The 56,678-nt window shown below is 69.0% G+C and carries 54 protein-coding genes (2 of these 54 running past the window's edge); 14 read left to right on the top strand and 40 right to left on the bottom strand.

What is annotated here, in order from left to right; genetic code table 11:
- The 5 genes from ACGFH6_RS43580 to ffh all read right to left on the bottom strand — a co-directional run.
- On the bottom strand, positions 1-1,048 hold the 5' portion of the coding sequence (locus tag ACGFH6_RS43580) for an N-acetylmuramoyl-L-alanine amidase (protein ID WP_393397037.1). It extends 323 nt beyond the left edge of the window; the window shows 1,048 of its 1,371 coding nt (coding positions 1-1,048); its start codon is at positions 1,046-1,048; its stop codon lies beyond the left edge, outside the window.
- Between the two features lie 150 nt (positions 1,049-1,198).
- Positions 1,199-2,287 carry an amidohydrolase family protein gene (locus ACGFH6_RS43575; RefSeq protein WP_393397035.1) on the bottom strand — a complete coding sequence of 363 codons (1,089 nt, stop codon included), beginning with the start codon at positions 2,285-2,287 and terminating at the stop codon, positions 1,199-1,201.
- Positions 2,288-2,311: 24 nt separating this feature from the next.
- Positions 2,312-3,454, bottom strand: a complete 1,143-nt coding sequence (locus ACGFH6_RS43570; RefSeq protein ID WP_393397033.1) for a lytic transglycosylase domain-containing protein — start codon at positions 3,452-3,454, stop codon at positions 2,312-2,314.
- A 225-nt stretch (positions 3,455-3,679) separates the two neighbouring features.
- The gene (locus tag ACGFH6_RS43565; protein WP_393397031.1) at positions 3,680-5,008 is read right to left on the bottom strand and encodes a lytic transglycosylase domain-containing protein; all 1,329 of its coding nucleotides are present in this window, start codon (positions 5,006-5,008) and stop codon (positions 3,680-3,682) included.
- Positions 5,009-5,171: 163 nt separating this feature from the next.
- Complete coding sequence (ffh, locus tag ACGFH6_RS43560) at positions 5,172-6,743, bottom strand: signal recognition particle protein (RefSeq protein ID WP_393397029.1); 1,572 nt, start codon at positions 6,741-6,743, stop codon at positions 5,172-5,174.
- Positions 6,744-6,879: 136 nt separating this feature from the next.
- Here ffh and ACGFH6_RS43555 point away from each other — a divergent pair, with 136 nt between their 5' ends.
- A complete protein-coding gene (locus ACGFH6_RS43555; protein ID WP_393397027.1) occupies positions 6,880-7,764 on the top strand; it encodes an arginase family protein in 885 nt (294 codons plus the stop codon).
- Here the strand turns inward: ACGFH6_RS43555 and ACGFH6_RS43550 are convergent.
- The 4 genes from ACGFH6_RS43550 to ACGFH6_RS43535 are packed head-to-tail and all read right to left on the bottom strand — an operon-like array spanning position 7,753 to position 12,741.
- Positions 7,753-8,778 (bottom strand): DUF2332 domain-containing protein, encoded by a 1,026-nt coding sequence (locus tag ACGFH6_RS43550; RefSeq protein ID WP_393397025.1) that lies wholly within the window; start codon positions 8,776-8,778, stop codon positions 7,753-7,755. The genes ACGFH6_RS43555 and ACGFH6_RS43550 overlap by 12 nt on opposite strands.
- Before the next feature lie 10 nt (positions 8,779-8,788).
- Positions 8,789-11,053 carry a [protein-PII] uridylyltransferase gene (locus ACGFH6_RS43545; protein ID WP_393397023.1) on the bottom strand — a complete coding sequence of 755 codons (2,265 nt, stop codon included), beginning with the start codon at positions 11,051-11,053 and terminating at the stop codon, positions 8,789-8,791.
- Entirely contained in the window at positions 11,054-11,392 is a 339-nt protein-coding gene (locus ACGFH6_RS43540; protein ID WP_393397021.1) for a P-II family nitrogen regulator, read from the bottom strand.
- Positions 11,389-12,741, bottom strand: coding sequence for an ammonium transporter (locus ACGFH6_RS43535; protein ID WP_393397019.1), 1,353 nt, complete (start codon positions 12,739-12,741; stop codon positions 11,389-11,391). The genes ACGFH6_RS43540 and ACGFH6_RS43535 overlap by 4 nt, the downstream gene beginning before the upstream one ends.
- A 253-nt stretch (positions 12,742-12,994) precedes the next feature.
- Here ACGFH6_RS43535 and ACGFH6_RS43530 point away from each other — a divergent pair, with 253 nt between their 5' ends.
- Positions 12,995-13,666: a TetR/AcrR family transcriptional regulator gene (locus tag ACGFH6_RS43530; protein ID WP_393397017.1), complete on the top strand. Its 672-nt coding sequence runs from the start codon at positions 12,995-12,997 to the stop codon at positions 13,664-13,666.
- Here ACGFH6_RS43530 and ACGFH6_RS43525 read toward each other — a convergent pair.
- Genes ACGFH6_RS43525 through ACGFH6_RS43515 form a run of 3 tightly spaced genes read right to left on the bottom strand, consistent with a single transcriptional unit; the run spans position 13,595 to position 16,307 of the window.
- Entirely contained in the window at positions 13,595-14,833 is a 1,239-nt protein-coding gene (locus ACGFH6_RS43525) for a hypothetical protein (protein ID WP_393397015.1), read from the bottom strand. The two genes, ACGFH6_RS43530 and ACGFH6_RS43525, sit on opposite strands and share 72 nt — an antisense overlap.
- The gene (locus ACGFH6_RS43520) at positions 14,830-15,336 is read right to left on the bottom strand and encodes a sigma factor-like helix-turn-helix DNA-binding protein (protein ID WP_393397013.1); all 507 of its coding nucleotides are present in this window, start codon (positions 15,334-15,336) and stop codon (positions 14,830-14,832) included. Before ACGFH6_RS43520 ends, ACGFH6_RS43525 begins: the two co-directional genes overlap by 4 nt.
- A 26-nt stretch (positions 15,337-15,362) precedes the next feature.
- Entirely contained in the window at positions 15,363-16,307 is a 945-nt protein-coding gene (locus ACGFH6_RS43515; protein WP_393397011.1) for an NAD(P)/FAD-dependent oxidoreductase, read from the bottom strand.
- Between the two features lie 76 nt (positions 16,308-16,383).
- Here ACGFH6_RS43515 and ACGFH6_RS43510 point away from each other — a divergent pair, with 76 nt between their 5' ends.
- The 5 genes from ACGFH6_RS43510 (at position 16,384) to ACGFH6_RS43490 (ending at position 20,339) form a co-directional block, all read left to right on the top strand.
- Complete coding sequence (locus ACGFH6_RS43510) at positions 16,384-16,959, top strand: helix-turn-helix domain-containing protein (RefSeq protein ID WP_393397009.1); 576 nt, start codon at positions 16,384-16,386, stop codon at positions 16,957-16,959.
- Positions 16,960-17,014: 55 nt separating this feature from the next.
- Positions 17,015-17,974 carry an asparaginase gene (locus ACGFH6_RS43505; protein ID WP_393397007.1) on the top strand — a complete coding sequence of 320 codons (960 nt, stop codon included), beginning with the start codon at positions 17,015-17,017 and terminating at the stop codon, positions 17,972-17,974.
- Between the two features lie 189 nt (positions 17,975-18,163).
- Positions 18,164-18,553, top strand: coding sequence for a group 1 truncated hemoglobin (locus ACGFH6_RS43500; RefSeq protein ID WP_393397005.1), 390 nt, complete (start codon positions 18,164-18,166; stop codon positions 18,551-18,553).
- A 5-nt stretch (positions 18,554-18,558) separates the two neighbouring features.
- Entirely contained in the window at positions 18,559-19,698 is a 1,140-nt protein-coding gene (locus tag ACGFH6_RS43495) for a globin domain-containing protein (RefSeq protein WP_393397003.1), read from the top strand.
- Positions 19,695-20,339, top strand: coding sequence for a DivIVA domain-containing protein (locus ACGFH6_RS43490; RefSeq protein WP_393397001.1), 645 nt, complete (start codon positions 19,695-19,697; stop codon positions 20,337-20,339). The genes ACGFH6_RS43495 and ACGFH6_RS43490 overlap by 4 nt, the downstream gene beginning before the upstream one ends.
- On the opposite strand, the gene ACGFH6_RS43485 is transcribed toward ACGFH6_RS43490, so the two are convergent.
- The 8 genes from ACGFH6_RS43485 to ACGFH6_RS43450 all read right to left on the bottom strand — a co-directional run bounded on the left by ACGFH6_RS43485 (position 20,332) and on the right by ACGFH6_RS43450 (position 30,463).
- Positions 20,332-21,534: an RNA polymerase sigma factor gene (locus ACGFH6_RS43485; RefSeq protein ID WP_393396999.1), complete on the bottom strand. Its 1,203-nt coding sequence runs from the start codon at positions 21,532-21,534 to the stop codon at positions 20,332-20,334. The two genes, ACGFH6_RS43490 and ACGFH6_RS43485, sit on opposite strands and share 8 nt — an antisense overlap.
- Positions 21,515-21,919 (bottom strand): YciI family protein, encoded by a 405-nt coding sequence (locus tag ACGFH6_RS43480; protein WP_393396997.1) that lies wholly within the window; start codon positions 21,917-21,919, stop codon positions 21,515-21,517. Before ACGFH6_RS43480 ends, ACGFH6_RS43485 begins: the two co-directional genes overlap by 20 nt.
- A 23-nt stretch (positions 21,920-21,942) precedes the next feature.
- Positions 21,943-23,244, bottom strand: coding sequence for an NAD(P)/FAD-dependent oxidoreductase (locus tag ACGFH6_RS43475; RefSeq protein ID WP_393396995.1), 1,302 nt, complete (start codon positions 23,242-23,244; stop codon positions 21,943-21,945).
- A gap of 172 nt (positions 23,245-23,416) precedes the next feature.
- A complete protein-coding gene (ftsY, locus tag ACGFH6_RS43470) occupies positions 23,417-24,604 on the bottom strand; it encodes a signal recognition particle-docking protein FtsY (protein WP_393396993.1) in 1,188 nt (395 codons plus the stop codon).
- Between the two features lie 43 nt (positions 24,605-24,647).
- On the bottom strand, positions 24,648-26,276 hold the full coding sequence (gene cydC / locus ACGFH6_RS43465; RefSeq protein ID WP_393396990.1) for a thiol reductant ABC exporter subunit CydC: 1,629 nt from the start codon (positions 26,274-26,276) through the stop codon (positions 24,648-24,650).
- Complete coding sequence (gene cydD, locus ACGFH6_RS43460) at positions 26,273-28,030, bottom strand: thiol reductant ABC exporter subunit CydD (RefSeq protein WP_393396988.1); 1,758 nt, start codon at positions 28,028-28,030, stop codon at positions 26,273-26,275. The genes cydC and cydD overlap by 4 nt, the downstream gene beginning before the upstream one ends.
- Positions 28,027-29,037, bottom strand: coding sequence for a cytochrome d ubiquinol oxidase subunit II (gene cydB / locus ACGFH6_RS43455; protein WP_393396986.1), 1,011 nt, complete (start codon positions 29,035-29,037; stop codon positions 28,027-28,029). Before cydB ends, cydD begins: the two co-directional genes overlap by 4 nt.
- Before the next feature lie 10 nt (positions 29,038-29,047).
- Complete coding sequence (locus ACGFH6_RS43450; protein WP_393396984.1) at positions 29,048-30,463, bottom strand: cytochrome ubiquinol oxidase subunit I; 1,416 nt, start codon at positions 30,461-30,463, stop codon at positions 29,048-29,050.
- An 82-nt stretch (positions 30,464-30,545) separates the two neighbouring features.
- Between ACGFH6_RS43450 and ACGFH6_RS43445 the strand changes: the two genes are divergently transcribed.
- Positions 30,546-30,950: a BlaI/MecI/CopY family transcriptional regulator gene (locus tag ACGFH6_RS43445; protein ID WP_393396982.1), complete on the top strand. Its 405-nt coding sequence runs from the start codon at positions 30,546-30,548 to the stop codon at positions 30,948-30,950.
- Positions 30,947-31,852: a M56 family metallopeptidase gene (locus tag ACGFH6_RS43440; protein ID WP_393396980.1), complete on the top strand. Its 906-nt coding sequence runs from the start codon at positions 30,947-30,949 to the stop codon at positions 31,850-31,852. Before ACGFH6_RS43445 ends, ACGFH6_RS43440 begins: the two co-directional genes overlap by 4 nt.
- Here the strand turns inward: ACGFH6_RS43440 and ACGFH6_RS43435 are convergent.
- The 5 genes from ACGFH6_RS43435 to ACGFH6_RS43415 form a co-directional block, all read right to left on the bottom strand.
- Positions 31,836-32,405: a dihydrofolate reductase family protein gene (locus ACGFH6_RS43435; protein WP_393396978.1), complete on the bottom strand. Its 570-nt coding sequence runs from the start codon at positions 32,403-32,405 to the stop codon at positions 31,836-31,838. The two genes, ACGFH6_RS43440 and ACGFH6_RS43435, sit on opposite strands and share 17 nt — an antisense overlap.
- Positions 32,406-32,552: 147 nt before the next feature.
- Positions 32,553-33,644: a threonine aldolase family protein gene (locus tag ACGFH6_RS43430; protein ID WP_393396976.1), complete on the bottom strand. Its 1,092-nt coding sequence runs from the start codon at positions 33,642-33,644 to the stop codon at positions 32,553-32,555.
- Between the two features lie 36 nt (positions 33,645-33,680).
- On the bottom strand, positions 33,681-34,379 hold the full coding sequence (locus ACGFH6_RS43425; RefSeq protein ID WP_393396974.1) for an anti-sigma factor family protein: 699 nt from the start codon (positions 34,377-34,379) through the stop codon (positions 33,681-33,683).
- Positions 34,376-34,867 carry a sigma-70 family RNA polymerase sigma factor gene (locus ACGFH6_RS43420; RefSeq protein WP_393397218.1) on the bottom strand — a complete coding sequence of 164 codons (492 nt, stop codon included), beginning with the start codon at positions 34,865-34,867 and terminating at the stop codon, positions 34,376-34,378. The genes ACGFH6_RS43425 and ACGFH6_RS43420 overlap by 4 nt, the downstream gene beginning before the upstream one ends.
- 100 nt (positions 34,868-34,967) lie before the next feature.
- Positions 34,968-35,480, bottom strand: coding sequence for a hypothetical protein (locus tag ACGFH6_RS43415; RefSeq protein ID WP_393396972.1), 513 nt, complete (start codon positions 35,478-35,480; stop codon positions 34,968-34,970).
- Positions 35,481-35,578: 98 nt separating this feature from the next.
- On the opposite strand from ACGFH6_RS43415, the gene ACGFH6_RS43410 reads away from it, so the two are divergent.
- Both ACGFH6_RS43410 and ACGFH6_RS43405 read left to right on the top strand, forming a co-directional pair.
- A complete protein-coding gene (locus ACGFH6_RS43410) occupies positions 35,579-35,899 on the top strand; it encodes a nuclear transport factor 2 family protein (protein ID WP_393396970.1) in 321 nt (106 codons plus the stop codon).
- A gap of 78 nt (positions 35,900-35,977) precedes the next feature.
- On the top strand, positions 35,978-36,838 hold the full coding sequence (locus ACGFH6_RS43405; RefSeq protein ID WP_393396968.1) for a hypothetical protein: 861 nt from the start codon (positions 35,978-35,980) through the stop codon (positions 36,836-36,838).
- Positions 36,839-36,912: 74 nt separating this feature from the next.
- Here the strand turns inward: ACGFH6_RS43405 and smc are convergent, their stop codons facing one another.
- The 10 genes from smc to ACGFH6_RS43355 form a co-directional block, all read right to left on the bottom strand.
- A complete protein-coding gene (gene smc / locus ACGFH6_RS43400; protein WP_393397216.1) occupies positions 36,913-40,473 on the bottom strand; it encodes a chromosome segregation protein SMC in 3,561 nt (1,186 codons plus the stop codon).
- A 275-nt stretch (positions 40,474-40,748) separates the two neighbouring features.
- Positions 40,749-40,904, bottom strand: coding sequence for a hypothetical protein (locus ACGFH6_RS43395; RefSeq protein WP_233712037.1), 156 nt, complete (start codon positions 40,902-40,904; stop codon positions 40,749-40,751).
- A 185-nt stretch (positions 40,905-41,089) separates the two neighbouring features.
- Positions 41,090-41,944, bottom strand: coding sequence for a bifunctional DNA-formamidopyrimidine glycosylase/DNA-(apurinic or apyrimidinic site) lyase (gene mutM, locus ACGFH6_RS43390; RefSeq protein ID WP_393396966.1), 855 nt, complete (start codon positions 41,942-41,944; stop codon positions 41,090-41,092).
- 1 nt (position 41,945) lies between these two features.
- A complete protein-coding gene (rnc, locus tag ACGFH6_RS43385; RefSeq protein WP_360451998.1) occupies positions 41,946-42,677 on the bottom strand; it encodes a ribonuclease III in 732 nt (243 codons plus the stop codon).
- Between the two features lie 15 nt (positions 42,678-42,692).
- Positions 42,693-42,884: a 50S ribosomal protein L32 gene (gene rpmF / locus ACGFH6_RS43380; protein WP_131355175.1), complete on the bottom strand. Its 192-nt coding sequence runs from the start codon at positions 42,882-42,884 to the stop codon at positions 42,693-42,695.
- 67 nt (positions 42,885-42,951) lie between these two features.
- Positions 42,952-43,467, bottom strand: coding sequence for a DUF177 domain-containing protein (locus ACGFH6_RS43375; protein WP_360451996.1), 516 nt, complete (start codon positions 43,465-43,467; stop codon positions 42,952-42,954).
- Positions 43,468-43,597: 130 nt separating this feature from the next.
- Positions 43,598-44,068, bottom strand: a complete 471-nt coding sequence (gene coaD / locus ACGFH6_RS43370; protein ID WP_393396963.1) for a pantetheine-phosphate adenylyltransferase — start codon at positions 44,066-44,068, stop codon at positions 43,598-43,600.
- On the bottom strand, positions 44,061-44,621 hold the full coding sequence (gene rsmD / locus ACGFH6_RS43365) for a 16S rRNA (guanine(966)-N(2))-methyltransferase RsmD (RefSeq protein ID WP_393396960.1): 561 nt from the start codon (positions 44,619-44,621) through the stop codon (positions 44,061-44,063). The genes coaD and rsmD overlap by 8 nt, the downstream gene beginning before the upstream one ends.
- Positions 44,618-46,867, bottom strand: coding sequence for an ATP-dependent DNA helicase RecG (gene recG / locus ACGFH6_RS43360; protein ID WP_393396958.1), 2,250 nt, complete (start codon positions 46,865-46,867; stop codon positions 44,618-44,620). The genes rsmD and recG overlap by 4 nt, the downstream gene beginning before the upstream one ends.
- On the bottom strand, positions 46,864-48,483 hold the full coding sequence (locus ACGFH6_RS43355; RefSeq protein ID WP_393396956.1) for a DAK2 domain-containing protein: 1,620 nt from the start codon (positions 48,481-48,483) through the stop codon (positions 46,864-46,866). Before ACGFH6_RS43355 ends, recG begins: the two co-directional genes overlap by 4 nt.
- A 156-nt stretch (positions 48,484-48,639) precedes the next feature.
- Between ACGFH6_RS43355 and ACGFH6_RS43350 the strand changes: the two genes are divergently transcribed.
- Entirely contained in the window at positions 48,640-49,635 is a 996-nt protein-coding gene (locus ACGFH6_RS43350) for an SAM-dependent methyltransferase (RefSeq protein ID WP_393396954.1), read from the top strand.
- A 70-nt stretch (positions 49,636-49,705) separates the two neighbouring features.
- Here the strand turns inward: ACGFH6_RS43350 and rpmB are convergent, their stop codons facing one another.
- The 5 genes from rpmB to ACGFH6_RS43325 all read right to left on the bottom strand — a co-directional run bounded on the left by rpmB (position 49,706) and on the right by ACGFH6_RS43325 (position 55,194).
- Positions 49,706-49,927, bottom strand: coding sequence for a 50S ribosomal protein L28 (gene rpmB, locus ACGFH6_RS43345; RefSeq protein ID WP_131355194.1), 222 nt, complete (start codon positions 49,925-49,927; stop codon positions 49,706-49,708).
- Positions 49,928-50,011: 84 nt separating this feature from the next.
- Positions 50,012-51,994: an aldo/keto reductase gene (locus ACGFH6_RS43340; protein ID WP_393396951.1), complete on the bottom strand. Its 1,983-nt coding sequence runs from the start codon at positions 51,992-51,994 to the stop codon at positions 50,012-50,014.
- A gap of 30 nt (positions 51,995-52,024) precedes the next feature.
- Complete coding sequence (locus ACGFH6_RS43335; RefSeq protein ID WP_393396949.1) at positions 52,025-52,852, bottom strand: carbohydrate ABC transporter permease; 828 nt, start codon at positions 52,850-52,852, stop codon at positions 52,025-52,027.
- Positions 52,842-53,909: a carbohydrate ABC transporter permease gene (locus tag ACGFH6_RS43330; protein ID WP_393396947.1), complete on the bottom strand. Its 1,068-nt coding sequence runs from the start codon at positions 53,907-53,909 to the stop codon at positions 52,842-52,844. The genes ACGFH6_RS43335 and ACGFH6_RS43330 overlap by 11 nt, the downstream gene beginning before the upstream one ends.
- Position 53,910: 1 nt before the next feature.
- A complete protein-coding gene (locus tag ACGFH6_RS43325; protein ID WP_393396945.1) occupies positions 53,911-55,194 on the bottom strand; it encodes an ABC transporter substrate-binding protein in 1,284 nt (427 codons plus the stop codon).
- Positions 55,195-55,315: 121 nt separating this feature from the next.
- Between ACGFH6_RS43325 and ACGFH6_RS43320 the strand changes: the two genes are divergently transcribed.
- A complete protein-coding gene (locus ACGFH6_RS43320; RefSeq protein ID WP_360451978.1) occupies positions 55,316-55,936 on the top strand; it encodes an HAD-IA family hydrolase in 621 nt (206 codons plus the stop codon).
- A gap of 89 nt (positions 55,937-56,025) precedes the next feature.
- Positions 56,026-56,678: the 5' portion of a GxGYxYP domain-containing protein gene (locus tag ACGFH6_RS43315; protein ID WP_393396942.1), read on the top strand. 928 nt of this gene lie beyond the right edge of the window; the window shows 653 of its 1,581 coding nt (coding positions 1-653); its start codon is at positions 56,026-56,028; the stop codon falls past the right edge of the window.

Raw genomic sequence — 56,678 nt, 5'->3', positions numbered from 1 at the left:
GGGTCTGGTTCGGCATCTCGACGTGGCCCTTGATGTGGGCCCGGTCCTTCGGGATCCCCCGGCGGTCCGCGATGTTGCGGGTCAGCGCGGCCGACGAGCGGTACATCGCGTCGGTGAACCAGGAGGGCTGATCGACGAAGCCCTCGTGCTCGATGCCGATCGTGTAGCCGTTCTCGGAGCCCACGTGCCAGGCGGTGTCCTTCTCGGCCACCATCTGGGTGACCTGGCCGTCGCTCGACCGGATCACGTAGTGCGAGCTGACCTGCGCGGACGGGTTCTTGAACCAGCTGATCGTGCCCGCGTACGACCCTTGCGTCACGTGGATGACGATGGTGGAGATCGCGGCGTTCCGGCCGACCCTGTAGTTGCTGGTGCTGGCCGCGTTCCAGATCGCGCCCGGGTAGTCGACCGCCGCGACCGAGGTCGGTGTGCGGGTGCCGAGCGGGGCGACCTTGGCGTAGGCGCCGAGGACCGGCGTCACCTTCTTCGGCTCGGTGGTCACCCCCGCGGCGCGGACACCCGCGCCGATGATCCGGTAGACCTCGTCGGTGTACAGCCGGGCGGTCGGCCCGTCGGCGGAGTGCGAGTACTTCGCGACCACGCCGTACCACTTGCCGAGGTTGGACCGATCGGTCAGACCGGCCTGGTCGGCGTACGAGTCCAGGACTGCGGCGGCGCCGAGGATGTTCGACGCGTTGTCCTTGGACAACTGCGCGACCGGCAGGCCGGTGAGCTTGGTTGCCTCGGACATCGTCCGGTTCTTGTCGTTGCTGACCAGGTGCATCACGCCGTAGCCGTTGGCCTGGCTGGGTTGGCTGTCGTGGCCGTCCAGGTGCGATTCGGCGTACCCGACGCCGACGAGCAGTTCACGCGGTACGTCGTACTTCGCGGCGGCGGTGTCGAACGCGGACGAGAGGCCCGCGGAGCCGGAGGGTTGCGTCGGTTCGGCCGCGTTGCTCGGCAGTGCGCCGAGTGCGAGTGCGCCGGCGGCCGCGACGGCCAGGAGCGTTGTGGAGACGTGTCTGGGTACTCGGGCGGTTTTCCCCATCGGGCGGTTCCTTCCCTTGGTCGGTCCGCCGAGGGGCGTCGGCGGTCCCGGGCTCACGCTAGGCCAATATCTTCCGCCGAGACCAGGGTTCAGGTGAACATTTTCCCGTCACGGCGTGAATTCGGCCGATCACGCGATCATGCCACCCGATCAGCTCACCACTCGGCCGCGCAGGACGATCAGCCGAGGATGGGTGAGCACCGCCGGGTTCGCCCGCGGGTCCTCGTCGTACACCACCAGGTCGGCCGGATCGCCCGGACGAAAGGTGCTCGGGGCACCCAACCACTCGCGGGCCGCCCACGAGCCGGCGGCCAGTGCCTGCTCCCCCGACATCCCGATCCCGGTCAGCGCCTGGATCTCCTGCGCCACCAGGCCGTGCCCGAGGACCCCGCCCGCGTCGGTCCCGGCATACACGGGTACGCCGGCCTCGAACGCGTCCCGGAGTCGCTCGACGCGACGGTCGTAGAGGTCGCGCATGTGGGCCGAGTACAGGGGGAACTTCGCGGCGGCCTGATCGGCGTACTCCGGGAAGTTCTCCAGCTGGATGAGCGTCGGCACCACGGCGACACCGTGCGCGGCCATCTGGTCGAGCATGTCCGGCAGTACGCCGGTGCCGTGCTCGATGCAGTCGATGCCGGCGGCAAGCAGATCGGGCAGGGCGTGCTCGCCGAACACGTGCGCGGTGACGCGCGCGCCGAGCTCGTGGGCGCGGGCGATCGCCGCGTCGAGCGCCTCAGCCGGCCAGCAGGCGGTGAGGTCACCGGCATCCCGGTCGATCCAGTCGCCGACGAGCTTCACCCAACCGTCGGCACGGCGGGCCTCCTGCTCGACGTACGCGACCAGTTCGTCCGGCTCGATCTCCCAGCCGTAGTTGCGGATGTACCGCTTCGAGCGGGCGATGTGCCGGCCGGCCCGGATGATCTTCGGCAGGTCCTCGCGCTCGTCGATCCAGCGGGTGTCCGCGGCCGAACCGGCGTCGCGGACCAGCAGCGCACCGGCCGCGCGGTCGGCGATCGCCTGCTCCTCCTGCGTCTCCTTGTCGACCGCACCGCGCTGGTCCAGGCCGATGTGGCAGTGGGCGTCGACCAGACCGGGCACGATCCAGCCACCGGTGTGCACGGTGGTGACATCGGCAGCGGTGGGCCGGTCGACGACCAGCCCACCGCTGAGATGGAGCTCTTGCTGTTCGCCGGCCGGCAGCACCGTGCCGACGATTCTGAGGACGCCGGAGTCGGTCATACGCCGACCGTATCCGGGCCGGCCTCAGCCGTGCGAGCCGCCGCCCGGAGTGCAGCTCGGCGTGGTCGGCTCAGCCGTGCAGGGCGTCCCGCTCGGCGTGTCCGTCGGCGTCTGCGACGGGGTCTCGGTCGGTGTCTGGGTCGGGGTGTCCGTCGGCGTAGGCGTCTTGGTCGGCGTCTTCGTCGGCGTCTTGGTGGGAGTCTTCGTCGGCGACTGGGTCGGCCGGGTCGGCTTGTGCGTCGGCGTCTCGATCGGATCCGGCAACGTCGGCTCGCCGACCGGTGTCGACGGGTGCTGCGTCGGCGAGGTCGTCTTGTCGTCCGGCACGTCCGGGACCTGGCGCGGGTCGACCTTTCGCTCCGCGTTCCCGGTGGACTTCGCGGTCGACAGGCCGCCCTTCTCGTTCGGGATCAGTACGGCGTTCTTGCTGTACACCCGCATCCACCGCAGCACGGTGGAGACGAAGTCCTTGGAGTGCTGGTACCGCAGCAGGGAGGCGACCAGGTCGCGGGGTGCCTTCAGGTCGTCGCCCTCGGAGCACAGGTAGACCGCGACCGTGGTGACCGCGTCGTACACGTTGTTCGGGTTGCGGAAGCCGTCACCGTTGCCGTCGGCGCCGAACTCGTCCCACACCTGGGGAATGATCTGCATCGGCCCGACCGCACGGTCCCAGGTCAGATCGCCGTCGAACCGGCCCTTGTCGGAGTCGGTGACCCGGCCGTTGCCGGCACGGCCGTTCAGCACCGGGCCGAGGATCTTGCCCCGGGTGGTGCCGGCCACGTCGACCCGGCCGCCGCTGGCATGGTCGGACTCGACCTTGCCGATCCCGGCCAGCAACGGCCAGGTGAGCCCACAGTTCGGCCGGACCACGGCAAGATTCGCGGTGGCGCGGCGGTAGGCGGGGAACACCCCGCGCGGAATGCCGTTGACCGCGTCCGGGCGGCCCGGGCGGACCACCGAACGGCCGTCGGTCGCCCCCTGCACGGGGACGTCGGCACGGGCGGGTTTGTCGGATCCGAGCCGGCCGTCCACTCCGGGACGCTGCGGCACGACCATCGTCAGTTCGTCGAACTCACCGCTGTTGAGCCCGGCCCCAGGCGATGGGGCGACCGGGCTGTCCGCCGCGAGCTGACCGGAGGCACCGGCTCCGCCCGAGGCGACTGTCACGATGGCCCCGACCAGGAGCGGGGCTGTGCACAGTGAAGCGATGATGATTTTGACCCGACGGTTACCACTACGGGTTAGGCGCATGATCCCCTCAACGATCCATACGCCAGAAAGTTACATCAAGACGACGCAAAGTTACCTGACCCGCCAACACGGCCGAAAACAGGCGCCCAGGTAATGCGCAGGACTACGTTGCCGACGGCATCCAGTGCCCCGGGTCGTTGCTCAGTTACCCGGCTTGGGCGCCTCGCCCGGAGTCGCGGCCGTGCTCTCGTCCGACCCGGGCGCGTTGGTGTCGCACGGCGTGGGGGTCGGGCTCGGGGTCTCCGTCGGTGTCGTCGTCGGCGAGTCCGTCGGGGTGGGCGTCGGCGTACAGGTCGTGGGCGGCGGATCCGAGGTCGGCGGCGTCGTCGGCGGAGTGGTCGTCGGCGGGGTCGTGGTCGGCGGCGGGGTCGTCGTCGGCGGCTTCGTCGTGGTCGTCGGCGGCGTGGACGGCGGCTTGGTCGACGACGACGGCGGCGTGTTCGGCACCTGGGTGGTCGGCTTGCCCGACGGCGGCTTGCTCGTCGTCCGGCTCGCGGTCGGCGTCGGCGTGGACGGCTGCGCGGTCGGCGTCGGCGTGGTGGGACTCGTGGTGCCGCCCTCGCGGGTCGGGTCGTTGCTCTGGTCGACGTTCCCGTTGTCGTCCAGCGGCGGGGCGATGACGCCCGACGTGTCCGGGATCGTCACCGTCTCCTTGCTGTACGACTGCATCCACCGCAGCACCGTCGACACGTAGTCCATCGAGTGGTTGTAGCGCAGCACCGCCTGCACGAGCCCCTGCGGGTCGGCCAGGTTCGCGCCGCCGGAGCACAGGTAGCCACCGGCCGCCCGGGCCGCGTCGAAGACGTTGTGCGGGTCCTTGACCCCGTCACCGTTGCCGTCCGCACCGAAGACCTTCCACGTCCCCGGGATGAACTGCATCGGGCCGACCGCACGGTCCCACTGCGAGTTCCCGTCGTACACGCCCTGGTCGGTGTCGGCGATCGCGGCCATCCCCGGGCCACCGTCGAGCACCGGCCCGAGGATCTTGCCGCGCGTGTTCCCGTTGGCCTCGACCTTGCCACCACTGGCATGCGCGGACTCGACCTTGCCGATCCCGGCCAGCAGCGGCCAGGTGATGTGACAACCCGGCATCGCCACCGCGAGATCGTTGGCCGCCTTCTGGTACGCCGCCAGCACCGTGCCGGGAATGCCCGAGGCGTCACCGGAGATGCCCGGGATCGGCTGCACCGTGCCGTCGACGGCGCCGGTCACCGGCACCGCGATCTGGGACTTCTGCTGGGTCGGGAGGCTGCCGTCGGCACCTGGCTGGGTCGGGACGTTGTCGGCCAGGTCGTCGAACTGCGCGTCCTGGCGCGGCTGGGCCAACGCGTGCGCGTCCACGATGAACGTGTTCGAGGTGAGGCCGCCGGCGACGAACACGGCGACCATTGCGGTGGGAGGAGCCAGGCAGACCCAGGTGGCGGTCAGCTTCCCCCGCCACGTATCCAGGTTCTTGAACTGCTGCCTCATCCGCGTCCCTCGACGTTTCCGCAGTGCTGAGTCTTGCCGGGCGTAGGCACGATCTTAGTCGTCGCAGGGTCGTGGACAACCGGTAACGGTGCGCCACTTCATGCAGTGACCAAATGCCGAACGGCCGTCCACTCCCCCGTCACCGAGCGTTCACCGGCCGGCGTCACTTCTTGTCGTCGCCGAGGACCTTGCGCAGTTCGTCCGGAAGCTGGAAGTCGCCGGCGTCCTGGCCGCCACCGCCGAACGCGGCGGGCAACTGCCCCGGAGCCGGCGGGGCCGGCTGGGAGTTGCCCTGGTTCGCCCGCTTGGCCGGGTTGCCGGAGCCGCGCTTCTTGCCCTTCTTCTGCTGCTGCTTGGCCTTCCGTGCGCCACCACCACCCATGCCGGGCATCCCTGGCATACCGGGCATCCCCGGCATCCCCTTGCCCGACGCCATCGCGGCCATCATTTTGCGGGCCTCGAAGAACCGCTCGACCAGGCCGCTGACGGTGGCGACCTCGGTCCCGGAGCCCTTCGCGATCCGGGCCCGGCGGGAACCGTTGATGATGTTGGGATCGGTCCGCTCGGCCGGTGTCATCGAGTGGATGACCGCCTCGATCCGGTCGATCTCGCGCTCGTCGAAGTTCTCCAGCTGGTCCTTGAACTGGTTCGCCCCGGGCAGCATGCCGAAGATCTTGGTCAGCGGGCCCATCTTGCGGACCGACTGCATCTGGGCGAGGAAGTCGTCCAGGGTGAAGTCCTTGCCGCCGCGCTTCTGCAGCTTGGCGGCCGTCTTGGCGGCCTCCTCGGCGTCGAACGACTTCTCCGCCTGCTCGATCAGGCTCATCACGTCGCCCATGCCGAGGATGCGCGACGCCATCCGGTCGGGGTGGAAGACGTCGAAGTCCTCGAGCTTCTCGCCGTTGGAGGCGAACATCACCTGGCGGCCGGTGACCTGCGCGATCGACAGTGCGGCACCACCGCGGGCGTCACCGTCGAGCTTGGACAGCACGACACCGTCGAAGCCGACTCCGTCGAGGAAGGCCTGGGCGGTGGTGACCGCGTCCTGACCGATCATCGCGTCGACCACGAACAGGATCTCGTCCGGCGTGACCGCGTCGCGGATGTCGGCGGCCTGCTTCATCAGCACCTCGTCGACACCCAGCCGGCCGGCCGTGTCGACGATGACCACGCTGTGCTGCTTGGTCCGCGCCTCGTCCATCGCCTTGCGGGCCACGTCGACCGGGTCGCCGACGCCGTTGCCGGGCTCGGGAGCGAACACCGGCACGCCGGCGCGCTCGCCGACCACCTGCAGCTGGGTCACCGCGTTCGGGCGCTGGAGGTCGGCCGCGACCAGCATCGGCGTCTGGTGCTTCGACTCCTTCAGCCACTTGGCCAGCTTGCCGGCCAGGGTGGTCTTACCAGCACCTTGCAGACCGGCGAGCATGATGACGGTCGGCGGCCGCTTGGCCATCCGCAGCTCGCGGGTCTCGCCACCGAGGATGTTGACCAGTTCCTCGTTGACGATCTTGATCACCTGCTGGGCCGGGTTCAGCCCGCCGCGCACCTCGGCGCCGCTGGCCCGTTCCCGGACCGCGGCGATGAACTCCTTCACCACCGGCAGCGCGACATCGGCCTCGAGCAGCGCGATCCGGATCTCCCGCGTCGTCGCGTCGATGTCGGCGTCGGTCAGCTTGCCCTTGCCGCGCAGATTCTTGAACGCCGTGGACAGACGATCGGAAAGCGTGTCGAACACCAGGAACAGTCCGTTCTTCAGAAAACCCAGCTCACCCAGACAACTCCCCGAGTCTACCGGGCGCGGTTGACAACCGGAGGGTCAGGCCGCAAGGCTCTAACCGGTCAAGCGACGCAGATCGGTTAGGGGGGCTCGAATGGGCAAGCAGCGAGTAGTGCTGGACGGACCATCGAACCTGGGGTTGCGGCCACCGGTCAAGGGCGCGGTGCCGGGCTGCTACAAGTTGGCCGGGGCGTTGCGCGACCAGGGATTGCTGCAGCGGATCAACGCTTCCGACGCCGGCTGTGTCACCCCACCGAGGTACGACCGGGAGGGTTGGAAGCCGGGCGACGGCGTGTTCAACGCCGAGGCGATGGCGTCGTACACGGTGCGGCTGGCTGATCGGCTGACGAAGTTGTTCGACGACCAGCGGTTCGTGGTGCTGCTCGGTGGTGAGTGCAGCAACCTGCTCGGGCCGGCCTTGGCGTTGAAGCGGCGCGGGCGGTACGGCGTGGTCTACATCGACGGCCACTCCGACTTCCGCACCGTCGACAACGCGCCGTACGTCGGGGCAGCGGGCGGTGAAGCACTCGCACTGGTCACGGGACGCGGCCAGGCGGACCTCACTGATCTCGAAGGGTTGTCGCCGTACGTCCAGGACACGGATGCTGCCCTCTTGGGCATTCGGGAGGACGACGAGTACGTCGGTGACGTCGAGGCGGCCGGGATACCGGTGTGGTCAGCGCTCACGATCATGGCGGAGTCGGCTGCGGACGGCGTACTGGAGCATCTCGAGCGGGAGGAGCTCGACGGGTTCTGGGTGCATCTGGATGTGGACATCCTCGACGCCGAGGTGATGCCGGCGGTTGACAGCCCAGACCCGGGCGGCATCGACCACCCCCAGCTCAGACAACTCCTGCGCCCGCTGTTGGCGTCGCCGGCCTGCATGGGAATCGACATCGGCATCTTCGACCCTGATCTGGATCCCGACGGGGTCTACGCAGCCGAGCTCACCGACACACTGGTCGCGTCACTCAGCTGACCAGACGAGACCTTGGCCGTGGGGTTCGGCTCGGCCGAGGGTCCGCCGTTCGCCATCGGGCCAGGTCTGCAGCTCCACCAGGACAGCTCGTGGCAGTGGTTCGAGGCGCAGGCGCGCCAGCGGGGTCGACTCGGTGGCCTGGGCACCGAGTTCGGCGAGGTGGTCGTCTACTGCGGCCCGGTCGTCGCGGCTCAGGTACTGCCACATGATCGAGTGCCACACCACGGTCACATGGCCCTCCGACAACTCGAGGCCGCGCACGAACGAGACGGCGTCCTCCCGCCGTACGTCGGCCGGCACCTGCCGCGCGATCTCCACCGCACCGCGCAACCGCTCCAGCCGCTGCGACATGTCCGGCCACACGTACGACGTCAGCGTGCGTGCGCCCTCCGCGGTCAGTGGGTTCACCGGGGCGATGTCGCTCCCGACCCGCTCGGCGATCCGCAGCTCCACCGGCTTCACCGACTGCCCGGACCAGGCGTCCTCGAACACCACAGGACTGTCGGCCGGACCGTACGACGTCCCGTCCGCGGTGTAGCGGAAGTGGTCCGCACGGAGGTTGAGCCCAGCACTCGCACCGATCTCGAACAACCGGACCGGCAACGGCACGGCCTCGACCAACTGCAGTAGACCGCCGTAGAGAGCGGCGGCCCTACCGACTTCGTTCGTCTGCGGTGGCTGCGTCAGCAACGCGCGCAGCTCAGCGGACCGCGACTGCAGGACCTGCTCGAACGCCTCCCAGCCCAGCACCGGGTCCCAAGTCCCACCAACGCTCGGATAGAACGCCGCGAGCTCCGGCACCTCCCCGGCCAGCACCAGCCCATGGACCGCCGCCAGCAACCGCAGAGCGATCGCGTCACCGAACGGGCGATCCTCATAGCCGGCCAGTACGCCGGTCGACACGCCTCCGACCTCGTAGTCGTCCACGATCAGCCGAAGCAGTTCGGCGTACATCGGGGACCCGAGGTCCTCACAGGCAACCGCTTGATGCTGGAACGCCGCTACGACATGCACACCACTGAGATTAAGAGGTCAGGCGATCCAGGACCGTCTTTGCCGTCGTACGAGCGTCCTCCTCGTCGAGTGGAGCACCCTGCGGATCGGTGAGGTAGAAGACGTCCACACACTCCGCACCCAGTGTGCTGACGTGGGCTGACCGGATGTCCGCTCCGGTGAACGCGATGGCCGCAGTGACGTCGTACAGCAGTCCTGGGCGGTCATGTGCTCGCACCTGCAGCACTGTGGCGGTCTCTGAGGCTCCGGGCAGGAGGTCGACCCGGCTGTCGAGCCGGTGCTTCACCGCGGACGAGTCTCGCGCGGCCAAACGTCGTACCAGGTCAGTGTTGTCGCGCAGCGCCACGGCAAGCCGGTCACGCAGCCGGATCGGATCGGGCAGCGAGCCGGCCACGGTCCATTGCGAGATACCCAAGCCCTCGACGGAGGTGATGACAGCGGACCGCACTGCAAGCCGCTCAACCGCCAACACGGCGGCAACGGTCGACAGCGTGCCCACTTGATCGGGTACGGCGACGTTGATGCGCAAGTCACCGTGATGGTCGGCCACGGACACACCCAGCCGCCCTACGCCGACCACCTGATGCAGTGTGGGCACGGGAACCGGAGGAGCATCGGTCCACATGCCCTCGCCTCCCCCGGACAGCTCGCCACGCACCCGGCGACACAATTCACCGACCAGCCGCATCCGCCACGGTGACGCTGCCGCCGGACCGGCAGCCCGTGCGTCGGCGTACGTGAGGGCCTCCAGCAGGTCCAGCGTCTCGGTGGTGCGGACGATGCCCGCGACCAGGTCGACAGTCATCGGGTCGTCCAGGTCTCGGCGAGTGGCGACCTGCGCGAGCATGAGGTGCTGCCGGACCAGCAGCGCGATGGTGTCGGCGTCTGCCTCGGTGAATCCGATGCGGCGAGCAACGGTCCCGGCGATCACAGCTCCAGTGACGCTGTGGTCCCCGTCGGCCGCTTTGCCCAAGTCATGCAGCAATGCGGAGACCAGCAGGAGGTCAGGACGCCGGACGTCCCGCACCATCTTGGATGCCTCGACACATGTCTCCAGCAGATGCCGGTCGACGGTGAAGCGGTGGACCGCGGACTGCGGTGGCCGGAACCGGACCGTGTCCCACTCCGGCAGGATCCGCGTAATGTAGCCGGCCTGGTCCAGCGCCTCCCACACCTCGAGCAGTCCGCCGCCAGCACCCAGCAGAGCGCACAGCAACCGCTGCGCCTCACCCGGCCACGGCTCGGGCAACGCCATGGCGCTCCTGGCCAGCCGACCACACACTGCTGGCGACAGGACGAGTTCACGATCCGCGGCAACAGCAGCAGCGCGCAGCCCAAGCACTGCGTCCCGCTCCGGCCGCGCATCCGGCATCAGTACGACTTCACCCTCGTGCTGACCGACTCCCTCATCCAACGCCAGCAGCAGCGGCCCGCCAGTCCGTTGCCGACGCCTGGACCGCGGCGGCCGAGTCATCAGGCTCTCCACCCGCCGCCACGACACGTCACACACGTGCGCCAGCGTCCGGCCGGTCGCGTAGACGTGGCGCAACAGTTCGTCCCGCCCGTCCAGGCCCAGCCCGGCCGCGACCTCTCCCGCGACGTCGGCCACCAGCCGGTCGGTGGAACGACCAGCGACCTTGTGCAGTTCGTCCCGGATGTCGAGCAGGTCCAGCCGCGCCCGCTCCACGACCGGGTGCGGTACGTCGACCAACCACGAAGCGACCAATGAGCGCAGTACGACGGCATCCCGCAGACCGCCGTACGCCTCCTTCAGATCCGGCTCGGCGAGATGCGCCAGCTCACCGACGGTCGTGGCGCGGTCCCGGCACGCCTGCGCCAGCGCGGGCAGCCGCGTCCGCGCCGTACGACGCCAGTCCGCCATCAGCACCGAGCGCAGCTGCAGTGTGAGGTGCGAGTCCCCGGCGACATGTCGTGCGTCCAGCAGACCCAGGGCGACGCGGACATCGTCGGCTGCCGCCTGCCGGGCCTCCGCCAGGGTCCGGACACTGTGGTCCAGCTTGGTCCGCGAGTCCCACAGCGGATACCAGATCTGTGCCGCCAGCTCGTCCACGCGCGGATACCCCTCGGCGTGCACGAGCATCACGTCGAGATCGCTGTACGGCGACAGCTCCTCACGGCCGTAGCCGCCGACCGCGACCAGCGCGACGCCCTCGGTGGGCACACCGAGGGCGTCACAGGCCTTGGCGAGGAGCAGGTACAGCAGCGCGTCGGCCTCCTCGGCACGAGCGCGCCGCTGTTCTGCTCGGTTCACCATCTAGAGGGCGTCTCCATCCAGCTCGCCGGTGCGGACCCGGACGATGGTCTCGACCGGAGTGACCCAGACCTTGCCGTCACCGATCTTGCCGGTCTGCGCCGCCTTCACGATCACGTCCACCACGTCGCGGCTGTCGCCGTCCTCGACGACGACCTCGAGCCGGACCTTCGGGACCAGGTCCACCTCGTACTCGGCGCCGCGGTAGACCTCGGTGTGGCCCTTCTGCCGGCCGTAGCCGCTCGCCTCGGTCACCGTCATCCCGGTGACGCCGAACGTCTCCAGCGCGGCCCGGACGTCCTCCAGCTTGTGCGGCTTGACCACCGCGGTGATCAGCTTCATGCGTTGGCACCTTCCTTCTCGGACGTCTCGGTGGTCCCATTGTCCGTTTCGGCCGGGACGGTCGCCGGCCGGGTCGACGCGACACCGCGCAGACCGGCCGCGCCGAGGAAGTCGTACGCGGTCTCGGCGTGCTCGACCTGGTCGACACCGGTGACCTCGTCGTCCTCGGTGACCCGGAAGCCGATCGTCTTGTCGATCACCTTGCCGAGGATGAAGGCGACCGCGAACGAGTACACACCGACGACCAGGTTGGCCAGCGCCTGCTTACCCAACTGGGAGGCGCCGCCGCCGTAGAACAGGCCGTTCACGGCCGACGGGGCCGCCGCCGTACCGAGGAAGCCGATCGCCAGCGAGCCGAACAGACCGCCGACCAGGTGGACGCCGACCACGTCGAGCGAGTCGTCGAAGCCGAACTTGTACTTCAGCGAGACCGCGAAGCAGCAGACCGCGCCGGCCAGCAGGCCGAGGATGATCGCACCGACCGGGGTGACCGCGCCACAGGACGGGGTGATCGCGACCAGGCCGGCGACCGCACCGGACGCCATGCCCAGCGTGGTGGCCTTGCCGTGCCGGATCCGCTCGATGATCAGCCAGCCGATCACTGCGGCGGCGGTGGCGGCCTGGGTGTTCACGAAGGTGACCGCGGCAGTGGTGCCGGCGCTCAGCGCGGAGCCGGCGTTGAAGCCGAACCAGCCGAACCACAGCAGGCCACCGCCGAGGATGACCAGCGGCAGGCTGTGCGGCCGCATCGGGTCCTTCTTCCAGCCGATCCGCTTGCCGAGCACGATCGCCAGCGCGAGCGCGGCGGCACCGGCGTTCACGTGCACCGCCGTACCACCGGCGAAGTCGACCGCCTTCAGCTTGTCGCCGATCCAGCCGCCGTTGCCGTCGTCCAGGAACCAGACCGAGTGCGCGACCGGGAAGTACACCAGCAGCGTCCAGCCGACGACGAACGCGATCCAGCCGCGGAACGTGGCCCGGTCGGCGATGGCACCCGAGATCAGCGCCGGTGTGATGATCGCGAACATCAGCTGGAACGCGACGAACGCGAGCGTCGGCGTCGAGCCGCTCACCGCGTCCGGCGACATCAGGCCCTTCAGGCCGACCTCGGAGAAGTTACCGACCACGTGCCCGGTGTCGCCGGCGAACGTGAGCGAGTAGCCGACCACCACCCACATGATGGTGACGACGGCGATGGTGATGAAGCTCATCATCATCATGTTCAGCACGCTCTTCATGCGCACCATGCCGCCGTAGAAGAAAGCCAGGCCCGGTGTCATCAGCATCACCAGGGCGGCGCTTGCCAAGACCCAGGCGGTATCGCCGGCGTTGATCTCCATCAACGTCATCCCTTCCATCGTTGCGGGGTGACCGGCGCCCTCAGCCGGGGGAACTCCACAACGCCGGGGAGCCCACGCGCAACAGCCACACGGACACCGTGTCGGGGCGCGGTTTCAGCCGATCGGTCGATTTGTTTCAGACATGTGACAAAGAGGGCGATCAGGTGACATCGAGGTGACATCGGCCAAGGTGTGGCACTCTGGCCTGGACCACACGGGTACGCAGCCGCGCCACTGCGCCCGTCCGACCTGGGGATACGAAATGGGGATCAACCACGGGGTGAGTCCGCGCCGCGGCAGGCCGCGAGACCCGGACGCGGAGCCGAGAATCCGCAGGTACGCCGTGCAGTTGCTGCTGGAGCGCGGATTCGACGGAATGACGGTCGACGACGTCGCCGAGGCGGCGGGCGTCGGCAAAGCCACCATCTACCGGCGCTGGGCCAGCAAGGAATCGCTGGCCAACGACGCGATGGCCGAACTGTTCGACATCCAGATACCGGACGCGGACACCGGCTCGATCGCCGGCGATCTGCGCCAGGTGTACGTCGACGCACTGAGGTTCGTGAACAGCGAGAACGGACTGGCACTGATCCGCCTGGCCGTCACGGAGGCGAACCGCGACGAGCGGTCCGCGGGCATCTACCGCGACTTCCTGGACCACCGGATCGGGCTGACCCGGAACGCGCTGGAACGGGCCCGCAAGCGCGGGGAGCCGATCCGGAGCACGGTGGACGTGGCGCTGATGGTGCAGTGGCTGGCCGGCGTGTTCGTCATTCGCGCGCTGACCGGCGAGCCGATGCCGGCGCCGGAGGACGCCGACCGGCTGGTGGAGTTCACGCTGCGCTGCATCATGGACAGCGGTTCAGGGGCGAATCCCGGGTCCAACGGCCAGGCCGGCCACGGCCAGTTCGGTCACCCGCCGGACCTCGCCTGAGGTCAGGTCCCAGGCGAGCACCCAGCCTCGGACCTCGAACAGCGGGGTGTTGTGGTCGTACCAGCCCAGTACGGCGCAGCAGCCAGGCTCACGCACGTACGGCTGGTCCATCGGCGGGACCGAGGACATCACCGTGGGCTCACCCAGCACCAGCAGGCGGCTGGGCTCTGCCCGCAGGGTCGAGATGGCCGCCACCACCTGCGGCTGTGAGGCGTTGGTTGTCACCGGGGTCAGATCGTCCGCGATGAAGAGCCGCGCGGCGGTGCTGTCCGTCGAGAAGGTCTGCCCGACCCATGCGCGCACCGGCAGCTGCAGAGCGCTGTCGACGATCCACTGGCCTCCGACCATGTACCGGAGCACGGCACCCTTGTCCAGCCTGAACGGCGCTGTGACCGACGACGGATCCGCGGCGCCCGCGATCGCCACCAGCGGCTCCTCGCCGGTGCTGCTCTCCCCCACCAGCACCCGGTACGCGACGCCCGGACCGCTGACGAGAACGCGCTGGGCATCCGGTAGCCAGGAGACGCTGCGGATGTCCTGGGCCGGCATCTTGATGCGGAACACCTCTGCCGTCGCGACGTCGACGGTGACCAGCTCGCCCGGCTGCGGGAAGGCGGCGATCCGTCCGTCCGGCGACACCGCGCCGGAGCTCAACGGCGTACCGGTGCGGATCGGGAGCAACTCCACGTCGGCTCGCGCCCAGGAGGAGTCGGATCCCAGCAGGAGCGGTACGTAGCGATCGCCGCGGTCCTCGAGCACCACAGCGGCAATGCGGTCCAGCGGCCGGTCCGCCAGCGGCTCGACGTTGTCAGGTTGCTGGAGGCGGTCGCCGAGGGGTGTCTCGAGCCGGTCGAGGAACCGTTCGCTTCCGGACGGCGGAGCGACCCAGAAGTCGATTCCGTTGATCTGTCCGTCCGGGGCGCGGACGTTCGGGTCGCTGGGCGGTGTGATCGGTGGGGTGAACTGCGAGTTGTCGTCACCGCTGAGGCCAACCCCGATCGCAGCGATCACCGCAATCAGCACAGCGGCGATCAGACCGATGAGGATGCTGCGCCGCCGGCGGCGCCGGGTCTCCACGCCGGCGGCCCAGGCCGCGTCGGCCAGATCCGGTTCGGGCAGCCGGTCCGACGCCTTGGCGAGCATCGGCTGGACGTCCTCGCGCCTCATCGCTGGTCGCCCCCACCGATATCGCGTGCCCTGTCGTGGGTGCTGTCATGGGTGCTGTCGCGGGGGCCGTCACGCCAGTCGCCCTCACCGAGCGCCGTACGGAACCGGCTGAAGGCCGACATGCCGTGCCCGTGCACGGTCTGGTGGGACATGTTGAGCATGTCGGCCACCTCGAACTCGGTGAGCTCCTCCAGGTGCAGCAGCACGAACACAGTGCGCTGTGCGGGCGTCAGCTCGGCCAGCGCCAGCTTCACCGGGTCGTCCTCGTCCGGGAACGCCTTCACCCGGCTCCACCGGTTCAGAGCAGGCTGGTAGAGGAGCCGCTGAACGAAGACGTCCGGATCGTCGACCCTGGTCCAGCGCAGCGCCAGCCGGGTGAAGGCGTGCAGCAGCGCATCCTCGGCACGCTCAGGATCGCCGTACACCAGGTACGCCGTTCGGAGCCATCTGCCCTGCCGCGCATCGACATACGAGGCGAAATCCGGGTCGACCGTTTCGTGCATCCACCCTCCCGCCTCTATTCAACTCCTCAACTACTGCGGGCGGCCACTGCCAGCCGGATCTCTTCGCCGATCAGGTCGAAGTTGATACCACCCGCGGCCATCAGCCCGGCGGCCGCGGCGGGCATGACCTGCGCCTTCGGGTCGGTCACGTTGCCGGCCGCGAAGACGCCGGGCACCTGGGTGGCTCCCATCGCGTCGACCTGGACGGCGGTGCCCAGGACGATCCCGTTGGCCTCCAGTTCGGTGGTCTCCAGCCCCAGGTCGGCGAGGAAGCTCGCACGCGCCCGCATGGTGCTCTGAACTGCCAGCGCCTGCCGTGGGATGACCTTGCCGCCCTCCAGCCGGACGCCGGTGAGCTTGCCGTCCTCCACCTCGAGCTGCTCGACCTTCCCTTCCACTACTGAGATGCCGCGCGCCGCGAGCTCCTCCCACTGGTCGTCGGTCGGCTCCGGACCGGTGTGCAGGAACAGCGTCACGTCGTCACTCAGCTGCCGGAACAGCTGCACCTGGTGCAGCGCCATCACACCGGTCGCCAGTACGCCGATCGCCTGGTCGCGCACCTCCCAGCCGTGGCAGTACGGGCAGTGCAGCACGTCCTTGCCCCACCGCTCAGCCAGCCCGGGTACGTCGGGCAGCACGTCCGTCAGCCCGGTCGTCACCAGCAGCCGCCGGCCCTGGTACGTCGTGCCGTCCGCAAGCTCGACCGTGAAGTCGCCGTCGCGGCGGGCCGTGGTCACGGTGCCGGTGGCGACCTCACCGCCGTACCCGATGACCTCGTCGCGGCCGATCGCGTACAGCTCGGCCGGTGGGACGCCGTCCCGGGTCAGGTAGTTGTGCACGTGCTCCGCCGGCGCGTTGCGCGGCGTACCGTCGTCGATCACCAGGACCGACCGGCGCGATCGGACCAACGCCAGCGCTCCACTCAGCCCGGCGGCGCCTCCGCCGATCACGATCACGTCGTACTTCTTCATCTCCGGCTCCTCTCGGTTGCCCCGAGCGTGCGTGACGATTCTCGTTTTCGACAACTTTGTTTGCCAGAATGGCAACATGGAGTCCTACGACGACGTACTCGAAGCGGTCGGATCCCGGCTGCGCAGCCTGCGATCGGAGCGCGGTACGACGCTGTCGCAGCTGTCCGAGGAGACCGGGATCTCGGTGAGCACGCTGTCCCGGCTGGAGTCCGGGCAGCGCCGGCCGACCCTCGAACTCCTGCTGCCGCTGGCACGGGCACATCAGGTCCAGCTGGACGAACTGGTGGACGCGCCACCGACCGGTGACCCGCGGATCTACGCGAAGCCGATCAAACGCCACGGCACGGTGCACATCCCGCTGAGCAGGCGACCGGGCGGTCTGCAGGCGTTCAAGCAGATCCTGCCCGAGGGCTATCCCGGCAGTGACGTGCAGCAGAAGACGCACGAGGGTTACGACTGGATCTATGTGCTCTCCGGACGGGTCCGGCTCGTGCTCGGCGACCAGGACTTCATCCTGAAGGAGGGTGAGGTCGCGGAGTTCGACACGAGGGTGCCGCACTGGTTCGGCAACCCCGGTCCGGGCCCGACGGAGGTCCTGTGCCTGTACGGGCCGCAGGGGGAACGCATGCATGTCCGGGCGCGCACCAAGTAGCCAGTAGGCTGCGGCGGTCTGTCGGGCGATCCGTGTGACTGAGGAGGAACTGGTAGTGAGCATCGCGTTGTTCACCCTGGGCGGCACCATCGGGATGGCCGGCAAACACCGACTGACCGGCGAGGACCTGGCCGCCGCGGTGCCCGGATTGTCGGAGCTCGGCCGGCCGGTCGAGATCCAGGACATCGAGGCAGTGCCCAGCGCCAACCTGACCGCCGCGAAGATGCTCGAGGTCGTCGACGCCGCCTCGAAGGCCGTGTCCGCCGGCGCCACCGGGGTCGTGGTCACGCAAGGCACGGACACACTGGAGGAGACCTCCTTCCTGGTCGACCAGGTCTGGCCACATCCGCAGCCGTTCGTACTCACCGGCGCGATGCGCAATCCCACTCTGGCCGGCCCTGACGGCCCGGCGAACCTCCTGGCCGCTCTCCGCGTCGCCTGCTCCCCCGCGGCCCGCGACCTCGGCGCACTGGTCGTGTTCAAGGAGGAGATCCACGCGGCCCGCTGGGTCCGCAAGACGCACAGCACCAGTACGGCGACCTTCGTGTCACCCAACACCGGCCCGATCGGACACGTGGTCGAGGACCGCGTCCGGGTCCTCACACGCCCCCTGCGCCTTGACGGCGTACAGGGAAGTGCGGAGCCGGCTCAGCTCGACGCGACGCGGGTGGCGCTCTACACCGTCACGATGGACGACGACGGCCTGCTGTTGCAGGGACTGGCGGACACTCACCAGGGTCTCGTGGTGGCGGGCTTCGGCGTCGGGCATGTGCCGGCCGCCCTGGCTCCTGTTCTCGGAGAGCTGGCCGCGAGGATACCAGTGGTCCTGACGTCGCGGACGGGCGCCGGCTCGATCGTCCGGAACACCTACCGGTCGGTCGGGTCGGAGTGGGATCTGCTACAGCGTGGCCTGATCGACGGCGGCTTCCTGGACGCGTACAAGGCCCGGGTCCTGCTTCGGTTGCTCTTGGCAACAGATGACGACATCGCGGCGGCGTTCGGGCAATACGTTTGATTATTGCCTTAGGCAACGTTCCGGAATTCGGATAGGTCTTCTACCCACGAATCGGGGCCGTCAACCAATCGCCACAAACATCGGACAAATCGTGGCGATTCCGTCTCCTGATCTTGACCTGGACGGCGGACAGTGCTCGGATCGTCACCGCTCGGGGACCGATTTCGAGGACTGGGAGATGGTTGCGCCGTGGTCGAGCAGACACAGGGCAGCACAGCGGGGGACAGCGATTACCAAGCGGTCGGCGGTGGTCCGGCGATCGCGTCGGTCGTGGATCTCTTCTACCGCAACGTGCTTGCGGATCCGCAGCTGGCGGGCTATTTCGCCGACAGCGACCTGGCCAAGCTGAAACGGCACCAGGTGCAACTGGTCTCGCAGGTCATGGGCGGCCCGGTCTCGTACGACGGTCTCGCGCTGGCCGAGGCGCACAAGGGCCGCGGCATCACCGGTGAAGACTTCGGCAAGGTGGTGGTGCACCTGGTCGCCGCGCTGGAGGCGCACGACGTGCCCGCCGACATCATCGGCCGGGTGGTGACAGCGCTGGGTGCCACCCAGGACGACATCGTCGGGGCGCACTGACGCGGATGGACCCGGCTGCGCTGAAGAACAGCTGGGCACTGGTCGCCAAGTCCGGTGACGAGGTGCCGTTGTTCTTCTACTCCCATCTGTTCCTTTCCCATCCCGAGGTCCGGGAGATGTTCCCGGTCTCGATGGCCGCCCAACGCGACAAGCTGGTCGGCGCCCTCGGCGCCGTGGTCAGCAACGCCGCACAAATCGACGAGGTGGTGCCGTTCCTGCAACAACTCGGCCGCGACCACCGGCGCTTCTCGGTCGTCGCCGAGCACTACTCCGCGGTCGGCGCGTCCCTGCTCGCGACGCTGCAGCACTTCCTGGGTGCTGCCTGGACGTCCGAGCTGGCCGCGGACTGGGCCGAGGCGTACGGCCTGGTCGCGACCGTGATGGTCCAGTCCGCCGAGGAGTCGGCCGAGGACTACCCCGCCTGGTGGTCCGGTGAGGTCCTCGGCGTGGACCGGCGCACGATGGACGTGACCATCGTGCAGATCCACCCGGAACGACCGCTGGAGTACCGGCCCGGCCAGTCGGTCGCGGTCGAGATCCCCTACCGGCCGCGGCGGTGGCGCTACTACAGCCCGGCCAACGCACCGCGCAGCGACGGTTCGTTCGAGCTGCACATCGGCCTGGTCCCCGGCGGCCAGGTGAGCGGGCCTGCCGTCCGGTCGCTCAAGCGCGGTGACCCGGTCCGCATCGGCGCTCCGGTCGGCGACTCCCTCAAGCTCCCGGAAGACGACGGCCGGGATCTCGTGATGATCGCCGGCGGCACCGGACTGGCGCCGTTCCGGGCGATGCTCGAGCAGCTCGACCGGCGGACCCAGCCGAGCCAGGTCCCGCGCGTGCACCTGTTCCACGGAGCCCGGATGCCGTGGAACCTGTACGAGCACAAGCAGCTGACCAGCCTCACCCAGCGGCCCTGGTTCAGCTACACCCCGGTGGTCTCCGACGATTCGTCGTACCCCGGGGAGCGTGGGCAGGTCGGCGCGGTCGCCGCCGCCCGGGGGCCGTGGACGGACCGCACCGCCCTGGTGTGCGGATCGCCCGCCATGGTCCGGCACACCGTCGCCGATCTCACCGAAGCCGGTGTGCCGACCACCGCCATCCACACCGAATCCTTGGGGATCACGACCTCGGCAGGGAGTCAGCAGTGACGCGCCAAGATCCGTTCGCCGGCCGACCGGCTCAATCGCCGTACACGATCCGGCACAAGACCTTCGGCACCCGCCGTAAGGGCCTGGACCAGGACGAAGTCATGGCGTACCTGAGCGACCTGGCGGACCAGATCGAGTACGCCGACGCGGACCGGGCGGAGCTGCGGGCGGAGGTCGAGCGGCTCCGCAGCAGTTCGCCGGACGCGGACCAGCGCGCCCACATCACCGCCCACGCGGTCGGACTGCTCAGCCAGGCGCAGCAGATCGCGGACAACCTGGTGGGCGAGGCGGAGCAGTACGCGAAGGATCTGGTGGAGACGGCTCGCACCCAGCAGCGGGATGCACTGGAGCAGGCTCGCGACTCGGTGGAATCGGCTGTGAAGCACTTCCCGGCGAGCGATGCTCCGGTCGCCGACCTGGAGTACGTGCGGACGTTCACCCGGGTCGCACATGTCCAACTCCGGTCTGTCCTGGACGCGTTGGCGGAGCAGGTCGAGCGGCTGGGTCACCTACCGCAGGTGCCGAACGAGGCGACTCCCCCGGACGCTGAGGTGTTGTGGTGGAACGACCTGTCCGCCGGTCCGGACGGAGGCGGTGTTCGGGAGACTCCGTCCGTGGCCGGCCACCGTCGGCCTATCTGAGCGCGGCCGCCTTGTTGGTCAGGTAGTCGCGTTCGGGAAGGCTGGTCGTACCGAGGGCCGCCGCGCGGAAGTGGTGCGCGGCGGTCTCGTGGTCACCCTTCATCTCGTACAGATGCCCGCGTACGGCGTCCAGCCGGTAGTGGCCGGGTAGTTCCTCGTCGAGTGGCTCGAGGAGCTTCAGACCTGCGTCAGGGCCGTCCACCATCGCGGCGGCGATGGCTCGGTTGAGCTTCACCATCGGATTGCCGGTCAGGTCCTCCAGCAGTCCGTAGAGCGCGAGAATCTGCGGCCAGTCGGTGTCCTCCGCCCGGTCCACTTCGTCGTGCAGCGCTGCGATCGCGGCTTGGAGTTGGTACTCCCCGAGCGGTGGCGTGTCGAAGGCTTGCACGGCCAGTGCGACACCTTCGGTGATGTGGTCCTTGTTCCAGAGCGTGCGGTCCTGGTCCGCGAGCGGGATGAGCTCTCCGGCGCCGCCGGTGCGGGCGGGGCGGCGAGCGTCGCTGAGAAGCATCAGCGCGAGCAGTCCGGTGACCTGACCGTTCTCCGGCAGTAGCGCGTGCACGCTCCGCGTCAGACGGATCGCTTCCGCCGACAGATCGCTGCGCTGCAACTCCGGACCGCTGGTGCTCGTGTAGCCCTCGTTGAACATCAGGTACAGCACGTGCAGCACGTTGCGGAGTCGCTCCTCGTCGGTGTCCAACTCGAAGGCGACGCCCTTGAGCCGCTGCTTCGCCCGGCTGATCCGCTGCGCCATCGTTGCCTCAGGCACCAAGTAGGCGTGCGCGATCTCGGCGGTGGTGAGGCCGCCGACCGCCCGCAGCGTCAGCGCGATGGCCGACGCCGCTGTCAGCTTCGGGTGGCAGCACAGGAACAGCAGCCGCAGCGTGTCGTCCTGCTCCTCGACGTCCTCCGGCGGTACGTCGCGCAGCGCGGCACGCTCCTCGCGGCGTCGCCGGGCCTGCTCCTGCCGGACCTCGTCGATCAGCCGCCGCGACGCCGCCTGGATCAGCCACGCCTTCGGGTTGTCCGGCGTACCGTCCCGCGGCCAGGTCGTCGCAGCGGCCAGCAGTGCCTCCTGGACGGCATCCTCCGCCGCCGCGAAGTCGCCGGACCACCGGACGACCGCACCGACGACCTGCGGCGTCAGCTCGCGCAGCAGGTCCTCGAGGTGGTGGTCATTCGTAGAGGTCTGCATCCGACTCCATCAGACGGCGGACCTCGATCGGCTGCTCGACCGGGACACCGCCCGGGCCGGGCGCGGCGGACTGCTCGGCCGCGATCTCCAGGGCGCGTTCCTCCGACTCCACGTCGACCATCGTGTAACCGGCCAGCACCTCCTTGGACTCGGCGTACGGACCGTCCGTCAGCACCGGCGCACTCACGCTGGCAGCCCGGACGACCTTGGCGTGCTGGGGCCAGGTCAGGGCCTGCGCCTCCACCAGTTCACCGCTCTCCCGCAGCCGCTCCAGGTGGTCGGCCAGGTACTGCAGGTGCGCCTTCATATCGGGCTCGTCCCACTCCAGCATCGGGGTGTCGACGTTGCCGCCGTCGTAGTGCATCAGCAGCAGGAACTTGGTCATCTCGTCTCCTCCTTCGGCCCACTTCAGTGTGGGCGGACCCGCTCCGGACTCGCGGTCTCCAGCGGTACGTCGGCCGCGGGGATGACACCGAGCTGCGTGGTCTGCCTGCGCAGTGTCGCATCGAACAGCCACTCGGTCGCCGTACGGACGCGGTTCCCCGGCATGGACAACAGATGGTAGCCACGGGTCACCGCCTTCGCGGGGAGACCGGCCAGCGGGATCTGCAGCGGGTTGGCCGCCGCCTGCTTGCCGCCCAGGTCCACGACGAAGCCGAGGTCCTTGTGGACGTACGGCTTCCGCTCACCGGTGCCGAAGCTGGCGGCAACGTTCTTGGCAGCCCGCCGGCCCTGCCGCTCGGCATGTTGCGCAGTCATCGGTGTGACCTGGCCAGGCCGCGTCAGATCGGGTACGGCGGCCGCGTCACCGCAGGCGAACACCTCTGGGTGGTCGGGCACGTTCAGGTACTGGTCGACCAGCAGACGTCCCCTCTCTGTCTTCAGACCGAGTGCCTCGACCACAGGGTCCGGACGGACGCCGACACACCAGATCAGCGAGTGGGTCGGTACGACGGACTGGTCGGTGAGTCGGACACCGTCGTGCTTGGCCTCTTCGACCGACGTACCCATCAGGACCTCGACACCACGCTCGCGCAGCACTCTGTCCGCCGTACGCGACAGCCGCTCGTCCAGCTCGGGCATGACGCGGTCGGCGATGTCCAGCAACATCCAGCGCATCCGCTGGTGGCGCAGGCGCGGTCTGCGCTTCTTGAGCAGCTCGGTGTACAGGACGCCGTGCGCTGCCACCTCTGTGCCCGTGTAGCCGGCTCCGACGACGACGAACGTGCAGAATGCGTCCCGCGCGGCCGCATCGTCGGTGGCGTCGGCGAGCTCGATCTGCTGGGTCAGGTGGTCACGCAGGAAGACCGCTTCGGGGATGCCACGGAAGCCGTGCGCGTACTCCGTCACGCCGGGGATGGGCAGCAGCTTGTTCACACTGCCCGCGGCGATGATGAGCCGGTCGTACTCGATCTCGTCGCGCCGGTCGAGCGGATCGGCGTACTGCACCGTCCGCCGGTCCAGGTCGAGTCCCTCGACTTCTCCGAGCACCAGGCGGACGTCGGGCAGCGCGTCCGCGATGGACACCGTCAGCCGCCGGGGCTCGAGGATGCCGGTCGCGACCTCCGGCAGCAGCGGGACGTACAGGAAGTAGTCGGTCGGGTTGACCATGACGATGTCGGCCCGGCCCTTGGCCAGCCGGCACAGCGTCCTGGCCGCGTGGAACCCGGCGAACCCGGCACCGATGATCACGACTCTTGGCAGCGTCATGCCACCTGAGTACCAGATCCACCCGCCCCGCAGACAGCCTCGGCCCAGCGGCGTGTCCGTCCAGCGGGCGTGTCAGCCCAGCGGCGCGTCAATCCCAGCGGCGTGTCCGTCCAGCGGGCGTGTCCGCCCAGTGGGCGTGTCCGCCCAGTGGGCGGGTCAGTCCAGCAGGGGGTCAGTCCAGCAGGGCGTCGACGAACTGCTCGGCGTCGAACGGCGCCATGTCGTCGGCACCCTCGCCCAGGCCGACCAGTTTGACCGGTACGCCGAGCTCACGCTGGACCGCGATCACGATGCCGCCCTTCGCCGTACCGTCGAGCTTGGTCAGGACCAGTCCGGTGACGTCGATGACCTCGGCGAAGACGCGGGCCTGGGTGAGGCCGTTCTGGCCGGTGGTGGCGTCGATGACCAGCAGCACCTCGTCGACCTCGGCGGTCTTCTCGATCACCCGCTTCACCTTGCCCAGCTCGTCCATCAGGCCGGTCTTGGTGTGCAGTCGTCCGGCCGTGTCGACCAAGACGGCGTCCGCCTCCTCCTCGATGCCCTGCTTGACCGAGTCGAACGCGACGCTGGCCGGGTCACCGCCCTCAGGGCCGCGCACGGTCCGGACCCCGACCCGGTCACCCCAGGTCTGCAGCTGGTCCGCGGCCGCGGCCCGGAACGTGTCGGCCGCGCCGAGCACGACATGCTTGTCCTCGGCGACCAGAACCCGCGCCAGCTTGCCGACCGTGGTGGTCTTGCCGGTGCCGTTCACGCCGACGACCATCACCACCGCCGGCTGCGTCTCCTTGCGGCTCACCTTCAGCGTCCGGTCCAGTGACGGGTCGACCAGCGCGATCAGCTCCTCGCGGAGGATGTCGCGGGCCTGCGCGCCGCCGACACCCTCGACCCGCATCCGGGTCCGCAGCTTCTCGACCAGCTCCTGTGTCGGCGCCACACCGACGTCCGCCGTGATCAGCGTGGTCTCGATGTCCTCCCACGCCTCCTCGTCCAGCTTGTCCCTCGACAGCAGTGCGAGCAGGCCCTTGCCCAGCGACCCCTGCGACCGCGCCAGCCGCGCGCGCAGCCGGACCAGCCGGCCCTGCGCGGACTCCGGCTTCTCGATCGTCGCGGCCGGGGACTCCGGAAGGTCCGTGTCCTCCAGGGTCCGGGTCGGCGTGTCCCGCGGCTCCTCGGCGTCCTCACCGACCGTGGGCTCGGCGGTCTCGAGCGGCGCGGGCTGAGTGGCCTGCGGCAGCTGGGACCTCCGCCGCCGGGACACGACGAGTCCGGCGGTACCGGCGACCAGGACAGCCGCGACCACGACGATGATCGCGATCAGGGCCTGGTCCGAGAGCAGAGTGACAAGCTGTGGAGTCAACACGGTTCCCCATCTTGACAGACACCCGGCCCGCCCTCCGCATCCATCACGTCAGGCGCACCAGCTGTCGCGGTACGTGAGGCGGCACCAGCTCGGGCCGGTGGGTGAGCAACACCACGGTCCGGTGCCCGGCCGCGGCGAACAGGTCCTCCAGCAGCGCCCGCCCGGTCTCCTCGTCCAGGTGCTCGGTCGGCTCGTCCAGCACGAGTACGTCGCGGTCGGCCAACAGCAGCCGGGCGAACGCGAGCCGCTGCCGCTCCCCACCCGACAGCCGGGCGCCGTGCTCGCCCACCATCGTGTCGAGCCCGTCCGGCAGCGTCTCGACGAAGACCCCGAGGCGGGCGCGGTAGAGCGCCTTCCAGAGCTGGAGGTCGCTGGCGCCGGGCTTGGCGAGCAGGAGGTTCTCCCGGATGCTCGTGTCGAACACGTGGCTCTCCTGGGTCAGCAGGCCGACCACGGACCGGACCTGGTCGCCCTCGAGCTTGGCCAGGTCGACACCGTCCAGCAGTACCTCGCCGGCGCGTGGCTCCAGGAAGCGCAGGAGGACCGCTGCGAGGGTGCTCTTTCCCGAGCCGCTCGGGCCGGTGATCACCACTCGGCTGCCGGCCGGCATGTCCAGGCTCAACCCGTTGAGTACGTCGGCGTCGTCTGCGTATCCGACTCGGAGGAGCTTCACCTCGAGGTCGCGTCCGTGCGGCAGTGGTAGCGGGGTCTCGGGTTCGGTGACTGGCTCTTGGGTGTCCAAGAGCTCTTGGACCCGGTCCAGCGATGCCCGGACGCGGATCGCGAGTTGTGCGGCGGCGGGGATGCCGCCGAGGACGTCGGCGAGCGCGAGTGGGGTCAGGACGAGTACGGCGAACACTGCGCCTGTGATGTTCGCCGTACTGCCGAGCACCAGACCGGCCACGCTCGCGCCGCCGACGCACAGCACGAGGAGCGCTGCCCCGAGTCCGGCGCTCCAGGCTGAGCGTCGCTCTGCCGCGGCTAGGCGGGAGTCGCTGGCGCTGAAGGAGTCCAGCACGTTGTCGATCGCGTTGAACGCGACGATGTCGCCTGCGGTGAGCAGCGTCTCGGTGGCGGCGGACGCTACCTCGCCGCGTGCACCTGAGAGCTTCCGCTCGGCCCGTGCTGCGGTCTTCGCGGTCAGCCACGGTACGACGGTGCACGCGATCAGGACCGCCAACGCGACGGCTACACCCGCGGATGGCAGCAGCAGCGCTATGAGGACCACCGTGGCGATCGCTGTCACCGCTGCGACCGCTACCGGCAGCAGCACGCGCAACCACAGGTCCAGCACCGCGTCGACATCCAGCACGAGCCGCGCCAGCAGGTCACCCTTCCGCTGCGAGCTCAGCCCGCCCGGCGCCAGCTTCTCCAACCGCCCGGTGATCCGCGCCCGAGTCTCCCCCAGCACCCGGTACGCCGCGTCATGCCCGACCAACCGCTCGACGTACCGGAACACCCCGCGTCCGACCCCGAACGCCCGCACCGCCACGATCGCCACCATCAAGATCAACACTGGCGGCTGAGCCGCAGCAGTAGTAATCAACCAAGCCGAAGTAGCCAACAACCCCACCGCACACCCGGCCGCCGACACCCCAGCCGCAAGCGCCACCCCCAACCGCCACCAAACCCCCCGCTCAGGCACCACCAACCCAACCGGAAACGCGCTCATGCGCTTACCAGTTCTCTTGCGCCGACGGTGACTGTTCGATCTGCGGCGGCGATCAGGGCGGGTCTGTGAGCGACCATCAGGACTGTGCGGCCGCTCGCACGCAGGCCGGCGATGACCGCCGCCTCCGCGTCGGGATCGAGGCCTGCCGTCGGCTCGTCCAGGAGGAGCACTGGCGCGTCGGTGATCAGCGCGCGAGCCAGTGCCACCCGCCGTTGCTGACCACCGGACAGCAGCTGCCCCTGCTCGCCGACTGCCTTGTCGAGCTCGAGTTCACCGGCGCCGGCCGCGATCAGCGCCAACCGGACCTCGTCGTCGGAGGCATCCGGCCGGCCCAGCCGCACGTTGTCCGCAACCGTTCCCATCCGCAGCCCGGGCCGCTGTGGCACCCAGGCGAACTGCCCCCTCCACACCGTCGGCTCGAACTCGTCCGCCGCACTCCCGCCCGCAACCACCACACCCCGCTCCAGCTCCACAAACCCGAGCAGCACAGCCAGCACAGTCGACTTCCCTGCCCCGCTCGGCCCAGTCAGCGCAACCACCTCCCCCGGACGCACGTCCAGGTCGAACCCGTCCAGCGCCGCGTCGTCGCGCCCCGGGTACCGCACCGTCACGTCATACAGCTGCAGCGGGCTCATCCGCAGGTCCGGTACGTCGGTCCGATCGCCGCGCTCAGGCAGTGGCGTCTCCAGGATCCGGAACACCTCTTCGCTCGCGGCGACCCCGTCCGCACTGGCGTGGAACTGCATGCCGACCTGACGCAACGGCAGGTACGCCTCAGGCGCCAGGATCAACACCATCAAGGCTGTCTCGAGTCCCAACTTGCCGTCGACCAGCCGCAGACCGACACCGACGGCGACCAGCGCCACCGAGATGCTGGCCAGCAACTCCAGCGCGAACGACGACAAGAACGCCAACCGCAGACTGCTCATCGACGCCACCCGATGCTTGTCGGTCACACGTCGTACAGCGGACTCCTGGGCCTTGGCGCGGCCGAACAGCTTCAGTGTGGGCAGACCAGAGACGACATCGGCGAAGTGATGCGCGAGGACGGATAGTGCGTGCTGGCGGCGCCGGCTGTGGGCTTGGGTGGCCCAGCCGATCAACGCCATGAAGATCGGGATCAGCGGGAGCGTGATCAGCACGGTCCCCGCCGCGATCAGGTCGCCTGTCGCCATCCATCCGATCACACCGGCCGGGACGGTCGCGGCTAGTACGAGCTGGGGCAGGTACCGAGCGAAGTACGGATCCAGGTCGTCGAGTCCCTTGGTCAGCAGAGTCGTCAGTGCGCTGCTGCGCTCACCACTCAGCCACACGGGTCCGAGCTTCAGTGAGTGCTCCAGCACCTGCCGACGCAGCGTCGACTTGACCGCAGCCGCCGCCCGCTGTGCCACCACCTCCTGCATCCACACCAACGCCGCCCGCCCCACCACAACAAGCCCCAGCCCGAGAGCCACAGCCGCCACCCCGCCACCCCGCAAGCCATCCCCGAGCAACCCGTCGAGCAACCCGCCGCCCAGAACGCCGCCCAGGACGCCGCCCAGCACGCCGCCACCGGCCTCGCCGCCGCCCGCGTCTCCGCGGAGTACCCCGGTGCCTCCGTCGGCGATCGGCACCATGCCCGCGATGCCGCGCGCCAGCAGCACAGCCTGGATCACGATCAACAATCCACTGGCGATCCCGATCAGCACCGACGCGGCGAGAAAGACCCGAGCACCCCGCGCTCTGCGCAGCAACCGCGGGTCGACAGGCTTCATGACGCGGAGCCCGAGACAGCGACCGGCTCGACAGTGATGCGCTTGCGGAACACCCAGTACGTCCACCCCTGGTACAGCAGCACCAACGGCAGGAAGATCCCGGCAATGATCGTCAAGATCTTCAACGTGTACGGCGTTGACGCGGCATCAACTGTTGTCAATGTTGATTGCGGATCAAGTGTTGATGGCATCACGGCCGGGAACATCGCGGCGAACAACGACGCCACGGCCAGCCCGACGGCGAGCGCCGTACCGAGGAAGGCCCAGCCCTCACGCCGGACCCGGTTCGCAACCAGACCACCGGCGAAGGCGACCACCGCCAGCGCGGCGACGATCACCGAGCCGGTGTCACCGCGGATCGCCTGAGCCCACGCGAGAAAGGCGATCACCAGCACCGCCGCCACCAACCCGGCACGCGAGGCCAACCGATTGGCCCGCGCCCGCAGGTCATCGGTCGTCCGCAACGCAAGGAAGATCGCGCCATGGGCAACGAACACCGCCGTGAACGCAACCGCGCCGAGCAGCGCGAACGGACTCAACAGGTCACCGAGATTGCCGACGTACTCGAACGAATCATCCAGCGGCACCCCACGCACCAGGTTGGCGAACGTGAGACCCCACAGCAGCGCGGGCAGCAGCGACCCGACCGTGATCATCGTGTCCATCCGGCCGCGCCAGACCAGGTCGTCGCGCTTACCGCGGTACTCCAACGCCACCCCGCGCACGATCAGCGACACCAGGATCGCGAACAGCGGCAGGTAGAACCCACTGAACAACGTCGCGTACCACTCCGGAAAGGCAGCGAACGTCGCCCCGCCGGCCACGATCAGCCACACCTCGTTGCCGTCCCAGACCGGCCCGATCGTGGTGATCACCGCCCGTCGCTCCGGCTCGTTCCGCCCGAGCACCGGCAGCAGCGTGCCGACGCCGAAGTCGAATCCCTCCAGTACGAAGTACCCGATCCACAACCCCGCGATGGCGAGGAACCAAACGGTGGTGAGTTCCATGGCCAGCCCCTCAGTAGGCGAACGACAACGGTTTGGCGGCCTCGTCCGGTGCGTCGTCCGGCGAATCGGGCCCCGGCCCGTCCGTCCCGGCCAACCCTCCGCGGATGGTGCGCAACATCAGCTTGGCCTCCACCACAGCGAGTACGCCGTACAGCACGGTGAAGCCGGCCAGCGACGTGATCACCTCGCCGCTCGTGGTGCCCGGCGACACACCCGATGCCGTCGGCAACAATCCGAACACCAGCCAGGGCTGCCGCCCGGTCTCGGTGAAGATCCAGCCGAAGGTGTTCGCCAGCAGAGGAAGCAACGGCAGCGGAGCCGCGAGCCAGATCAGCCACCGAGCAGGCGCCCGGCCACGCCGGGTGGTCCACAGCAGCCACACCGCGACCGCGGCGGACGCCATCCCGACCCCGATCATCAGCCGGAAGGTCCAATAGGTCAGCGGGATGTTCGGCTTGTACGACCCCGGCCCGTACAACTGCTCGTACGCGGCCTGCAGCGAGTTGATCCCCTTCACCTCGCCGTTGAAGTTCCCGGTCGCCAGGAACGACAGCAGGTGCGGGACCTTGACCGAGAAGATCTCCCGCGACCCGTCCAGCGTGCCCACGGTGAAGACCGAGAACGAGGCCGGCTTCTCCGTCTCGTACAGCGCCTCGGCCGCGGCCATCTTCATCGGCTGGACCTCGGTCATCACCTTGCCCTGCTGGTCACCGCTGAGCGCGACCCCGGCACCGGCCGCGATCACGATCACAGCCCCGAGCTTGAGCGCCGTACGGAACACGTCGCGGTCCACCGACGGCCGCCGGATGAGGTGCCAGAGCGCCACCCCGGCGACGAACGCACCGCCGACCATGAACGCGGCGAAGATCGTGTGCGGGTAGGTGACCAGGACAACCTTGTTCGTCAGCACCGCCCAAATATCGGTCAGCTCCGCGCGGCCACGGGAAGCGTTGTAGCGGAAGCCGACCGGGTTCTGCATCCACGAGTTGGCCGCCAGGATGAAGTACGCCGACAACTGCGTCCCCAGCACCACCATCCAGATGCAGCCGAGGTGGACCAGCCGGGGCAACCGCTCCCAGCCGAAGATCCACAGCCCGATGAACGTCGACTCCAGGAAGAACGCGAGCAGCCCCTCCAGCGCCAGCGGTGCACCGAAGACGTCACCGACGAAGCGCGAGTAGTCGCTCCAGTTCATCCCGAACTGGAACTCCTGCACCAGTCCGGTGACCACGCCCATCGCGATGTTGATCAGGAACAGCTTCCCGTAGAACTTGGTCAGCCGCAGGTACTTCTCCTTGCCGGTCCGGTACCACGCCGTCTGCAGCCCGGCGGTGATCGCGACCAGCGAGATCGTCACCGGGACGAAGAAGAAGTGGTACACGGTGGTGACGGCGAACTGCCATCGAGCCAGATCCAGGGTGTCCACGCGCCGGCCTCCCCAGCCATCTACGACGTTACGTAGTAGATGCTAGCGCGGATCTACTACAACGTGTAGTTATACTGGTCACGTGGCGAGTGAGGAGAAGGCACCGCGCCCCCTGGGCGACCTGGAGCGGCTGGTCATGGAGCGGCTGTGGGCAGCGCCGGCGGCGCTGACGGTTCGCGAGGTGCACGAGCAGCTGGCGGACACCCGTGAGCTCGCCTACACGACCGTGATGACCGTGCTGGACCGGCTGGCCAAGAAGAAGCTGACCGAGCGGGAGCGCGACGGCAAGGCCTGGCGCTACCGTGCCGCCTCGCCACGCGAGGAGCTCGCGGCCGACCTGATGCGGGACGCCCTCGACCGTGCCGGCGATCGCCGCGAGGCTCTGGTCCGTTTCGTCGGACAGGTCAGCGACGAGGAGGCCGCACTGCTCCGCGAAGCCCTCGGCCGGCTGGAGGGCCACGCGGAGAGCGAGGAGCGGGCGGGGTGATCACCCCCGTCCTGCTCGCCGCACTCGCCCTGGTGCTGACCGGGCCGGCACCGGCGCTGCTGGCACGTTCCAGCTGGCCCTACCGGATCCCCCGCGCGGCCGTCGCTCTGTGGCAGGCGATCTCGCTCGCCGCGGTACTGGCTGCGCTGGGCGCCGGCATCGCGCTCTCCTACTCCACAGCGGGCGAACCCGGCCGGCCACGCTTCGACCCGTCGTCCATCAGGGACCTGCTGGCGGCGCTGATCCTCGCCATGACCGCACTGGTTCTGGTGAGACTCCTCTGGGCAGCCAGTCGAGTCGCAGTAGGCACCAGGGCCCGCCGCAAGCGGCACCGCGACCTGGTCGACGTACTGGCCACGCCCGACGGCCTGATCCCGGGACTGCGTGTGCTGGCTGAGGAAACACCGCTGGCCTACTGCCTCCCAGCTCTCCGCGGCGCCCGCGTGGTCGTGTCGGTCGGAGCTCTGGACAGGCTCGACGACAACGAACTGCGAGCCGTGCTCGCCCACGAGCAAGCGCACCTGCGCGCCCGGCACGATCTTGTCCTCGAGGCGTTCACAGCACTGCACATGGCATTCCCGCGCTGGGTCCGCAGCGACGTAGCACTGGAGCAGGCCCGCACGCTGGTCGAGCTGCTGGCCGACGACGACGCCCGCCGCCGCAACGGCCCACGCCCGCTCGCCCGAGCCCTGGTAGCACTCGCGGGCGCACCAGCACCCGAAGCAGGACTGGCCGCTGCCAAGTCGGCGACCGTACTGCGGGTCCAGCGCCTCGCCGACCCCGAGCCGAGCAACACCTGGCTCGCCGCCGGCACCTACGCCGTGGCGGCCGCCCTCCTGATCCTCCCGACGATCACCGTCGCCGCCCCGCTCGTCAAAGCGATCGTCAGCGCGGTGAGTTAGCCGGCTGGTAGCGGACCAGTACGCCGCCCTTCGCCCACGGCCTGGCCTCGATGAGGTCGAGGTCGACCGGCTGGCCGCCAGCCGGGAACGCGCTCTTGCCCGCGCCCAGCAGGATCGGGCAGATCCGCAACTGCACCTCGTCGACCAGACCGGCGTGCAGCAGCGAGTGGAACAGCGTGATGCTGCCCCACAGGATCAGGTCCTTGCCGTCCTGCTCGGCCTTGATCGCCCGCACCGCGTCGAGGTCGCGGACCACGATGCCGGGCTCGTACTGCCCCCACGGTGCGCTCTCGAGCGTCGTCGACACGACCACCAGGCGCAACGCGTTGAGCTTCTCCGCGATCACCTCACCGGCCGAGGCGGCCGTCGGCCAGAACGCGGCGAACAACCGGTACGTCTCGGCGCCGAGCACCATCGTGTCGACGTTGTCGAGCAAGGCGAGATTGTCGGTGTCCGACTGCCCGGCGATCGTGTCGAAGAACTCCAGCCCACCGTCCGGTCCGGCGGCGTACCCGTCGAGGGTGACGTACTCCTGAAAGATCAGTCGCCTCATCCAGCGAGGCTACCCGAAATGTTTCCCCTCACCCCGGGCCACGGCCAGCAGCACGAGCCCCGACAGAACCAGCAGAACGACCATGGTGACGACGAATGTCAGCACTTCTCTCCCCGTATCCCCAACCCAACAATCACACTGACGACCTCAGTGCCGTAAAAGTTCCCCGAACGCCTTGCCGACTTCGTCGACCTGCCACTCCAGCGTGTGCGGACCAACCACCAACTCGATCCACGACCATCCCGGTACGTCGGCCGGCTGCCACCGGCCGCAGATCGCCTCGCGCGTCGCCTCCATCCGCTGCACCGCAGCGGTCTCGATCGTATCGGCCGCCTGCGGCGCATAGACCCGGAACGAGTTGGTGTGCGGCGGCTCCGGGAACACCCGGAAACCCTCGCTCTGCAAGGCCATCGAGAGCTCGACCGCCCGCTCGTACAAGTCTCCCATGAGTGGCAGGACGGTCCGCAGTCCCTCCCGTGCGGACACGGCGTACGGGAACATCGTGTAGAGGTTGCCGCCCAGCCGCCGCTGCCAGCGCCGTACCTCGGCGATCACGTCCTCCGGGCCGGCCAGCGCCGCACCGCTCAAGCCACCGAGCACCTTGTAGAACGACACGTACACCGTCGAGGCGAGCGCCGCGATCTCCGCCAGGCTGTGCCCCAGGTACGGCGTGCTCTCCCACAAGCGAGCGCCATCCAGATGCAGCGGTACGCCGCGCTCCCGGCAGGACTCGGCGAACACGACCAGTTCGTCCCACGTCGGCAGGACGAACCCGCCATCGCGCAGCGGCAGCTCCACCGTCGCCGCGGCCAGCTTCCCCGGGATCGCGGCCAGCTCGTCCGGCCGGGGCTGCCGCGGCTCCGACGTCATCCGCTCGATCCGGAGCCGGTGCACCTCTTCCAGTGCGTTCAGTTCGTGCACGAGCAGGTGGGACAGTCCGTGCACCGCGACCCGATCGGTCCCGGCGCGGTCGGCGTACACGCGCAGGACGCTCTGCTGCGCCATGATCCCGGTCGGCATGAAGACCGCCGCCGGCTTCCCCAGGAGGTCGGCTACCTCCTGCTCGAGCGCGGCGACGTCTCCATCGTTGCCGTAGACGTCGGCCGAGTCCTCGCACGCGACCTCTGTGAGCTGCCGCAGCCTGTCGGGCACAGGCACCCGTGGGTGCGACAGCCAGCGTTCACAGTTCTCGGCCGCGGTCTTCCGGCGGGCCCTGAGGTCGTCAGAGGTAGTAGCCACGCCCCTATTCTCTCGTGCCCCGCAATCGGTTTGGGCTCAGATCTTGGCAGTGACCACGTGCTCGCCCTGGAGCGTCCTGATCTCCACCGACCGCACCTGATTCAGCGGCACCAGCACACCGCCGCCGAACTTGCTGCCCTCCTGAGCGGCCTTAGCCGACACCACCCAACTGCCCGCGATCCAGGTCTTGCCCGACTTGTCGGTCACGACCATCTGGCACTCGGCACCGGCCTTCAGGCCGTTGATCTGCACCATGACCCAGCTCCAACCGGCCCGTGGCTCCACCGTCGTGGCCATCGTCGTACCAGTCGCGACGTCGGACGAGTTGACGTGCTTTGACCCGGCGACAGGAGCGTCGGCCGGCTCGGCAGTCTGCCGTCCGATGGCCACGCCGCCACCGAGTGCACCGGCCACCACCAGCACTGCCGCGGCTGCCAGCACCCACGTGCGGGACCGCTTCCTGGCGGGTGGGGCCTGCGTCGGCGCCGGCTCGACGGCCGTCTGCCGCACCTCCCGCAGCGTGCGCTGCAGCAGGAGCTCGCCACCTTCGGGCGGACCGTCCAGGAACGCCTCCGGCGGGACCTCGCCCAGGAAGTACTTCATCTCCTCCAACTCGGCCACCTCGGTGCGGCACTCGGCACAGGTGGCCAGGTGCTCGTCGACCTCGCGGACCTCGTCGGGCTCGAGCGCGCCCAGGGCGTAGGCACCCAGCTGCGAGCGATCGTGCTCACTCATCGGGCCACCTCCGCTTCTGTTCCGGCCATCACCGCGCGCAGAGCTCGGAGGGCGTAATACGATCTCGATTTCACGGTACCGGGCGGGACGCCGAGTTCCTTGGCGGCCTCGGCGACCGACCGGCCCCGGTAGTACAACTGCACCAGCACCTCGCGATGTTCCGGTGACACCTGGTCGAGTGCGTCCATCACGATCATGGTGTTCACCACGGACTCGGAATGGTCACCCTCGACCGGGGGCCGGATCTCCACGTCGGCGACCTCGGCCGGTCGCGCCGCTCGTGCCCTGGCCCGGTCGGTGACGATGTTGCGTGCCACCGTCAGCAACCATCCGCGCACGGATCCCTTGCCCGCGGTCAGGTCGCCGGCGTGTTTCCACGCCCGCACCAGAGTCTCCTGGACGACGTCCTCCGCGGCCGCACGGTCGCCGGTCAGCCTGGTCGCATAAGCCAGCAGGCTGCGGCCGTGTTCGGCGTACAGCGTTCGGATCAGCGTCTCGGCAGCCTCCGGCCCCGGGTAGTCACCCACCGTCCGTACGATAGGGGATTCACCGGCCACCGCAATGGCTGGGCTCAACCGCGGCCGGAACTCAGTAACCTGAGTTGCCATTACTGGACGGCTGAGTCGTGATCTTCTTACCGTCCGCGCCGACGACCCACCAGACTCCACCGACCGCCTGGCCTTTGGCGTCGCCCGCCTTCGTGTCACTCGCGAACAGGTAGATCGGCAACCCACCGACCGCCAGCTGCTTGCTGCCGTCGGACCGGGTCACCGTGCTGACCAGCGAGGCGTCGATGCCGTCGAGCTGCGGCGTACCGTCACCGGCGGCCACGACCGGCCACTTGGCCAGGCAGTCGCCCTCGCAGTTCGACTTGCCGGACACGTCCTTGTCGAACACGTACACCGTTCGCCCGTTGCCGTCGACATTGACCTTGCCGAGGCTGCCGACGTCGGCAGTGGCGAGCTTCGCGCCGGCGGCGGCCGGTGCGCTCGAGCTGCTGCTGGATGTTCCACCGCCGGCGGAGTCGCCGTCGTCACCGCAGGCGGTCAAGCCGGCGAGGCCGAGCGCGAACACACCGATCACAATCCCCATACGCTTCATCAGGTCCTCCTCGGATTCACCGTCGAACACCTGCCATACGTCCGGAATCCGTGACCGGTTCAAACCGGAGAGATATCGTTTCGGGCATGGTTTCAGGCATGGAACAGCTCCCCGCCGCGATCCAGCGTGCACTCACCGCGATCGACGAGCAGGACAACGACGCGTTCGTGGCCGCCTTCGCCGCCGACGGCTTCGTCGACGACTGGGGCCGCCAGTTCCGCGGACACGACCGGATCCGGTCCTGGAGCGACAACGAGCTGATCGGCAAGCGGGCCACCTTCACCGGCACCCAGGTGTCCACCCCGGGCAACCCGCTGACGATCGTCACCCAGGTCGGCGGCGACGGCTTCAACGGCCCGTCCCACTTCACCTTCGACGTCCAGGGCGACCAGCTCGCATCCATGACCATCACCGCCTGACCCCGCTTAGCTGCCAGGGGCAAGCACGCCGTGGCGGTCAAACGCTCGTCTGCCCCATCGGCCCCCTACAGTCCGGTCATGAGGATGTCAGCCCGCCGGTACCTGCGGCTGCCGAAGGTCGAGAACCCTCCGGAGCTGTCCGTCGCGGAGGCCGCGCTGCTCGTGTTCGCCGAGGTCGGCCCGGCAGCGACCGGTGGCACGGTGCTCGAGCTGGCGCAGCTCGGTGCCGTGCGAGTCGAGGAGGGCAGCACCGAACACTCGCCGCAGACAGTCGTCCTGGTCGACCCCGGGGCAACCGCGGGCGAGCACCATCGGGTCCTGCTCCGGGGGATGTTCCCGTTGCTCAAGCCGGGCGACAGCCGGATGATGCGCCGCGGGCGGAAGGACAATCTGCGGATGCTCGGCGCGCACCAGAAGTTCCGGACCGCGGTCGAGGAGCGGGTCGCCGAGCGCGGCTGGTTCCACCGGCCACCGACGGCCGGTCGTGCGGGGGCGATGCTCCGCCGGACCAGGCTGGCGGGTTGGGGCAGTGTGACGCCGGCCGGTCACGCGATGGTGGCCGAAGTACTCGGCTTCCGGCGGTACTTCGCCACTCTCGAGGTGGGCGACGTACGGCGGGCTGACCTGATCCGGTGTCTCCCGTGGGCGCTCGCCCTGGGACTGCACCACCACTGGGAGCAACTGTCGGCGGGCCTGGACACCGACGACGACGAGCCGGTGATCTGGTGGAGCGCCACAGGTATGTTCCGCCTCGGTCCGTTCCGGCGCGGCCTCGCCGCCTTCGCGGACGCCGCCACGCTGCGGGCTGCCGAGGACACGAAGTACGCCTACGGCCTGTACGACTACGACGCCGGCGACGACTTCGCCTTCGACTCCGGCCCCTCCACGGGCAGCGACTCCGACCTCGGAGATTCCGCCGCCTCCGACAACAACTGGTAGCCCAGGCCCTCAGACCGCGCGGACGGTCAGCTCCGTTGTCGAGCCCCTCGAAGTCCGCTGCTACACCCTACGAACTACACCGCTTCGGGCTCGCGGATTCGTTGGGAGATGACCGAGGAGACGCCGTCGCCGCGCATGGTGACGCCGTACAGCGCGTCGGCGACCTCCATGGTGCGCTTCTGGTGGGTGATGACGAGGAGCTGGCTGTTCTCGCGCAGCTCTTCGTAGAGCTCCAGCAGGCGGCCGAGGTTCGTGTCGTCCAGCGCCGCCTCGACCTCGTCGAGGATGTAGAACGGCGACGGCCGGGCCTTGAACAGCGCGACCAGGAACGCGACCGCGACGAGCGACCGCTCGCCACCGGACAGCAGCGACAGCCGCTTCACCTTCTTGCCCGGCGGGCGCGCCTCGACGTCGATCCCGGTGGCCAGCATGTCGTCCGGGTCGGTCAGCACCAGCCGGCCCTCACCGCCGGGGAACAGCCGGGCGAACACGTGCTCGAAGGCGACCTCGACGTCGCGGTAGGCCTGGGTGAAGACCTGCTCGACCCGCTCGTCGACCTCCTTGACGATGTCCATCAGGTCCCGGCGGGACTTCTTCAGGTCGTCGAGCTGCTCGGACAGGAACCGGTGCCGCTCCTCCATCGCGTCGAACTCCTCCAGCGCGAGCGGGTTGATCCGCCCCAGCTGGTTGAGCGCGCGCTCGGCCTGCTTGAGCCGCTTCTCGACCTTCGTCCGGTCGAACGGCTCGCCCTCGAGTTCGAGAGTGTTGTCGTCGCCGTCCTTCGGCAGCGGCGGCACCAGTTGGTCCGGCCCGTACTCCGCGACGAGCGCCTCGACCTCGATGCCGAGCTCGCCGAGCGACTTCTCGTACAGCTGCTCCAGCCGCATCTTCTGCTCGGCCCGGGCCAGCGCGTCGCGGTGCACCGTGTTGGTCAGCTGCTCCAGCTCGGAGCTCAGGCCCCGCGTCGCGGACCGGGACTGGGCCAGCGCCTGCTCGCGATCTGCCCGCTGCGCCTGGATCGCCGCCCGCTCGGACGCCGCCAGCTGCAGCGAGGTCTCCAGCCGGGCCAGCACGTGACCAGCCGCCAGGTGCACCGCCTGCGCGGCCTCTGCCTGCCGGGCTCGGCGTGCCGCCCGAGCGATCGCCCTCGCCCGCGCCTCGCGCTCCTGCCGCGCCGCGCGCTCCAACGAGTCCGCTCGGCCGGACAGCGCCCGGGCCCGCTCCTCGGTGGTGCGCAGCGCCAGCCGCGCCTCCATCTCGGCCGCCCGACCGCCCTTGGCCGCCTCGGCGAGCCGGTCCCGCTCGGTGGTGTCCGGCTCGTCACCGTCGTCGTCGAACTGCTCGGCGTCGGTGAGGCGCTCCTCCAGCTCGGCCAGGCCGGACAGGTTCTTGTCGCGCTCCTCCTCGGCCGCGGCGATCGCCTCGGCCATCCGCTGCGCCTCGCCGCGGGACGCCTTCGCCAGCGACCCGAAATGCGCCAACTGCTCGGCCACGGCCGCCATCGCCGCGTCCGATTCGTGCAGCCGGGCCAGCGTGATCTCGACGGACTCCTTCTGCCGCGCCCGCTCGTCCTCCAGCGCCGCCAACTCGAACCGCAGCCGCTCGCTCCGCGCCGTAGCCTCGGTCAGCTTCTCCGCCGCCTCGTCAACCGCGGACTGCACCTCGATCAGGCTGGGAGCCGCGTCCGAACCGCCGTACGCGAAGTGCGCCCCGAGTACGTCGCCACCGCGCGTGGTGCACGTGACGTCGGGCAGATTCCGCACCAGCACCCGGGCAGCCGCCACGTCGTCCACCACGACGACCTTGCGCAGCAGCCGTCGCAGAGCGGGCCGCAGGGTCTCCGGGCAGTCCACGACATCAACGGCGTACGACGCTCCGTACGGCAGCGACGGCCACGTGGCGTAGTCATCCGACGGTGCATCGCCCAGCAGCAGGCCGGCCCGACCCAGATCGTGCTGCTTGAGGTGGCCGACGGCGTGCAGAGCAGCGTCGGTGTGGGTGACCGCGACGGCGTCGGCAGCCTCGCCGAGGGCCGCCGCGATCGCAGTCTCGTACCCGGTCCGCACGCTCAGCAGGGCAGCCACGGAACCCATCAGGCCGTTCACCTGCTCGGAGGCGGCCAGCAAGGCGCCGGCACCGTCCTTGCGGTTCAGGCCGAGCTCCAGCGCCTCCTTGCGAGCCGACAACCCGGTGCGCTCGCGCTCGGCGTCGCGCTCCTCGGCCCGGACCTTCGCCAGGCGCTCGTCCATCTCGTCGAGGACCGCCTGAGCCGCCTCGTACTGGTCGTCGAGGCCCTTCTCACCGGCGTCCAGCCCGGCGACCTGGGTCTCCAGCGCGGTGAAATCGTGCTGCGCCTTGGCAGCACGTGCCTCGGCCTCACGCATGTTGCTGGCCAGACGGCCGATCTCGGACTCGGCGGCGGCGGCGCGGCTCTTCAGCGCGTTCACCTGACCGGTCAGCCGGGCCAGGCCCTCGCGACGGTCGGCGGCGGCCCGGATCAGCGCCGAGATCCGGCGCTCCTCCTCGGCCTCCTGAGATTCGAGCTGCTGGCGGCGTTCGACGGCTTCGGCCAGCAGCTCCGAATGTGCCTCGACCTCGGCCTCGATCTGCGCCTCGGTCTCGCGGACCCGCGCGGCCTCCAGCTCCAGCTCGTCCGGGTCCCGCCCGGCGCGCGGCTCCTCGGCCTCGTCGTTCAGCGACCGGATCCGGTCCGCCGCGATCCGGGCCGTGCCCTTGATCTTCTCGCCGAAGCCGGACAGCTGGTACCAGGTGTCCTGAGCCGCCTGCAGGGCGGGCGCATCCTCGCGCAACGCGTCCTCGAGCTCGGCCTCCAGCTCACGGGCCTCGCGCAGCTTGGCCTCGGTCTCGGTCCGCCGCTGGGTCAGCGCGGCCTCGTCGCGCAGCTCCGCCTCGAGCGCGGACTGGGCCTGGACGATGTCGTCGGCGAGCAGCCGGGCGCGGCCGTCCCGGACCTCCGCCTGGATCGTCACCGCCCGGCGCGCCACCTCCGCCTGGCGCCCGAGCGGCTTCAGCTGGCGGCGGATCTCGGTGATCAGGTCCCCGAGCCGGTGCAGGTTACCCTCGGTGGCCTCCAGCTTCCGGATCGCCTTTTCCTTGCGCTTGCGGTGCTTCAGGACGCCGGCCGCCTCCTCGACGAACCCGCGCCGGCCTTCCGGTGTGGCGCGCAGGATCGAGTCGAGCTGGCCCTGGCCGACGATGACGTGCATCTCGCGGCCGATGCCGGAGTCGCTGAGCAGTTCCTGGACGTCCAGCAGCCGGCAGTTCTGGCCGTTGATCTGGTAGTCCGACCCGCCGTTGCGGAACATCGTCCGGGAGATCGTCACCTCGGCGTACTCGATCGGCAACGCGCCGTCGGTGTTGTCGATCGTGAGCACCACTTCGGCGCGGCCCAGCGGGGCGCGGCCGGAGGTGCCGGCGAAGATGACGTCCTCCATCTTGCCGCCACGCAGCGACTTGGCGCCCTGCTCGCCCATCACCCAGGCGAGCGCGTCGACCACATTGGACTTGCCGGAGCCGTTCGGGCCGACGATGCAGGTGATGCCCGGTTCGAAGTTCATCGTCGTGGCCGACGCGAACGACTTGAAGCCTCGGAGCGTCATGCTCTTCAGGTACAAAGCGATGCTCTCCAACCCGTGAAAGGACAGACGATACCGAAGGAACCGTCATAACTGCACGTAACGCTGCCGCTACCCGGGGGAAGTAGTTCCGCTTCGCAGTCTACAAACAGCTGCCGACGTTCCTGCGGAGGCCAGCCGATCAGAATGGCGGGCAAAGGATCTGGGAGCACAACATTCGGTGAACAGACAACCGGCGGGGGCCCGGACGGGGGCCACCGCCGTGGGTAGTGCGGACGGTAGAGATGGAACTCTCGTTGTCGCGGCTCGGGTCCTCAGACCGAAGCGGGGGCGCGCAGAGCCTCGTCGACGGTAAGCAGCCGGCCCTCGTGGACCTGTGCGACGAGGTGGTCGTTCTCTGCCTGCAGGCGCATCACGTGCGCCTCCAGATCGGCGACACGCCTGTTGAGCAGACGAACCTGCTCGAGCATGCGCGGGTCAGTGCCTCCAAGGTGCCCTAGAAGAGCCTTGGCCATTGTGCTGTCCTCCGGAAGGGTTCTGGCCGGGTGCGCTCCTGGGGTCACGACGTGGAGCGCTGAAAATGTGTGCCGTCTTTCAGGGTGACACCGGCGGGGCCGACGGTCAACCTGGGCCACGTTTATTAACGATACCTCGCTCACCAGCGGACATGGCGAGGGATCGGCTGACATTTCGGGCACCGGTACGACGAACGGTTCATGAACGGCTCGCGACGGATCGGCCGCCCGTCGCGCGGACACGGCGAACCCTCTTGTCCGTAGACGTTCAGGCCACGCTCGAAGTACCCGGATTCCCCGTTCACGTTGACATACAGGGCATCGAAGCTGGTCCCGCCGACGGTCAGCGCCTCCGCCATCACCTCATGGGCGTGACGCAGGATCTCCCTTATTTGTAAGGGTTTCAGCGTTTCCGTCGCCCGGGCGTAGTGCATTTTTGACCGCCACAACGCTTCATCTGCGTAGATATTGCCCACTCCGCTGATGACGGTCTGGTCCAGCAAGGCCCGTTTGAGGCCGGTCTTGCGGCGCCGGACCGCGGCCACGAAGACGTCCGGATCGAACAGAGGATCGAACGGGTCGCGGGCGATGTGCGCGATTTCCGGCGGCAGTTCCGCACCACCCTCGGAATAGGACAGACCACCGAACATCCGCTGGTCCACAAACCGGACCTCTCCGCCGTCGTCGGCGAACCGGAACCGGACCCGCAGATGGGACTCGTCCGGCGCGCCGACCGGCTGCACCCGGAACTGCCCGCTCATCCCGAGATGGGTCAGCACCGCGTCCCCGGACTCCAGCGGGAGCCACAGGTATTTCCCGCGCCGGGCCGGCTCGGCGAACACCTGCCCCTTCAGCCGGGCGACGAAATCGTCCGGCCCGGCGGCGTGACGCCGTACCGGGCGGGGATGCAGGACCTCGACCGCGTCGATGGTCCGGCCGGTGGTGAACTCCGCCAGACCCCGGCGTACGACCTCTACCTCAGGAAGCTCAGGCACCTCAGGGCTGCTGGGAGGGGTCGGTGCTGTCGGGGTGGGCGGCCCGGAGCGCCTTCCAGGCGGTCTCCGCGGCCTGCTGCTCGGCTTCCTTCTTGCTCCGGCCGATGCCGTGACCGTACGTGTCGGAACCGATCCGGACCCGAGCCTCGAACGTCTTGGCGTGGTCCGGTCCGGACTCGGCGATCACGTACTCCGGCACGCCGACGCCCAGTTGCGCGACCAGTTCCTGCAGCGAGGTCTTCCAGTCCAGGCCGGCGCCGAGCCGGGCCGAGGACTCCATCAGGTCGTCGAACAGCCTGTGCACGACCTGTCCGGCGGTCTCGAAGCCGCGATCCAGGTAGACGGCACCGATCAGTGCCTCGACACAGTCGGCCAGGATCGACGACTTGTCCCGGCCTCCGGTCGCTTCCTCGCCGCGGCCGAGCCGCAGGTACTTGCCCAGCTTGAGGTCGCGGGCGACACCCGCGAGCGCGCGCATGTTCACCACCGCGGCGCGCAGCTTGGCCAGCCTGCCCTCGGACAGGTCCGGGTGATTGCGGAACAGCGACTCCGTGACGATGACGCCGAGCACGGAGTCCCCGAGGAACTCCAGCCGCTCGTTCGTCGGCAGCCCGCCGTTCTCGTACGCGTACGAGCGGTGGGTGAAGGCGTGCTCCAGTAGTTCGTCAGCCAGCGATACGCCGAGCCGCTGGTTCAGCTCGGCGTAGAGCCCCGTCTCGTTGACCGAATTCACTGGGTGAGGTGTCGCTTAGCTCTCGACGACCTGGCGGCGCTCGCCCTTGGCGCCGTACTGGCCGCAGGTGGGGCAAACGGTGTGCTGCAGGTGCTTCGCGCGGCAGGCGGGGTTCACGCAGGTGACCAGCGACGGGGCAGTGGTCTTCCACTGGGCCCGGCGGTTGCGGGTGTTGCTGCGCGACATCTTCCGCTTCGGAACGGCCACGGTTATGACTCCTCGGTTCGGCCGGGGGCTTGTGGACCCGGCCGGCTGGCTGACGTGTATTCGGTATCTAGTTGTCGTGCTGGTCGTTCTGGAGCAGTCCGCCGAGGGCTGCCCAGCGTGGGTCGGTACCGTCCTCGTGCTTGTGGCCGGGCTCGTCCGCCAGGCGTACCCCACACTCGGGGCACAGGCCCGGACAGTCGTCCGTACACAAGGGCTGGAACGGCAGCGCGAGCACCACCTGGTCCCTCAGCACCGGCTCGAGGTCGATCAGATCGCCCTCCATCCGGCTGGCCTCGTCGGGTTCGGCTTCGCTTTCCGGGTAGACGTACAGCTCCTGGACGTCAGCGAGGAACTCGTCCTCGATATCGACCAGGCACCGCGCGCACTCCCCGACCAGTCGGCCGCGGGCCGTCCCGGTGACGAGGACCCCTTCGACGACCGATTCCAGCCGTAGATCGAACTGGATCGGGTCGCCCTCGGGGACGCCGATCACGTCGATTCCGAGATCCGCCGGAGCCGGTGCCGTGAAGGTGACCTCGCGCTGGGACCCGGCGCGGCGTGTCAGCTCGTGCGTGTCGATCACGAGTGGGGACCGCGGGTCCAAGACGCTCAGGACATTCCTCTCAGGCGTGGGCAAGGCAAAATCTCGGTCTCGTCGAGACCGGTTGTCTAGATTACCAACTCCGCGGCCAGTCGCCCAATTCGGGGTACATCTACAACTTCGCCAGTAACCGGGAGTGAACAGCCGGCGTCACGAAGGAGCTCACGTCCCCGCCCAGGCGGGCGATCTCCTTGACCCAGCTGGAGGAGATGAAAGCGTTCTCCGCCCGGGTCGGCATGAACAGCGTGTCGACCCCGGTCATCGCGCGGTTGAGCTGGGCCATCTGCAGTTCGTAGTCGTAGTCGGCCGCCGACCGCAGGCCCTTCACGATCACGCCGGCGTCCTCGGCCCGGCAGTAGTCGACCAGCAGCCCCTCGAAGGTCCCGATCCGCACGTTGGCGAACGGCGCGGCGAGCTCGGTCAGCATCTCCACCCGCTCGTCGGGGCTGAACAGCCGGTTCTTGGACTGGTTCACGCCGGCCGCGACGATCACCTCGTCGAAAGCGGCGGCCGCCCGGGTGACAATGTCCAGATGCCCGATCGTCGGCGGGTCGAAGGTGCCGGGGAAGACCGCCCTACTCATGGCGGTGACCGTACCAAAGCCGGGCCTCGCCGTACTTGCGGTCCCGCAGCGCGGCGAAACCTTCCGGCCACTCCCACGGCTCCCGCTTGCCGCGCTCGACCACGACGACCGCGTCGTCGGCCAGCCACCCGTTCGCGGCCAGGCCGGTCAGCACGTCCTGCAACTCCTCCGTCTCCAGCTTGTACGGCGGGTCCGCGAACACCAGGTCGAAGACCGCGGGGCTCTCCCCCGCCGTCACCTTCTCCACCGGACGGGTCAGCACGGTCGCGCCGGGCAGGCCCACGGCCTTGATGTTGGCCGCGATCACCTCGGCCGCCCTCCGGTCCGACTCCACCAGGACCGCGCGCACCGCTCCCCGGGACAGCGCCTCGAGTCCGATCGCGCCCGATCCGGCGTACAGGTCGAGCACCGCGAGCCCGTGAAGGCTGCCGAACTCGGACTCCAGCGACGAGAACAGCGCCTCCCGGACCCGGTCTGCGGTCGGCCGCGTACCGCTCCCCGGAGGAACGGCGATCCGCCGCCCGCCGGCCGCTCCCCCGACGATCCGGCTCACGTCTTCTCCAGGTACTCGGTCGTCTCCGACTCCAGCGCGCTCCGCACGAACGACCGGAGCGCCGGGTACTCGGCCAGTTCGGCGTCGACCGAGACGATCGAGTTCGCCACGTGCCGGGCGGCGAGGATGATGTCCTCGTCCCGCAGCACGCTCAGCAGCTTCAGACTGCTCCGCCGACCCGACTGCGCAACTCCCAGCACGTCACCCTCACGCCGGGTCTCGAGGTCGATCCGCGACAGCTCGAACCCGTCCGTCGTCGATGCGACCGCCTCCAGACGCCCGTACGACTTCGAGCCCGCCCACAGATCCGTCACCAGCAGGCACAGCCCCGGCACCCTGCCCCGACCTACTCGGCCGCGCAGCTGGTGCAGCTGGGAGATGCCGAACCGGTCGGCGTCCATGATCACCATCGTCGACGCGTTCGGTACGTCGACGCCGACCTCGATCACCGTGGTCGCGATCAGTACGTCGACCTCACCGGCCGCGAACCGCGACATCACCGCGTCCTTCTCCTCGGCCGGCAGCCGGCCGTGCAGGATCTCCACCCGCAGGTCGTGCAGGATCTCGGCCAGCGCCTCGGCCACCTGCAGGACCGAGATCGGCGGCCGCGCCTGCTGCTTCTTCCCGCCGCCCTTGTCCTCCTCGCCGGCGACGAACTCACCTTCCTCGTCGGCCGCGTTCTTCACGTCGTCACCGATCCGCGGGCACACCACGTACGCCTGATGGCCCTTGCCGACCTCCTCGCGGACCCGGGCCCAGGCCCGCTGCAGCCAGTCCGGCTTCTCCTTCGCCGGGACCACGGACGACTGGATCGGCGAGCGTCCGGCCGGGAGCTCGGTCAGCGTCGAGACGGAGAGGTCGCCGAACACCGTCATCGCCACGGTCCGCGGGATGGGTGTCGCCGTCATCACCAGCACGTGCGGAGTGTTCTCGCCGGACTTCTGACTCAGCGCCGCCCGTTGCTCGACCCCGAACCGGTGCTGCTCGTCGACCACCACGAGCCCGAGATCGGCGAACTGCACCTTGTCCTCGAGCAGCGCGTGCGTCCCGACCACGATCCCCGCGGCGCCACTGGCCGCGTCGAGCATCGCCGCACGACGGGCCGCCGCGCCCAGGGAACCGGTGAGCAACCCCACCCGGGTGGCCCGCTCCGCGCCGCCGAGCATGCCCTCCTCGGCCAGATCGCCGAGCATCTTGGTCAGTGTCTTGTGGTGCTGGGTGGCGAGCACCTCGGTCGGAGCCAGCAGCACGGCCTGACCGCCGGAGTCGACCACGGACAACATCGCCCGTAGCGCGACCACGGTCTTGCCGGAGCCGACCTCGCCCTGGAGCAGCCGGTGCATCGGGTGCGGCCGGGCCAGGTCGGCGAAGATCTCCTCGCCGACCTCGGCCTGGCCGGCGGTGAGCTCGAACGGCAGCCGCTGGTCGAACTCGTCCAGCATCCCGCCCTCGGTCCGCGGCCGCGGGATCGCGTTCAGCGCGTCGGTGACGGCCCGGCGCTGGGCCAGGATCGTCTGCATCACCAGGGCTTCCTCGAACCGGAACCGGTGCTGCGCGTCGCGGATGTCCTTCTCGGCGTCCGGCAGATGCACCTTCTGCAGGGCCTCGCGCAGGCTGAGCAGCTTCTCCTTGCGCAGGATCAGCTCCGGGACCGGGTCGTCGAGATTCTCGTCCAGGCTGTCCAGGACGATCTTCACGCTTCGCTCGATCGTTGCGGTCGGCAACTTCGCGGTGGCCGGGTAGAGCGGCCGGAACGGCCGGGCCCGGCGTTCGATCTCGGCCTCGGACAAGTCCTCCTCGTCGAGGATCTCGGTGCCCGGGCTCTTCAGCTGCATGATGTCGCGGAACATCGTCACCTCGCCCCAGAACAGGGCGGCCGTCCCCGGCGTCAGCTTGGTCGCCAGCCAGGGCTGGTTGAAGAAGGCCAGCTCCAGGTCGCGCCGTCCGTCGGTGACCACGACCTTGGTCAGGGTCTTGCGCCGGGCCCACTTCTGTACGTCGGTGAGCGGGATCTCGGCCTTGGTGTCCAGCGACCGCACGGTGACCTTCTTGACCCGGCCGTTGACGGTCGCCTGGTCACCCACCTCGAGCTCGTCGAAGGGGGTCAGCTCACCCTTCTTCAGGTACCGGCGCGGGTAGTGCCGCAGCAGGTCGCCGACGGTCTCGATGGCGAGTACGTCCGCGAAGATCTTCGCCGTCCTGGCACCGAGGAAGTCGCGGACCTTCCTGTCCATATCCGTTGTCATTCCACCCCGATCAGCAGCGGGTACCTGTCCTGCCCTCCGTCGTACACCACGACGTCGACATCTTTGCGGTTCCGCCGCACGTGCCGCTCCAGCGCCGCCGCCAGAGCGGGGTCCGCGTCCCGGCCGGTGACGATGGTGAGCAGCTCGCCTCCGCCGCCGAGCAGCCGGTCGACCACGGCGAACGCCGCCTCCTCCAGATCCTCGGTGATCAGCGCGAAATCGCCGTCGACCACGCCCAGCGCGTCGCCGACCCGGCACATACCGGCCATCGTCCACGCGTCCTTCACCGCGATCGTGACGGCGCCGTGGCGGGTCTGCCCGGCCGCCGCCGAGAGGTGTACGACGTCGTCGTCGAAGCTGCGGTCGGGGTCGTGGACGGCGATCGCCGCCAGCCCCTGGACCTGGGCCCGGGTCGGGATCACGGCGACCCGGATCCCGTCCTGGCGGGCCGCGGTCGCGGCGGCCTCGGCGACCGCGAGCGAGTCGCTGTCGTTGGGCAGCAGCACGATCTCGGGCGCCTTCGACTTCTCCATCGCGCGCAGCAGTTCCCCGGTCGAGCACCGCCGTCCCGGACCGCCGATGATGACCTGCGCCCCGGCCTCGGTGAACAGGTCCGCGAGCCCGTCACCGGCGACGACCGCGATCACCGCGCGGCCCGGCGGCGGTTCGTGGTGGGCCTGGTCGGCGAAGTGGGTGACCCGGATCCGGTGCGGCCGACCGATGTCGATGCCGTGCTCGATCGCGGCGCCCACGTCGTCGGTGTGGACGTGGACGTTCCACAACCCGTCACCGCCGACCACGACGACCGAGTCGCCGAGACCGGCCAGGGTCTGCCGGAAGTCGGCGACCTTGTCGTCCGGTGCGTCCAGCAGGTACATCACCTCGTACGCCGGCCCGTCCTGGCTCTCGGCGTTCTCACCTTGAGGCTCGACCCGGGCCGGTACCTCGACCCGGACGATCCGCCCGGTGAGCACCGACTCCATCGCACCGAGGATCACCACGAGGCCAGCTCCCCCGGCATCCACGACGCCCGCACGCCGCAGTACGTCGAGCTGCTCGGTCGTCCTGGTGAGCGCCTGCCGGGCGGATGCGACGGCGGCCAGGCAGACGTCCGCCAGGCTCTTCCCGTCGTTCGCGGCCGTGATCGCTCCGGTCGCCGCAGCCCGGGCCACGGTCAGCATGGTCCCCTCGACCGGTTGCGCGACCGCACCGTAGGCGGCATCGGCGGCGTACTGCAGGGCATCCGCGAACGCGGCCGGCTCGCTCATCCGGGGGTCGGCCAGTACGGCGTTGTCATCGGCGGCCTGGTCACGCGGGAGGTTCTCGGCGAGGCGGAGGCCGCAGGCGCGGATCAGCTGGGAGGTGATGACGCCGGAGTTGCCTCGGGCGCCGAGCAACGCGCCGCGACCGAACGCCTGGATGGCTTCGGCGAAGGTCAGCTCTCCGGCGGGCAGCGCGTCGCAGGCGGCCTCCCAGGTCAGGTAGAGGTTCGTGCCCGTGTCGCCGTCCGGCACCGGGTACACGTTCAGCTCGTCGATCTCGGTCCGCGCCCGTCCCAACTCGACCAACGCCGTCCGAGCCCAGGCCCGCAACACCTCGACCGTCAGTTCCTCCACGCCCAAACCCTAGCGACACGGGCCCGCGCGTACAGAAGGACAGGAGGTGTCCCGCCATCGGGGCTCCCGGCGCCACCTCGTCAGGCGTGCGAGGGCATCTACGTAGGTGTCTACGTCCTGTCGTTCTGCACGCGGACAGACGGCTAGGGTTCGGGGGTGAGTGTGTTGTTCTCGGTGGCTGCCGACAGTTACGAGTGGGCGGTGCGGGAGATCCGGGCCGAGTTCGGCCGGGACGTGCGGGTCGAGCGGGTCAGCGGCGACCTCGGCCGCGTCGTCGACGGCGGCCCGCCGGTGAGCGAGCTCGCGGCTGCGTGCGATGCCGGGCGGATCGTCTTCGTCCGGCATCTGACCACCGAGATCGCCGGCTTCGACGAGCTGCCCCCGGACTACGAGCTGGCCGAGCTCGTGCTCAGCGCCCTGCCCGACTACCCGAAAGCGCTCGCGGTGCAGGCCTGGACCGACGGCGCAGGCACCGGCGGGTCGTACTACCACCGGCTCGAGCAGGCCCTCACCGAGCGCGGAGTGACCGTGACCCGCTCCGGCCAGGACGTGGTCGTGTCCTGCTTCGTCGGCCGGCGAAGCATCCTGCTCGGCCTCAACCGGCTCGTGGACAGCCTGTCGGACTGGCCGGGTGGGCGGATGCGGTTGGCTCGGGGTGAGGAGCGGGTGTCGCGGTCGGAGTTCAAGTTGGAGGAGGCGATCGCGACCTTCGGGCTGGAGCTTCCGCCGGGTGGGAAGGCGGTCGACCTGGGCGCGTCGCCGGGCGGGTGGACGCGGATCCTGCGGCAGCACGGGCAGGAGGTGTGGTCGGTGGACCCCGGCTCGCTGGATCAGCGGCTGCAGCGTGACCGCGGGATCCATCACGCGGCCACGACGGCCGGGCGGTTCTTCGCGGAGAACCGGGTGCGGTTCGACGTGGTGGTGAACGACATGCGGATGGATCAGGTGATGAGCGCCCGGATGATGGTCGACGCGGCGGCGCACCTGCGCCGCGGCGGACTCGCGATCGTCACGCTGAAGGGCGGCGGGAAGAACCCGCTCGACGGCGTCCGGCGCGGTATCGACGTCCTGCGCCGGCAGTACGACGTACTGCACGCCCGGCAACTGCACCACAACCGCAACGAGATCACCGTCGTGGCCCGCAAGGTCTGAGAAGACGCGAAAGAGGCGCCCGGGTGATCCCGGGCGCCTGTTTCAGGCCCTACAACGGAGAAAGCTGGGGTCAGCCGACGACGCGCTGGACCTTGCCGGCCTTGATGCAGGACGTGCAGACCTTCAGGCGGGTCGGGGTGCCCTTGATGAGCGCCCGGACCGGCTGGATGTTGGGGTTGAACCGCCGCGGCGTACGAGCCTTGACCCGACGGATCATCGCGCCCTTACCCAGGCGGGCAACGTTGTTGCCGAACGTCGGCTGCTTGCCGCAGACATCGCACTTCTTAGACATGATTCTCCGTGTTCAGGGTCGTGACACCGACAGACCATGTTACATGCGGCCTGACGCACGACCAATTCGGTCCACACTCGCCGATCAGGCAGTGAGGTAGGCCACTTCCTCGTCCGTGAGGGTGACCGACAGCCCCGGTGTCGAGGTCCGGGTCTCGCTGACGTGCCGCGGCCCGATCAGCGGGAACACCGGGTACGGCTGGTGCAGCAGCCAGGCCAGCGCGATCGCCGTCGGCTCGACTCCCTTGGCAGCCGCCAGCTCCCGCGCCCGGTCGAGCCTACGGAAGTTCTCGTCGGAGTAGAAACAGCGCACCAGTTCCTCGTCCGACCGATCCTCCGGCTTCGCCCGCCCGGTGAAGAACCCGCGCGCCTGGCTCGACCACGGGAACAGCGCGACCTGCCGCTCCCGCAGCCACGCCTGCGACTCGTCGTCGGAGACGTGCCGGCAGCCCTTCCACGGTACGTCGTACGCCCGCGCGAGGCTGAGGTGGTTGCTGAGCAGCGTGAACGGCTGCTTGCCGTTGGCCTCGGCGTACGCGTTGGCCTCGTCGAACCGCGGCAGCGACCAGTTGGAGCCGCCGTACGCCTTGATCCGGCCGGCCTTGAAGTGCTCGTCGAGGACGTCGACGAACTCCGAGACCGGAATCTCCTCGTTGTCGCGGTGCATCATGTAGAGGTCGACGTGGTCGGTCTGCAGCCGCTCGAGGCTCTCGTGCAGCTGCCGGGTGATCGACTCCGGATCGCAGTGCGGCGTGTGCGCACCCTTGCCAATGACAACGATCTCGTCGCGGTTGCCGCGGGACGTGATCCACTGACCGAGCAGCTTCTCGCCGCGGCCGCCGCCGTAGATGTAGGCGGTGTCGAACGTCGTCCCGCCACGCTCGACGAAGTCGTCGAAGACCACCGCGGCGTGGGTGAGCGTCTGCTGGTTGTCGACGCCCATCACGAGCCGGGAGACCGGCTTGTCGAGCCCGGGCACCTTGCCGTAGATCATCGGGGCGTCGGCGCGCTTGGCCAGCGGGCGGCCGGTGGCGGTCGGGATCTTGGCGTCGTCCCGCTCGCTCGCGTACTGCTGCCCGATCGCCGCCCGCCACGCGTCCTGGACGGTCAGGTTGCCGAGGGTGTCGGCCCAGCTCATCTCCGGTGCCTGCCGTTGCTCGATCGCCCGCGCGACCGCCTCGGCCTCGGCGGCGTAGATGAGCGCCGCGTCCGCGGAGATGTCCCGCGGCTCCTCCCCCACCTTGTGCAGGGTGACGTGGGTCGGCTTGCCGTCGCCACCGAACCACGGGTCCTCGACCACCAGGTAGCCCTTGCTGCCGAAGATGCGGACCTGGTTCTGGTCCCGGAGCCGCACGCCGGTGCTCACCTGCGCGGTCACACCGCCGTCGAAGAACAGCGTCGCCACGGTCCATTCGTCGGCGCCTGTTTCGCCGACCGTGCCGACCGCGGTCACCGCGGCCGGGTCGGCGAACGGCTGACCGGTCGCCGCGCCCGCGATCAGCCGGGCCATCGAGACCGGGTAGCCGCCGACGTCGAGAATGCCGCCACCGGCCAGCTCGTCGGCGAAGATCCGCGACTCCGGCCGGAACGACGACGCGAACGCGAACGTCGCCTGGATCTGGTGGACGGTGCCGAGCTCGCCGTCGCGGACCAGCTGGGCGATCAGCTTGGTCTGCGGCAGGCAGCGGTACATGTACGCCTCCATCAGGAAGACGTCGTTGCGTACCGCGGCCTCGATCATCGCCTCGGCCCAGGCCTTGTTGATGGCCAGCGGCTTCTCGCACAGCACGTGCTTGCCGGCCTCGGCGGCCTTGATCGCCCACTCGACGTGCATCGGGTGCGGCGTCGCGATGTACACCGCGTCCACGGTCTCGTCGGCGAGCAGGTCGTCGTACGACGCGTGCCGGTTGGCGATGTCCCACTTGTCGGCGAAGGCGTTGGCGGAGTCGATCGACCGGCTGCCGACCGCGACGACCGCGTTCGTCGGCGAGGTCGGCACCTGGCTGGCGAACCGGGACGCGATGTTCCCGGTGCCGAGGATGCCCCAGCGGAGCTTGGTGTCAGTCAAGAGGTGTCCCGTTTTCGTTGTCGGTGTGGATCAGAATTTCATGGCGCCGGCGGCCAGGTCGGAGATGAAGTGCCGGCCGCCGATCAGGAAGACCCCGATCAACGGTATGACGCTCATCAGGGCGCCGGCCATGACCATGGAGTAGTCGGTGCCGTAGATGCCGTTGAGCTGGTCCAGGGCGACCTGCAGGGTGAGCCGGTTCGGGTCGGTCATCACGATCAGCGGCCACAGGTAGTCGTTCCAGACGTTGATGAAGGTGAAGATGCCGAGGAACGCGAGGCCGGGCCGCAGGACCGGCAGGCCGACGGTCAGGTACTGCCGGAAGAAGCCGGCCCCGTCGACCTTGGCGGCCGAGATGAGTTCGTCCGGGATCGCACCGGCGGCGTACTGGCGCATCCAGAAGATGCCGAACGCGTTCGCCGCGCCCGGGATGATGAGTGCCTTCAGTGACCCGATCCAGCCGAACTCCGCGAGTGTGACGAACTGCGGCACCAGCGACAGCTGGGTCGGGATCATGAAGGTTGCCAGCAGCACCGCGAAGAGCAGGTTGCGGCCCGGGAACTCGTACTTCGCGAACGCGAACGCCGCCAGCGAGTCGAAGAACAGGATCAGGACGGTGACGCCGAGGGAGGCGATCAGGGTGAGCAGCATCGCTCCGAAGAAGTCGATGTTGTCGAGCACCTTGCCCATGTTCTCGAACAGGTGGGAGCCGATCAGCAGCTTCGGCGGGTAGCTGAAGATGTCCGGTGTGGTGTTCGAGGCCATCACCAGCATCCAGTAGAACGGGAAGATCGAGACCACGACGCCGAGCATCAAAACGATGTGCCCGATCGTGGTGCGGATGCGCTCAATGGACATCGGCGGCCTCCTTCGTGGTCTGCTGCGCTTCCTCCTGCTGTGCGTCCTGCCGGGCGGCCTTCTGGGCGGCGATGTTGCGTTCGGCCCGGCGGGCGGCGCGACGGGCGATCCGCTCGTTGTCCCGGCCGCCGATCAGTCGCCAGTTGATGATCGAGAACAGCACGATGAGGATGAACAGCGCCCAGCCGATCGCGGCGCCGTACCCGAACTGGTTGTTGATGAACGCGCTCTGGTACAGGTAGGACACGATCGTCATACCGGCGTTGCCGGGGCCGCCGATGTTGTTGGTGTCACCGAACAGAACCCGGGATTCGGTGAAGATCTGCAGTCCGCCGATGGTCGAGGTGACCGCGGTGAACAGGATCACCGGCCGCAGCATCGGCACTGTGATCCGCCAGAAAACCTGGCGCGAGCTGGCGCCGTCGACCTTGGCCGCCTCGTACACGTCGGCCGAGATCGCCTGCAGGCCGGCCAGGAAGATGATCGCGTTGTAGCCGACCCATCGCCAGGTGACGATGGTGGCGATCGCGATCTTGATCCCCCACGGCTGGGTCAGCCATTCGACCTTGCCCAGGCCGACCGACTGCAGGAACGCGTTCAGCAGGCCGAAGTTGTTGCTGAAGATCGATCCGAACACCAGGGTGACCGCGACCACCGAGGTGACGTTGGGGATGAAGTAGGCGATGCGGTAGAAGCTGCGGAACCGGGTGGCGTTGTGCAACGCGTTGGCGATCACGAGCGCGATCAGCAACATCGGCACGGTCGACAGCACCCAGATGATCAGTGTGTTGCCGATCGCCTGCCAGAACTTCGGATCGCCGAGCAGGTAGCTGTACTGCTGCAGGCCGACCCAGGTCATCGACCCGATGCCGTCCCAGTCGTGGAACGAGATCCAGATCGAGAACAGCACCGGGAAGGCGCCGAAGATGGCGAACAGGATGAAGAACGGCGCGACGGCGGCGTACTGCGGGAACGCCTGGCGGTACTTGCCCGGCGGCTTGGCGGTAGTGGTGTCGGTGTTGCGGACGGTCGCGGGAAGCGTTTTGGTGGCAGTCATCTCAGATCGCCCCCGCCCGGGTCAGTTCACGCTCGACTTGGTGCTGTGCGTCGTTCCAGGCCTGGTCCGGTGACTTGCCGGCGACTTCGACGTTCACGAGTTCGGCGCTGATCGGCGCACCGATGATCGAGTCGTACGGCGAGAAGTAGGCGCCGGGGTACTTCGTCGCCGACTCCGCGAACACCTCGACGATCTTCTGACCGCCGAAGAACGGATCCGGCGCGGCCAGCCGGGAGTCGGTGTAGCTGGCCGGCGTGGACGGGAACAGCACCGGGTCCAGGAACGCCTGCGCCTGGTTCTTCGCCGACTCCAGCCAGCTGATGAACGCGAACGCGGCCTCGGGGTTCTTGCAGTACTTCGTGATGCCCAGGAAGGACCCGCCGCGGTTGCCGGCGCCACCAGGAGCCGCCGTCACCCGCCAGAGTCCCTTGGTCTTAGGCGCCGCGTTCTTCGGGCCGAGCTGGGCCCACCAGACGGCGGCGTTGAAGGCGACCAGCTTGCCGTTCGTCACGACCGCGTCCGCGTCGGTCGAACCGTCCTGCGCGTTGGCGGACAGCCCTTCCTTGACCACGCGGATGGCGAGGTCGAACGCCTCCCGGACGTGGTCCTGGTCGCCGATGTACTGCCCGTCCACGGTCATGTACCGCTTCGGCTGCTGCGCCATCCGGTAGCTGAAGATGCTGTTGATGTTGTCGGTGATCGACGAGCCGGGGACGGCCTGCTTCACCTTCTTGCCGAGCGCGATGTAGGTGTCCCAGTCCGGCGCGAGCCCGGCGACCGCGGCGGGGTCGATGTCGATGCCGGCCTTGCTGAAGACGTCGGAGCGGTAGAACAGCGCCGTCGGACCGGTGTCCATCGGGTAGGCCATCATCTTGTTGTCCGGCGTGACGCCGAGCTTCCATTTCCAGGGCAGGAACTCGCTCTCGCGCTCCTTGGCGCCGAGTTCGAACAGGTCGTGGAACTGGTCGGCGTTCGGGAAGTACGTCGCCACGTCGTCGTTGATCGCGACAATGTCGGGGACCAGCGACTTGCCGGCCAGCGAGGTCAGCACCTTGGTCTTGTAGTTGCTGCCGATCCGGGTCATCGACAGCCGCAGCCCGTCGTGCCCGGGGATCGCCTTCTCCGCCTGGCCGATCAGGTCGTCGTTCACCGATCCGACCCAGGTCCACATGCTCAGCTCGTCCGATCCGCCGAGCGAACTTCGGGAGCCACATCCGCTCAGACCGGTGCTCGCGGCCGCGGCGCCGGCACCGAACGCGAGGAACTTCCTTCTGCTCAGACTCATACGCCTCACCTGGCGCTTTCTGTTGTTTTTCGCCGGAAGGTGTCCAGATATGTTTACGTAGCCACAAGGTAAGCGCATACCAGCTGAACCGGTCAAGGCCCCGAGCTGACAGGATGGATTCATGCCGACGACCTCTGTCACCGCCGTCCTGTTCGACGCCGACGGCGTGCTCCAGCGCCCCAGCCAGGACTGGTTCGCCCGCCTGAACTCCCTCGTCCCCGCCGACAGCGAGACCTTTCTGGCCGAGCTGATGGCCGCGGAGAAGCCCAGCCTGGTCGGCAAGGTCGACTTCCGGGACGCACTCGCCGAGGTCCTGCAGCGCTGGAACTCCACCGCGACGGTGGAGGAGGCGCTCGAGCCGTGGCACTGGTTCGAAGCGGAGCCGGCCGTGGTGTCGTTGATCCAGGAGCTGCGCGCCGCCGGGATCGGGTGCCACCTCGCGACCAACCAGCAGGCGTACCGGCGGTCGCTCATGCACGACGAGCGCGGGTACGGCGAGTGGTTCGACCAGAGCTTCTACTCGTGCGACCTGGGGCTGGCCAAGCCGGATCCGGCGTACTTCCGGGCGATCCTGGCCGCGATCGACGTACCGGCGTCGTCGGTACTGTTCATCGACGACAACGAAGCCAATGTGGCGGGGGCAGCGAGCGTCGGGCTGCATGCCGAGGTGTACGACCTGTCGACCGGGGTGGACACGTTGGTGGGGCTGCTGCGCCGTTACGGGTTGCCGATTCCGGGCTGACCTCTTGTGAGGCGGTGACGGCTTGTGGCATGGTCTCGGGGCAGATGACAACGTAGGACAGTCCACCAGCCGCTCCCTGGAGGCACCGCATGTCCGATCGACGACGTCTCACCCGCCGGCACGCCCTCGGCCTGACCGCGGGGTTGGGCCTGGCGTCCCTTGCTCCGTCAGTCGCTGTGCCTTCCTTCGCTGCTGCGTCCGCTGCTTCGGCGTACCCCAAGGGGCAGCGGCCGCGGCTCGTGAACGTGCTGACCGAGGACTCGCTGAGTCCCGCTGAGCGGACGCTCGCGACCACGCTGCAGGGGCTGCTGGCCCGCCGCGGCGGCGAGTCGCTGTACCTGAACATCCCGTCGCTGGGCTACCAGCTCTGGCTGGACGATCTCGTCTCCCGGTACGGCGTTCGCACGCGTCCCGGGGACCTGTGGACAACCGTCACCCGGTCCGGCATCGACGGATATGTTCTCTTCCGAACGGGCACCCCGTCGGTCAACGTCGCGACCACGCTCTCCGGACTGACCGGTGCGGTGGCCGTCGAGGAGAGCCTGGAGGCGCTCGCCATCCAGCACGGACTGCGCAAGGTGCTGGACGTGCGGGACAAGGACGACCGCTGGGTGCTGGACAACTACTGGCCACGGTTGCGGCACGACGTCGCGATCGAGCAGAAGGGAGACTGGCCGGAGCGACTGCGGGACTACGTGACGATGGCCGGGACGCTCGCCTTCTTCGACGGCAACTCGGACTT

Source organism: Kribbella sp. NPDC049227 (assembly GCF_043197265.1).
In the GTDB taxonomy this organism is placed as follows: domain Bacteria; phylum Actinomycetota; class Actinomycetes; order Propionibacteriales; family Kribbellaceae; genus Kribbella.
This window is presented reverse-complemented; position numbering and strand designations above follow the sequence as displayed.

Coding starts and splice junctions, on each gene's coding strand:
- ACGFH6_RS43575 (WP_393397035.1), bottom strand. CDS start 2,287: ATGACCGACTCCGGCGTCCTCAGAATCGTCGGCACGGTGCTGCCGGCC.
- ACGFH6_RS43565 (WP_393397031.1), bottom strand. CDS start 5,008: ATGAGGCAGCAGTTCAAGAACCTGGATACGTGGCGGGGGAAGCTGACC.
- ACGFH6_RS43555 (WP_393397027.1), top strand. CDS start 6,880: ATGGGCAAGCAGCGAGTAGTGCTGGACGGACCATCGAACCTGGGGTTG.
- ACGFH6_RS43545 (WP_393397023.1), bottom strand. CDS start 11,053: ATGGTGAACCGAGCAGAACAGCGGCGCGCTCGTGCCGAGGAGGCCGAC.
- ACGFH6_RS43540 (WP_393397021.1), bottom strand. CDS start 11,392: ATGAAGCTGATCACCGCGGTGGTCAAGCCGCACAAGCTGGAGGACGTC.
- ACGFH6_RS43535 (WP_393397019.1), bottom strand. CDS start 12,741: ATGACGTTGATGGAGATCAACGCCGGCGATACCGCCTGGGTCTTGGCA.
- ACGFH6_RS43530 (WP_393397017.1), top strand. CDS start 12,995: ATGGGGATCAACCACGGGGTGAGTCCGCGCCGCGGCAGGCCGCGAGAC.
- ACGFH6_RS43525 (WP_393397015.1), bottom strand. CDS start 14,833: ATGAGGCGCGAGGACGTCCAGCCGATGCTCGCCAAGGCGTCGGACCGG.
- ACGFH6_RS43520 (WP_393397013.1), bottom strand. CDS start 15,336: ATGCACGAAACGGTCGACCCGGATTTCGCCTCGTATGTCGATGCGCGG.
- ACGFH6_RS43515 (WP_393397011.1), bottom strand. CDS start 16,307: ATGAAGAAGTACGACGTGATCGTGATCGGCGGAGGCGCCGCCGGGCTG.
- ACGFH6_RS43510 (WP_393397009.1), top strand. CDS start 16,384: ATGGAGTCCTACGACGACGTACTCGAAGCGGTCGGATCCCGGCTGCGC.
- ACGFH6_RS43495 (WP_393397003.1), top strand. CDS start 18,559: ATGGACCCGGCTGCGCTGAAGAACAGCTGGGCACTGGTCGCCAAGTCC.
- ACGFH6_RS43485 (WP_393396999.1), bottom strand. CDS start 21,534: ATGCAGACCTCTACGAATGACCACCACCTCGAGGACCTGCTGCGCGAG.
- ACGFH6_RS43480 (WP_393396997.1), bottom strand. CDS start 21,919: ATGACCAAGTTCCTGCTGCTGATGCACTACGACGGCGGCAACGTCGAC.
- ACGFH6_RS43475 (WP_393396995.1), bottom strand. CDS start 23,244: ATGACGCTGCCAAGAGTCGTGATCATCGGTGCCGGGTTCGCCGGGTTC.
- cydC (WP_393396990.1), bottom strand. CDS start 26,276: ATGAGCGCGTTTCCGGTTGGGTTGGTGGTGCCTGAGCGGGGGGTTTGG.
- cydD (WP_393396988.1), bottom strand. CDS start 28,030: ATGAAGCCTGTCGACCCGCGGTTGCTGCGCAGAGCGCGGGGTGCTCGG.
- cydB (WP_393396986.1), bottom strand. CDS start 29,037: ATGGAACTCACCACCGTTTGGTTCCTCGCCATCGCGGGGTTGTGGATC.
- ACGFH6_RS43435 (WP_393396978.1), bottom strand. CDS start 32,405: ATGAGGCGACTGATCTTTCAGGAGTACGTCACCCTCGACGGGTACGCC.
- ACGFH6_RS43425 (WP_393396974.1), bottom strand. CDS start 34,379: ATGAGTGAGCACGATCGCTCGCAGCTGGGTGCCTACGCCCTGGGCGCG.
- ACGFH6_RS43415 (WP_393396972.1), bottom strand. CDS start 35,480: ATGAAGCGTATGGGGATTGTGATCGGTGTGTTCGCGCTCGGCCTCGCC.
- ACGFH6_RS43410 (WP_393396970.1), top strand. CDS start 35,579: ATGGAACAGCTCCCCGCCGCGATCCAGCGTGCACTCACCGCGATCGAC.
- ACGFH6_RS43405 (WP_393396968.1), top strand. CDS start 35,978: ATGAGGATGTCAGCCCGCCGGTACCTGCGGCTGCCGAAGGTCGAGAAC.
- ACGFH6_RS43395 (WP_233712037.1), bottom strand. CDS start 40,904: ATGCTCGAGCAGGTTCGTCTGCTCAACAGGCGTGTCGCCGATCTGGAG.
- coaD (WP_393396963.1), bottom strand. CDS start 44,068: ATGAGTAGGGCGGTCTTCCCCGGCACCTTCGACCCGCCGACGATCGGG.
- recG (WP_393396958.1), bottom strand. CDS start 46,867: ATGACAACGGATATGGACAGGAAGGTCCGCGACTTCCTCGGTGCCAGG.
- rpmB (WP_131355194.1), bottom strand. CDS start 49,927: ATGTCTAAGAAGTGCGATGTCTGCGGCAAGCAGCCGACGTTCGGCAAC.
- ACGFH6_RS43335 (WP_393396949.1), bottom strand. CDS start 52,852: ATGTCCATTGAGCGCATCCGCACCACGATCGGGCACATCGTTTTGATG.
- ACGFH6_RS43330 (WP_393396947.1), bottom strand. CDS start 53,909: ATGACTGCCACCAAAACGCTTCCCGCGACCGTCCGCAACACCGACACC.
- ACGFH6_RS43325 (WP_393396945.1), bottom strand. CDS start 55,194: ATGAGTCTGAGCAGAAGGAAGTTCCTCGCGTTCGGTGCCGGCGCCGCG.
- ACGFH6_RS43320 (WP_360451978.1), top strand. CDS start 55,316: ATGCCGACGACCTCTGTCACCGCCGTCCTGTTCGACGCCGACGGCGTG.